Consider the following 56,452-nt stretch of genomic DNA (forward strand, 5'->3'; position numbering starts at 1 on the left):
TTGTGACCGGCCGGCTCCATGCCGGTCCGGTAAAAGGAAGATGACCCCGCCATGTCACGCCCGCCTTTCCGCAACCTTACGGATTGTTCGGGCTTGTGGCCGGATCTGGGCAACAGGGCGCAGGCCGTTGCGCCGTCCGGCTTACAAATCCGTAAGGTTCCCGAAAGGCAGCTGACAGGTCGCAAAGCCATAAGGGCATCGTCCGGTCGCCGATGACCGGAGGGACCGTCGCCCGAGCGCCCGGCCCGTTGACCCATTCATTGCATGGCGGCCGCCCCGGCTGCCGAGGAGAGCGACATGACCACACTTGCCACGACCGCGGGACCGGCATCGGCCCGGCCGGCAAAACCCGTCTACAACCGCGTCCCGCAGGTGACGCCCGACTTCTGGATCGTCAAGCTGCTGGCAGTCACCGTCGGCGAGACGGCGGCCGATTACCTCGCCGTCAATCTCGGCCTCGGCCTTCCGGCCACTTCGCTCATCATGAGCGGCTTCCTGATCGCCGCCCTGGTCCTGCAATTCGCCCAGCGCCGCTATGTCCCCTGGACCTACTGGCTGGCCGTCGTCCTCGTTTCCGTCGTCGGAACGCTGATCACGGACAACCTGGTGGACAATCTCGGCGTCAGCCTGCAGGCGGCGACGCTCGGCTTCGCCATCGCGCTGGCGGCCACCTTCGCGCTCTGGTTCGCCATCGAGCGGACCCTGTCCATTCACACCATCTACACCTTCCGGCGGGAAGCTTTCTACTGGCTGGCCATCCTGTTCACCTTCGCGCTCGGCACAGCGGCCGGCGATCTCGTCGCCGAAGGCCTGTCGCTTGGCTACCTCCAGGCGGGGCTCGCCTACAGCGCCGCGATCGCCGTCATCGCGCTCGGCTACTACGTTTTCAAGCTGAACGGCATCCTGGCCTTCTGGCTCGCCTATATCCTCACCCGGCCCATGGGCGCCTCCTTCGGCGACCTGATGTCCCAGGCGAAGGCGGACGGTGGACTGGGCTTCGGCACCACCACGACCAGCCTCGTCTTCCTGTTCGGCATTGCCGTCGTCATCGCCTACATGACCATCGTTCATGACGGCGACGAGACAAAGCAGGCCTGAACCCGGTTTCGTTGCAGGCAGGTCCGCCGTGCCGGCACCGGATCGCCCACCGGGATCCGCAGCCACGGCCATGGCGGGCCAGACGACCGGGGCAAGACCTGCAACGGGCGGGCCGGGGAAAAACCCGGCCCGCATCTCCCCGAACGCCCCATCCTCCCAATCCCTTTTCCTACGGAACAAGTCCATGTACGACAAAGTCCATTCCGGGCCGGCAACCGGCCATGCCACATCGACTGCCGCAACCGTCACCAAGATCGCGGAAGTCACGCTGGCCTTCTGGGTCATGAAGATCATCGCCACGACGCTCGGCGAGACGACGGGCGACTTCATCGCCCAGACGCTGAACCTCGGTTATGTGGCCGGTCTCGGCATCACTGGCGCCCTGCTGGTTGCCGTCATCTTCTTCCAGGTCCGTGCCAGCCACTTTCACCCGGCCCTGTTCTGGGCCGCCATCGTGGCGACGACGACGGCCGGCACCGAGATCTCCGACATGATGGACCGTACGCTCGGCCTGGGTTACGCCAGCGGCTCCGTCATCCTGACCGCCGGCCTTCTGGCAACGCTCGCCGTCTGGTACTGGCGCGACGGCAACCTGAGCGTCGACCCGATCCGCCGCCGCGACGCCGAGATCACCTTCTGGATCGCCGTCGTCTTCTCCAACAGCCTCGGCACGGCCTTCGGTGATTTCCTCGTCGACAACGCCGGCCTCGGCTACGTCGAGGCCGCCCTCGTCTGCACCGCGGTGATCGGCCTCGTGCTGACCCTCCACTACACCCGCGCGATGAACGACATCGCCCTGTTCTGGATCGCCTTCATCTTCACCCGGCCCTTCGGTGCCACCTTCGGCGATTTCCTGACCAAGCCCGTGTCCCATGGCGGTCTCGATCTCGGCACGTACAATGCGTCACTGGTCTGCCTGGTGCTGATGACCGGTATCGTGCTGGCTTCCGTGCGGAACCATCGCCGGCAGCAGGCAACCATCGGCGCGACACGGCCGCTGGAAAGCGAAAACTGACCGATATCATGCCCGGTCCGCGGATCGCCCTTGTGGCGGTCCGCGTTTCAAAATGTTAGGGGCAGGTTTCCCGCAACCCCGGCGCCACCGGCGTCGTCAAATGGCCAAACGAACCCCGGGGAGCCCGGACGCATGCGACTTCTCCTGATCGAGGATGACCGGAAGACCGCCGACTACGTGCGGCACGGCTTTTCCGAGGCCGGCCATGTCTGCGACGTGACCGCGGACGGAACGGACGGGCTCTTCCAGGCGACCCGCGAAACCTATGACGTCATCATCGCCGACCGCATGCTGCCCGGCCTCGATGGCCTGTCGCTCGTCAAGGCCCTGCGCGCGGCCGGGAACCGTACGCCCGTCCTCTTCCTGACCTCCGTCAGCGGCGTCGACGACCGCGTCGAGGGCCTTGAGGCCGGGGGCGACGACTACCTGGTCAAGCCCTTCGCCTTTTCCGAGCTGGCCGCCCGCGTTTCCGCCCTCGCGCGCCGCCCGGCGATGAAGACCGAGGAAACCGTTCTGCGGGTCCACGACCTGGAAATGGACCTGATCCGCCGCCGTGTCACGCGGGCCGGCAACGACATCGATCTGCAGCCCAAGGAATTTGCCCTGCTGGAAACGCTGATGCGCGCCGAGGGCCGGGTGCTGACCCGTACGATGCTGCTGGAAAAGGTCTGGGATTTCCATTTTGACCCGCAGACGAGCGTTGTCGAGACCCATGTCAGCCGCTTGCGCGCCAAGATCGACAAGCCGTTCGACGTGCCTTTGCTGCACACCATCCGGAGCACCGGGTACAGCCTCCATGCCCCGCGCTGACCTGTTGAAAAGCACCGGCTTCCGGACAGCGGTCCTCTTCCTCTCGCTGTTCCTGGTGGCCGCCGGACTGGCAGGCGCCACGGCCTTTTTCGTCATTCGCGACGAACTCGTCGGCCGCCACCAGCGCGCGGTCGCCGACGAGTTCGGTTTCTTTACCGGCCTCTACGCGCAAAGCGGCGAAAGCGACCTGGTCGAGACCCTGCAGATTCATTCCAGGGCCGTCCGCAATCTCGACAGCATCTACCTTCTGCGCGGGCCGGACGGCGCCACGATGGCCGGCAACATCGATTTTGCCGGCGCCCTGCCCGCAACCGGGGAAGCCAGCGCCAGGGCCCTCGGACTTCCCGGCGACTACGATTATTTCATCCATTCCGGACAGGTCGGCAGCATGACAATGCTCGTCGGGGCGAGCGCCGAGGATCTCAGCGAGGTCGAGGAGGTCTTCTTCGAGGGCGCGTTCTGGGCCGCTCTGCTGCTGACGGTGGTTTCGCTGGCAGGCGGCGCGGCGCTGTCGATCCGGATGAACCGCCGCATCGCGGAGATCGAGGACGCTTTGGAACAGGTGGCCGCCGGCAATTTCGAGACGCGCATTCCCGGCAGCGGATCGGGCGATGATCTCGACCTGATTGGCCAGCGGATCGACAATGCCGTCGCACGCCTCGGCGCGGCCGTCGAGACCAACCGCCAGATTTCCAGCGACATCGCCCACGACCTGAAAACGCCGATGAACCGCCTGCGCATCAGCATCGAAACGGCGCTGGACAGGCAGGCAGCCGGTCAACCGGTCGAACAGGACCTGGCAGACATCGACGAAGAGAGCAGGACGATCCTGGCCACCTTCGACGCCCTGCTCCGTATCGCCCAGATCGAGGCCGGCGCGAGGAAGAGCCGTTTCGCGCCCGTCGATCTTGCAACGGTGCTCGCCAGCGTAACCGATTTCTACGAGGCCCATGCCGAGGAGACCGGCGGGAGGATCGAGACCCGCATCGCGCCCGACCTGCCGGCCATGGAGGGAGACCGGGAACTGCTGACGCAACTGGTTGCCAACCTTCTGGAGAACGCATTCAGGCATGCGGGCACCCGGCCCGCGATCGACTGTTCCGTCTCGGCGGTGGACGGCGACGTGGTCCTGCGCATCGCGGACAACGGACCCGGCATCCCGGCCGACGAACGCGACAAGGTGTTGCGACGACTCTACCGGCTGGACAAGAGCCGCACGCCCCCCGGATCAGGCCTCGGCCTCGCCATGGTCAAGGCCGTCGCCGACCTCCACGATGCGCGCCTGGCCCTGTCCGACAATGATCCGGGCCTCGCCGTGACAGTCACCTTCCCGCCACACGCCATCGGCGGCGGGTGACTCACCGCGCCCCAGTCCGGCAGTTTTCCGGCTGCCTGAAAAGGATGGGCCTAGTTCGTCACCAGGCCGAAGCGGCCAATCTCGGATTCGGTCAGCCAGTGGATGCTGTCCGCCGGCGATGCTGCGATGGTGAACCAGTAGAACTCGGCCGACCCCAGCATGGAGCGGATGTAGTCGGCGTAGATCCGGTGCACGCTGTGGTAGCTCGGAAATTCGCGCGCTTCCCGGTCGCCCTCGCTCCACGAGTGCACGCCGATCTTCGCGCCCTTCTCCATCGTGCGGCGTTCGCCGGCCAGGAACAGGTCGACAGCGCCCGACTCGATCTTCGAGTTGCTCTTCAGGTGCGTGTTCAGTCCCTGCTCGCGAACCCACTTCGCGAACGGGAACAGTGCCTCGTCGTCAAGCGATCCGGGCATGTCGGTCAGGACGAGCGTCCCGACCTGCGGATTGTCCCGCAGCGCCCGCTTCAGCTTTTCCGGCGTGCGGGCATTCAGCTCGCCGGAGATATACATGCGATCGCCGCGCACCTCGTAGCGGGTCAGGTCGCGATAGTTCGAGACGGTATCGCGAATGCCCTCGCCCGTTGGCGTCATCACCACGAGGGAGGCTGCAATTCCGCTGATCAGCACGACGGCGGCAAGAAACCACTTTCGCATCATCGATCCTTCTTCGAAGCTCGCTTGTTTCCCGGCATATAGGTGCTGTTGCGGCAGATGAAATCCTCCGCGCACAAATTTTGGCGAGAATTCCGAAAGCGTTTGAGGGCTCTTTTTCCGCAGGCGCACCGCCGGCACGGACGCAAACGGAGAGGCGAATCAGCAAGCATAATCCGCGCCAAACGTATCAGCAGATGGCGATAAGACCTGAAAATTTTTATCTGGCAAGTAAAAAAATTGCACATATTGGCTCGAATGAACCGCTTGGCACATTTATAGCGCTTAACATGTGAATAAAACGCCCGAACATGGTCGGTTCGCGGAATACGTTGATTCAAATCGAAAATCAAAGATTGATAAATTGCGATGACTTATAAGTATGACCTTACGTAAAACCAAAACACATATTTCATATGGAATATTTCAAATTACGCAGATAATAAGCCCGCTTCCTCGCCGCAGGGCGGGCAAGAAACGGTGAATGACAAGAATGTGCGGCAACTTGGAACAGAACGTCGTCGAAACGGCACCCGCCAGCGGGTCCCGGCTCGCGGAACACTACGCCAGGGCTCTGCTGGAATGCCACAGCGGCTATGATCTCTTCCGTTTGCTGAAGCAGATGACGCTGGACATGGGGTTCCGGTATTTCCTTGTCGTCCGCTTCCCCCTGGCCGGCGAGACCAACCTGGGCGACCTGTCGCTGCTGTCCAACCTGCCGGCGGAACTGGTTCAGGCCTACGACCAGGCCGATCTGCTGCGATCCAGCCCCATCCTCGAGAAACTGCAGGATTCCACCAGGCCAGTCGAGTGGGAAGCTGACGACATCAACGCGACGCGAAAGCCTGAAGCAGTCGAAGCCGCCGAGCGGCTCTACGCCGACTTCGGCATCCGCGCCGGCATCTGTTTTTCGGTTCACGACACCGAAGACCGGAGGGGCGCCATATCCTTTTCTGGCGACCGGCCGGCGTGCAGCATGGACGAGCAGCTATTCCTGTCCTGGATTTGCAATCAGGTTTTCGAGCGTGCTACCTTTTTCGCCTACGAAGAAGGCACGACAAAGCCTCAGCTCTCCGCCCGCGAACTGGAGTGCCTGGGCTGGACCGCGGCAGGAAAGACCAGTTCCGAGATCGCTGTCATCCTCGACCTGTCGGAACACACGGTCAATCACTACCTCACCGGCTGCTGTCAGAAACTGTCGGCCGCAAACAGGGCCCATGCCGTTGCCAAGGGCATCAGGCTCGGCCTGATCTGATCGGAAAAGCCATGTCGATCAAGAAACCGAATCCGCATCTCGACCTGCTGAAGGTCGAGATCAAGCCACGCCGCGTCAATGCGCAGGATCTCAACGACATCGGACTTGTTGACGCGAACCTCCTCGATATCCTCGCCCAGTTCGAGGAATACGGCGTCTGGCGCTTCGACATCGACGATGGTCTCGTCTATTTCTCGAAGGATGCCGCCGTGCTTCACGGAATGGTCCCGCAGCATGGGCCGATCGACCTGACCCGGGCAGTGGCAGCCTACCATGCCGATGACCGGCACCACGTCATGGAATGCCTCGAGGATGCCATCGAGCGCAAGTCGGGGTTCCGGTTCGTGCTGCGCATCGACGAGAACGGCCGCTGCGATCCCCCCCGCATCGTCGAGACGACCGGCCGGTACCGGCTCAACCGGCATGGCAGGCCCGAACTCTACGGAACCGTGCGCCAGGTTCGCACCCGGGTCCGCTCGGTATCGCTCAACAACTGAAAGCCCGCGGGCACCGTCCATCAGGTCTGAGCGCTGGCATCGCCGGCGTTGCCGAAGGATGTCCAGCCGCCATCGACGTAGAGGATGGAGCCGTTGACGTAGGACGCGTCCGGCGAGCTGAGGAACAGGGCCGCCGAGGCGATATCGGCAGGCCGGCCCATGTCTCCCAGCGGGATGCGGCGGCGAATGGCCGGACTGTCGATGCGCCCGGCATCTTCCAGCGCCTTGACGCCCGGGGTGCGGATGTAGCCCGGCGCGATCGTGGCGCTGCGGATCCCCATCGGCCCGAGTTCCGCTGCCAGGCAGCGCGTCAGGATATCGATCCCCGCCTTCGAGGCGCCGTAGGCATGGCGTGGCGCGAACGGCAGGAAAGTGTTGATCGAGCCGAGGTTCAGGACGATACCGCCGGGCTCCATGCTTTTCAGCGCCTCGCGGGTGCACAGGAACGCCCCGGCAAGATTGATGTCCAGCACGCGCTCCAGGTCTTCCCGGGTCTGCTCCAGCGCCGGCTTGAAGGCATCGGCAACGGCCGCGTCGTTGATCAGGATGTCGATCCGCCCGAAGCGGCCGCGAATGCTGTCGAAGGCTGCCACCACTGCTGCCTCGTCGGTGACATCGGTTTCCATCGCGACATGGGGCCCGCCAAGCGAAGCCGCGACACTGCTGGCCCCTGACCCGTCGCTGTCGAGCAGCACCACGAGGTCGCCCGCCCCGGCGAAGGTGCGCGCAATGGCCTCGCCGATCCCCTTGGCGGCGCCGGTCACGACAACCACCCGCTGTTGCCGCCCGGCCGGAGCCGCGTCCAGTTCCTCCGCCGGTGTCCCGTCAACCGGCGGATGCGCGTCGCCCGGCTGGTTGAACGACATCCAGCCACCGTCGACGGCCAGAACCGACCCGGTGATGTAGGAGGCCCCCGGCGAAGCCAGGAAACGGGCCGCGCGGGCGATTTCGTCCGGCCGCCCCATCCGGCCGACCGGAATACGGCGCCGCACGGCGGCCAGGTCTGCCTTCCCGGTCCGTTCCAGGTCCGCCACCATCGGCGTGCGCACGTAGCCGGGCGCGACCGCGGCAACGCGGATCCCCCGCGACGCCCATTCGCAGGCAAGCGACTTGGTCAGCGAGATCAGCCCGGCTTTGGAGGCGGCATAGGCATTGCGGCGGGGATTGCCCAGCACCCCGGCAAGCGATGCGATGTTGACGATCGCCCCGCCGTTCGCCATGCGCTTCGCCGCTTCCCGCGCCATCACGAAGGGGCCGAGCAGGTTGACACCGATGGCCTTGCGGAAGTCCGTGAGCGGCGTGTCCACGGTCGCGGCCATGGTGGGTCCGAGCGCGGCATTGTTGACGAGCACGTCTACCTTTCCGAAGACCGCGTCGATCCGCCGGAACAGCGCCAGGATCGCCGCCTCGTCATCGACATCACAGTCGAACCCGGCATGGTCTGGACCATGGCCCGTCATCAACGCCTCGATACCGGTGCCGGCAAGATCCACGCCGATCACCCGGTCGCCGTCCGCGACGAAAAGATCGACGAGGGCCCGTCCGATCCCCCCTGCGGCCCCGGTGACCAGCACGACGCGGCGGTGTTCAGACATGGGCATGGCGGGGTCCTCTCATTTAGCCGGTGCAAGGCGCCGGAATTGCCTGTCGCGATAGAGCAGCCCGCTGTCCCCCAGCAGCGTCGTGGCAACCACGCGCCCGAACAGGAGCCGGTGCGATCCGTAAGTGATGCTGTTCTCGAGACGGCAGTCGAAACTCGCAAGAGCACCGGCCAGCACGGGGGCCCCGGTTTCGAGGCCCGCCCACGCGCCTTCGCCGAACCGCGTGTCGCTATCCGTTTCTGCGGAAGAGAAAGCCCGGGCGACCGGATGCTGATCCTCCGTCAGGTAATTGACGGCGAACGCGCCGCCGTCGAGGATCAGCGGCAAGGCGGACGCCTCCCCGTTGACGCAGACCAGCAGCACGGGCGGATGGGCCGACACCGGGCAGATCGAGGTCGCGGCCAGCCCGTCCCGGGCGCCATCGTGATGGCAGGTGACGACGGCCACGGAGTACGCGACCTGCCGCATCGCGGCCTTGAACTCGGCCTCGCAGATCCCGTGGCCGGCCGACGGGCCGGGCGGTCTTTCAGGGCTCGCATTCGCCGTTTCGCTGATCCAGGGCATCCCGTCCCCCGTCAGAGAAGCCCGGCGGCCTTGCGCAATGAATAGATCGGATCGGACGGCGCGGCGGCACCGATCGGCTGGCGCGGCCCGAAGCGCTCCGCCTCGCCGGCGTCCGGCGGCTTCTGTTCTTCCACCCAGTCATAGGCCACCGTCCGGTCGGCCACCCGCCACTCCCCGTCCCGCTTTTCCATCCGGTCGCAGTAGCGGCCGGCCAGCAGGTACTGGCGCACGGTGCCCTCGCGGTCGGGACCACGCTGAAGCGCGTTGAAATAGCTCTCCACGATGGCCACGTCGGGACCGGCGAATTCGATCAGGATATTGGCAACCTGGTGCACGTTGCGCGGACCGGCCTGGAACACCTTCAGCGCATGGGCGATGAAGCCTTCGGCCGGACCGTCATAGGCGCCATGGCAATCGTGGGCATCCGGCCAGTAGGAACTGCGCAGTGCCGCCTCGTCGGCCCGGTCGATGCCCCGGCAGTAGCGGTAGATGCAATCGCGGATCGCTTCCCGGTCCAGCAGTCTCGTCAGTGCGTCGTCGGTCATGGGTCCGTCTCCTGTTTGCCGGATCGTCAGGCCGCCGGATCGGCGGCGGCGATACGAAACGGCGTTTCGGGAATCCCGCAAACGCCGAGCCCCTCGATCACGTGCAGGCAGCCACCGCGCGGATGCTTCGAGATGGCGCGCCCGGAACCGGAATCCTTGATGGAGGTCACGTAGAGCCGGTCCATCTCCGGCCCGCCGAAGGCAAGGCTCGACGGCAGGTCGGTCGGCGCGTCGAACAGCAGGTCCAGCGCGCCGTCGGGCGTGAACCGGGCGATCTTCCCGACCTGGATCAGGCAGGTCCAGACGCATCCCTCGGCATCCACCGTCGCGCCATCGGGTCCGGACTCCCATGGCGTCGTGTCCACGAATACGCCGGGCTCGCCGAGATCGTCGTCGGACGGACCATAGGGAAAGGCCCGGATCTTGCGGTCCAGGCTGTCGGCGAAATACATCGTCCGCCCGTCGGGGCTGAAACAGAGCGCGTTGGAGATCCGGATGCCTTCGGCGAACACCCGCGTTATGCCGGCTCCGTCGACGCGCCACAGGCTGCCCAGGGGATCGGCATGAACCCCCATGGAACCACACAGGAACCGGCCTTGCCGGTCGGTCTTGCCGTCGTTGAAGCGGATCGCCGGATCGGCCGGCTCGGGCCGGAACAACGGCGTGAATTCGCCGCTTTCGAGGTCGGCCAGCCAGATGCCGTCGGCCAGGCCGCAGACGAGGCGATTGCCTTCCGCCAGCGCCACCGAGCCGACCATCGAGGGCGTCGGCCATTGCCGCATCGCGCCGCTCTCGGGATCCAGCGACCGGATCAGCCGCGACACCCCGTCGACCCAGTAGAGCCGGCCGGTCCGGGGATCCCACACCGGGCTTTCGCCCAGCATGTCGGGCGTTTCGCAGACGAGGCGAACATTCGGTGTCATCGCGGAGCTTTCACAGCAGGACGGAATGACGGGGGGACCAGGTCCCCCCGTCGCAAGCCTTGGGAGGCCTTACTTCTTCAGCAGCGGGCAGGCGCTCTCCGACGGCGCGCGCCAGACGCTTTCCGGATCCAGCGTGGCAAGGATCTTGTAGTAGTCGTACGGACCCTTGGACTCATCCGGCGACTTCACCTGCACCGCCAGCGACGGACGCATCACCTGCCCGTCGGCGCGGATCGAGACGTTGTCCAGTTCGAAGTCGTTGACCGGCAGTTCGTGCATCTTGGCCATGACGGCTTCGCCATCGTCGCTGCCCGCCGCCTTCACCGACTTCAGGTAGTGGGTCACCGCGCTGTAGGTCGTCATCTGCGCTTCGTTCGGGTAGCGGTCGTTGAACGCGGCCTGGTAGCGCTTGGTGAATTCACGCGTGCCGTCGTTCAGGTCCCAGTAGGTCGGCGTCGTGAAACGCACGCCCTGCAGGGCTTCCAGGCCGATCGAATGCGCATTGTTGATGAACATGCCGAGCGGCGCCAGGTTCTGGCCGCTCTGGGTGATGCCGAACTCCGCCGCCTGCTTGATCGCGTTGCCGAGGTCGTTGCCGGCATTGGCGAGCGCGATGACGTCGGCCCCGCTGGCCTGCGCCTGCAGCAGGTAGGACGAGAAGTCGTTGGTGTTGAGCGGGTGCAGCACCGAGCCGATCACCTTGCCGCCGCCGGCCTCGATGAACTTGGTGGAGTCCTCCTGCCAAACCTTGCCGAACGTGTAGTCGACGGTGATGAAGTAGAAGGTCTTGTTGCCGGCCTGCAGCAGGGAGTTGATGGTCGCCTTGGCCATCGCGTAGGTGTCCTGCATCCACTGCGTGGTCATGGCGTTGCACTTGTCGTTGGTGAAGAAGCTCGCCGCCGACCCGGCCAGCAGGTACGGCTTGTTGTGGTCCTTCATCATGTCGCTGATCGCGCCGGCGATCGACGATGCCGAACAGCCGACGATGGCGTCCACGCCGTCCTGCTCGACCCACTTCAGCGCCGCCGCGACACCGATGTCCGGCTTGTTCTGGTCATCGGCGACCACGATCTCGATCTTCTTTCCGTCGATCTCGCCGCCGGCATCCTCGACGGCCAGGCGGGCCGAGGCCACGGAGCCCGGGCCGCAGTTGTCGGCATAGGGGCCGGACTGGTCGTTCATGATGCCGATGCGGATGACGTCATCGGAAATGCCGGCGGCCATGGTGGCCATCGGCGTCAGGACGGTGGATGCGGCCAGAAGCACCGCTGCTCCGAAACGGTAGGTGGTAGTCATGTCGTCTCCTCCACTGGTGTGTCTTCACTGCACGAAAGGACGGCCGGGCCTCCCGCCCGGGCCGTTACGAGAATGCGTAGGTGATGCCTCCGTCGACGAACAGCATGTCGCCGGTGATGAAGCCGGCCTCGTCGCTGGCCAGGAACACAGCCGCGTTCGCCACGTCGTCCGGTGTTCCGAGCCGGCCGATCGGCATGCGCTGGCGCCGCCGCTCCCAGGCCTCTTCGCTGACCACGCGATTGGCGCCTTCCGTCGGCGTCGGCCCCGGCGCGATGGCCGTCACGCGGATTCCGCGCGGACCGAACTCGGCCGCCGCCGACCGTGTCGACGCGGCAACCGCCGCCTTCACCGCCGAGTACATGATGCCATTCTTCATCGCGAGCACCGCGGCCGGCGATGCGATGTTGACGATGGCACCGCCACCGGCGTCCGTCATGTCGTCGAGAACCGCCTGGTAGCCCCAGATGACGCCCTTGAAACCGACGTCGATCATGCGCGCGATCATGTCCTCGGTCTGCTCCTCGAGCGGGCCGTAGCGGTTCCACATCGCGTTGTTGACGAGCACGGTGACCGGACCGAGCGCCTTCCGGGTCTCGGCCACGGCCGCGAAGACGTCATCGCGCTTCGCCACGTTTCCGGCCAGCGCGATCGCCTCCCCGCCGGCAGCCCTGATGGCCGTCGCAGCCGCCTCGGCGTTCTCCATCCTGAGATCGAGCACGGCAACCCGCGCACCTTCGCGCCCGAAGGCCTCCGCGATTGCGCGGCCGATGCCCTGCCCGCCCCCGGCGATCAGCGCAACGCGGCCCTGCAGGCGACCGCTCATGCCAACACCGCCAGGGTCCGCGCAGCACAACGGGACTGCCGCGGGACCTGGATGTCCGGAGCACTGGAACGGGCGTCCGAATGCTTGCGCATGGTCACTGTCTGCCTCCCGCAGCGGGAAGTCCGTCCGGCTTCCCGTTTCTTTCTCTTCAGCCGTGTTTCCGGCTTGACGAACGAAGCTTGTCACGGGCACACGGGGGAGACCAGAAGCATTTCATCCTTGCGGTTCAATTTCACATTTCTGAAAATGGGATCGTGAACGGGAGGCCGCCAATGCAAACATCGCAGGTTAAGTCCGCGACCCGCGCCATTGAAATTCTTGACTTTTTCAAGAGAACCAAGCAGCGCAGCGGCATGTCGGAGATTGCCCAGGCGCTTGGCTACCCGCAATCGAGCACGACCGTCCTGCTCAAGACGCTCGTCAGCCTCGGCTATCTCAATTTCGACCGCGTCGAGCGGCTTTATTTCCCGACGCCCAAGGTGACATCGCTCGGCGACTGGATCCCGCGCGCCCTGTTCGGCAGCACCCGCATGCTGGAGGCCATGCACGATGTCCACGCGGCCACCGGCGAAACCGTCTCGATCAACACGCGCAACGACATCTACCTGCAATATGTGCAGATCATCCAGTCCATCCACGCGATGCGCTTTCACGTCGATGAGGGAACGCTCCGGTTCCTGACCCATTCCGTTGTCGGCTGGGTGCTGCTGTCCACGCTGCCCGACGAGAAGATCGACAACATCGTGCGGCGGACGAACATTGCCATCGAGAAGCCGGGTGAACGGATCGACATTGCCAGGATCATGGCGGAAGTCGCGAAGATCCGGAAGCAGGGCTATGGCTACACCGAGAACCTGCCCTTTCTCGGCGGCGCAACGCTCTGCGTGCTCATGCCGGCCACCATTCAGAACCAGCCGGCGACCCTCGGGCTTGGAGGCGTCGCCGATCGCGTCCGCGCCAACAAGGAGCGCTATCTCGGTGTCCTGCAGCGCGCGGCGGGTTCCGTTCAGCCGACCGACCCCTTCGAGATGCCGGTCAGCATCGAGTTCTGATACCGCCGCGGACCGGGATCAGCCAGGCCCTGTCGCCGTTGCGCCTTCCTGTACGGGCGGCGGGGTCCCGCCATCGCCGCGGCGCTTGCGGGCGACCCAGCGGAACAGGGCCGACAGTTCCCCGACGAAACCGCGCCGGAAGAAGATGATGACGGCGAGCAGGATGGCTCCCTGCAGGATAAGCGCCCATTCGCCGAACCCGGCCAGTTCGTCGTTCAGCCAGATGATGATGCCGGCGCCGAACAGCGGACCGGACAGGGTTCCAAGGCCGCCGAGCAGCGTCATGATGATGACCTCGCCCGACACCTGCCAGGACGCGTCGGTCAGCGTGGCGAACTGGTAGACCGTCGCCTTCATGCCGCCGGCCATGCCCGCCATCGTGGCCGACAGGACGAAGGCCACCAGCTTGACCCGCTCCGGCGAGAAGCCGAGCGATTCCACGCGCTGCTGGTTGTCGCGCACGGCCTTGAGAACTTCGCCGTAGGGTGAATTGACGATCCGGTAGTAGGCGGCGACGGCCAGGATCGTGAGGGCCAGGATGACGTAGTAGTAGTTGAAGCTGTCATCGACGTTGACCAGGCCGAACAGCGGCGTGCGCGGGATCGACTGCATGCCGTCCTCGCCGCCGGTGAATTCGCTCTGCAGCAGGAAGAAGAAGACGAGCTGCGAGAACGCCAGCGTGATCATGGCGAACTGGATGCCCTGCCGGCGGATGGCGAGATAACCGACGAGAAGCCCGAGCAGGCCCGCGACGAGCGCACCGAAGGCGATTGCCAGTTCCACGGAAATGCCGGTTGTCTTCAGGGCCAGACCGGTCATGTAGGCGGCCGTGCCAAAGAACATGGCGTGGCCGAAGCACAGGAGCCCCGTATAGCCCAGCAGCAGGTTGAACGAGCAGGCGAAGACGACGAAGCACAGGATCGTCATCAGCAGCACGGGATAGAAGTAGAACGGCGCGGCCAGCGCCGCGGCGAAGCCCAGGATCAGGGCCAGGTGGGCAGGTTTCATTAAGTGGACTCCTTGCCGGAGAAGATGCCGGAGGGCCGGAAGAAGAGCGCCGCCGCCATGAACAGGAAGATGACGACCGAGGCGGCTTCCGGGTAGAAGACCTTGGTCAGCCCTTCCACCACGCCGAGCGCGTATCCTGCCACGACCGCCCCCGCGATCGATCCCATGCCGCCGATGACGACCACCGCGAAGACGACGATGATGACGTTCGAGCCCATCGACGGCGACACCTGGTAGATCGGTGCGGCCAGCACGCCGGACAGCGCCGCCAGGCCGACCCCGAAGGCATAGGTCAGCGTCATCATCCGCGGCACGTTGATGCCGAACGCCTCGACGATCTGCGGCTTTTCATTGGCCGCGCGCAGGTAGGCGCCGAGTTTCGTGTGCTCGATCAGCAGCCAGGTGCCGACACAGGTGACCAGCGAGAACACCACCACCCAGAGCCGGTAATAGGGCAGGAACATGAAGCCGAGGTTCACCCCGCCGGGGATCGGGTTCTGGTAGGGAATGCCGGTCGAGCCGTATTGCTGGCGGATTAGACCCTCGATCACCAGCACCATCGCGTAGGTGGCCAGCAGCCCGTAGAGGTGGTCGAGGTTCTGCAACTGCCGCAGGATCAGCCGCTCCATGGCCATGCCGAAAATCGCGACGATCACCGGCGCGACGAACAGCGCGCCCCAGTAGGGAATGCCCAGCGTCGTCAGCAGGATCCAGGCGACGAAGGCCCCCAGCATGTACTGCGCGCCATGGGCGAAGTTCACCACGTTCATGAGGCCGAAGATGATGGCAAGCCCCATCGACAGCATGGCGTAGAAGGAACCGTTGATGAGGCCGAGGAGAACCTGGCCGAACAGCAACTGGGTGGAAATGTGCTCGAACATCGCGTTCATACCCCCAGGTAGGACTTGACCCGGTCCATGCCGGTCTCGAATTCATCCCGCGTCAGGATGTCGACCACCTTGCCGTGTTCCACCACGACATGCCGGTCGGCCACCTTCTTGGCGAAGCGCAGGTTCTGCTCGACAAGCAGGATGGTGAACCCCTGCGTCTTGAGCTCCCGGATGATGTTGCCGATCTCCTGCACCACGACCGGGGCAAGGCCCTCGCTCGGCTCGTCGAGGAGAAGCAGCCGCGAGCCGGTGCGCAGGATGCGCGCGATGGCCAGCATCTGCTGTTCCCCGCCCGACAGCAGCGTACCGCGGCTGGCCGCGCGCGCCTTCAGGTTGGGAAAGGTCGCGTAGAGATCGGCGTCCGACATGCCGCCCTCGCTCAGCACCGGCGGCAGGAACATGTTTTCCTTCACCGACAGCGAGGAGAAGATCGCCCGCTCCTCGGGGCAATAGGCGATGCCCTTGCGCGCGATCTCGTAGGTGCGCCTGCCGATGAGTTCCTCGCCGTTGAGGCGGATGGAACCGGTCCGCTTCTGCAGGAAGCCCATGATCGAGCGAAGCGTCGTCGTCTTGCCGGCACCGTTCCGACCGATCAGCGTCAGCAGTTCGCCCTCGCGCACGTCGAAGGTCATGCCGTGCAGGACCTTGGATTCCGCGTACCAGGCGTTCAGGTCCCTGACCGAAAGCATCGGCCGGACATCCTGCGCCGCTGCCGTCTGGCTCACACGCTCATTCATCGACGCCTCCCATGTAGGCCGTCACGACATCGGGATTGTTCGAAACGTCCTCGTAGCTGCCCTCGGCCAGGATCTCTCCATGTTGCAGCACGGTGATGGTGTCGCACAGGGTCGAGACGACCGAGAGATTGTGTTCGACCAGCAGCACGGTGCGGCCTTCCGCTGCCCGCTTGATCAGTTGCGTGATCGGCTCGATATCCTCGTGACCCATCCCGGCGGTCGGTTCGTCGAGCAGCATGACGCGCGGTTCCAGCGCCAGCGTCGTGGCGATTTCCAGGGCCCGTTTCTTGCCGTAGGAAAGCTCGGCCGCGGTGGTGTGGCGGTTGTCGGCCAGTCCCACCTGGTCCAGCAGTTCTTCCGCCCGCGCATTGAGCGGCGCAACGGCGCGGAGCGAGCGCCAGAAGTGATAGGCCGCGCCGAATTTCGACTGCAGCGCAACGCGCACGTTCTCCAGCGCCGTCAGGTTCGGAAACGTCGCCGAGATCTGGAACGAGCGGACGAGACCGCGCTTGGCGACCTCGGCCGTCCGCAGCTTCGAAATGTCCTCGCCGTCGAAGATGATTTGTCCCCCGGTCGGCTGCAGCGTCTTTGTCAGCAGGTTGAAACAGGTCGTCTTGCCGGCTCCGTTGGGGCCGATCAGGGCATGAATGGATCCCCGGCGCACCGCCAGGTTCACGTGTTTGACCGCAGCGAACCCGCCAAAGACCTTTGTCAGGTCTCGGCCGATGAGGACATGGTCCTCCCCGGTAGCCCCGGGTCCGCCGGCCAGCCCTCCTGCCATGCTGGTGGCCATTGTCTTCCTCCCTTGCCGCCGTCGCCCGGCGTGTTGCTCAACCTGGCAGCCGCAGCACGGCCTTCGCCAGGATGTTGCGCTGGATCTCGTTCGACCCGCCGAAAATGGCCGGAGCCCGCGCATCCAGGAACAGGTTCATTGCATCCACGTGATCGTTGCCGATCGCGATATCGTCGAAGAGCCGCGCATCCTCCCCGGCCAGTGCCAGGGTTTCCTCCGTGATGCGCTGGTAGAGCTCGGTGGTGAAGATCTTCAGCATCGACACGTCGGCGCCGAGTTCCCCGCCCTCGCGCACGATCCGCGCATAGCGCTCGAAGGCCGATCCGAGATCGTAGAGGTCGAGCCGCAGCCTGGCATGGCGCGACAGGAAGGCGGGATCGTCGAAGGCGCCCCGCGCCCGGGCCAGCTTCTCCAGCCGTTCGAAGGCGATTTCCGGGCGTGTCGGCGCACCAAGGAAGATGCGCTCGTGGCCGAGTACCGACTTGGCGACCGTCCAGCCCTGGTCGATCGCCCCGACGACATTGTCCACCGGCACGCGGACATCATCGAAGAAGACCTCGCAGAAATCGGTCTCGCCGCGCAGGTTGGCGATCGGCCGCACGCCGACGCCCGGCGTCGTCATGTCGACCAGCAGAACGGTGATGCCCTTCTGGCGTACCGCCTCGTCGCGGCTGGTCCGCACGAGCATGAAGATCCAGTTGGCGCAATGGGCCAGCGTCGTCCAGATCTTCTGACCATTGACGACGAACGTGTCGCCGTCGCGCACGGCCGCGGTGCACAGGCTGGCGAGGTCCGATCCCGCGTTCGGCTCGGAATAGCCCTGGCACCAGACATGCTCGCCGGAGAGTATCCTCGGCAGGAAATGCGCCTTCTGCGCCTGCGTACCATGTTCGATCAGCAGTGGCCCGACGAGGCCGATCCCGTGATCGGGAATGCGCGGACAGCCGAGCCGGCCCCACTCCTCCACGTAGATCATGTGCTTGGCGGGGCTGAGCCCCATCCCGCCGTGCTCCACCGGCCAGGTTGGCGCCAGCCAGCCGCGCTCGGCCAGGCCGTGGTAGAACACCGCGACCTCGTCGAACGTCGGTCTCTGCTTGCGCATGAAACGCAGGTCCGCCGGACAGCAGTCCTCCACCAGGCCGGCAAAGGCCTGGCGGAAGTCCTCGTCCGTGACCGCGTTCCAGTCCGTCGCCATCAGATGTCGTCCTTGAACACCGGCTTGCGCTTTTCCATGAAGGCGCGCATCGCCTCCTTGGAGTCCTCGTGCTTCGTCATCTCCACCGTCAGGTTCTGCTCGAAGCGGTAGCCGTCGCGCAGCGGCATGTTTTCCACCGTGTTGATCGCGCGCTTGGCGAGGCTGAGCGCCTTCGGGCTCTTCGAGGCGATTTCGCGGGCGATCTTCATCGCCTCTTCCATCAGGTCCTCCAGCGGCACGCAGGCCTCGATGATGCCGCGCCGGTAGGCTTCGGCAGCGGGCACGCGGTAGCCGGTCAGGATCATGCGCCGCGCCAGCGAATGCGGGAAGATGCGCATGGTGTGGCGCGCCCCGCCCATCAGGCCGATGTCGATTTCCGGCAGGCCGAAGACGGCATTCTCGGACGCAAGGATGATATCGGCGTTGACGATCGGCCCCATGCCCGCGCCGAGCGCCGGGCCGTTGACCGCCGCGATCACCGGCTTGCTGGATTCCAGGATGCAGTTCGCCACCTCGCGGGTGCGCCGCAGGTGCTTCCAGGTTTCGCCCTTCACCGCGCCGACGTTGCCGCGCGACTTGATATCGGCGCCCGCCGAGAAGATCTTGCCGCGCCCGGTGATGACGATCACGCGGACCTCCGGCGTGTCCATCAGTTCGTCGAAGACGTCGGTCAGTTCCTCGGCGAAGTCGCGCGAAAAGGCGTTCACCGGCGCATTGTCCATCGTCACGACCGCGATGTGGTCGGCGATTTCGGTCTTGATCAGGTTGTTTTGCAACGGATGGTTCCTCCCGCGGTCATGCCGCGCGTTCGAGCTTCACGAAAGCCAGGCGCAGCTCTTCGGGCTGGCCCAGCATGGCGTTCAGGCTGATGGCCCGCTTCAGGTAAAGGCCGATGTCGCATTCGTCGGTGAACCCCATCGCCCCGTGCAGGTGGACCGCCCTGCGGCAGATCGAGACGGCCGCGTCTCCGGCGCGCGCCTTCGCCGCCAGCACGGCGAGCGCGGTACGCCGCCCCTCGCCGGCCTCCGCTTCCTCCACCGCGTTGCTGACGGCGGCGACGGCGAATTCAGCGTCGGACCACATATCGACGAGCCGGTGCTGGATCGCCTGGAAACTGGCGATCGGCTTGCCGAACTGGATCCGCGTCTTCGTGTAGTCGATGGTGTCCTGGACAGCCTGCGACGCGATGCCGGCAAGTTCCGCCGCCAGCGCCAGCCGTGTCGCGGCGATTGCCCGGTCAAGGACCGCTTCGCATCCGTCCGGCGTCACGATCATGCCGCTTGCAGCGACCGCGCAGTTGTCCAGCCGGACGGTGCCGATCATCGCGCCATCGACGCTGCGCTGCAGATCGACGGTCACGCCATCGCTATCCGCCGGCACGCTGAACATCGCCGGGCCGTTGCCGGTATCTGCGAGAACGGCGAAGTCCGTGGCGCTCGCTGCCTGGTCGACGTGGCCATGCGCTCCCGACAGCAAGAAGCCGTCCGCCGTTTCCCGGGCCGTGACCTTGCCGCCGCGCCAGGCCGGGGCGATGATCCGGCTCCCGTCGACGAACCCGGCCGCCAGCCGGTCCCGCTCGTCTCCGGCCGGCGCGCCTGCGAGCACGCAGGACAGGAACACGGCCGACCCGGCCACCGGCTCGCAGAGCAGCGCCCGCCCGAGGGCTTCCGACAGGATCGCCTGTTCGCGGACGCCGAGCCCCGAGCCGCCGATCGTTTCAGGCAGCAGCAGGCCGGTCCAGCCGGCTTCCGCCATGGCCGTCCAGAGCGCCCTGTCGGTATCGCGCGCTTCGCCCCGGCGCGCCCGTAGCGACGCGGCCCCGGGATGACGCCCCGCCAGCGCCGCGACGCTGTCGCGCAGCATGGCCAGCGTTCCGTCCGGATCGTCGAACCGTAGCTCAGGCATGGCTCCTCCCCGCCCCTCCCGGGCCTTCACGAACCCTCAGGCCGGCAACAGGTGGTCACGGAACTGCTCGCGCAGCTTCGTCTTCTGCAGCTTGCCTGTCGCCGTGTGCGGCAGTTCCTCCACGAAGGCGATGTCGTCCGGCAGCCACCACTTGGCGACGCGATCCGCCAGGAAGGCCATCAGGTCGTCCCGGTCCGGCTGCCGCCCGGCCTTCGGCACGATGATCAGGAACGGTCGCTCCTGCCAGCGGTCGTGCGGCAGGCCGATGACCGCCGCTTCCTGAACCTCCGGATGTGCCATGGCGGCATTTTCCAGGTCGATGGAGGAGATCCACTCGCCGCCGGACTTGATGACGTCCTTGGACCGGTCTGTGATCTGGACATAGCCGTCCGGCGTGATCTTGGCGACGTCGCCGGTCGCGAACCAGCCGTCCTCGTCGACGACCGCGCCGCCTTCACCCCTGAAGTAGCCTGCCGTCACCCAGGGTCCGCGCACCTTCAGGTCGCCCGCCACGGAGCCGTCCTGCGGCAGGGGCGTGCCATCCTCGCCGACAATGCGCAGCTCGACGCCATAGATCGCCCGTCCCTGGAGCACCTGGACGTCGACCTGCTCGGTCTCGGTCAGGTCCTTGTGCCGGGGCAGCAGGTTTCCGATGGATGCCAGCGGGCTCGTCTCGCTCATCCCCCAGGCGTGGATGACGAAGACGCCGAAATCCCGGCGGAAGCGTTCGATGATCGCCCGCGGTGCGGCTGATCCGCCGATGACCACCCGTTCCAGGCAGAGGTCCGACGTGTCGATGCCCGGGGTCTCGTCGATGTGCTTGAACAGGCCGAGCCACACCGTCGGTACGCCCAGCGAGAAATTGCAGCGTTCCGCGATGGCCAGCTCGAACAGGTTCTTGCCGTCCAGTTGCGGCCCCGGCAGCACCAGTTTCGCACCGCACATGGCGGCGGCATAGGGAATGCCCCAGGCATTGACATGGAACAGCGGCACGGCCAGCAGCACGCTGTCGGCGCTGGAGAGCCGCAGCCCGTCGGCCGCGCAGGCCGCGAAGGAATGCAGCACCGTCGAACGGTGCGAGTAGAGCACGCCCTTTGGATTGCCCGTCGTGCCCGACGTGTAGCACAGAGACGACGCCGTGGTTTCTTCAAATTGCGGCCAGGCCAGGTCGTCCGCCTGCTCCGCAATCATGTCCTCGTAGGCAAGGCAGCCCTCCGGCGTCGACGGACGGTGCGCCGCATCGGTCATGGCGACGAAGGTCTCGACCTTGCCAAGCCGTGGCGCAAGGTCGGCGACCAGCCTGGCGAAAGTGATGTCGAAGAAAAGCACCCGGCTTTCGGCATGGTTCAGGATGTAATCGATCTGTTCGGGAAACAGGCGCGGATTGACCGTGTGCAGCACGGCGCCAATGCCGGAGACGGCGAAATACAGCTCCATGTGGCGATGGGTGTTCCAGGCCAGCGTGGCGACCCGGTCGCCCGGCCTGATCCCCATGGCAAGCAGTGCCTTGCCGAGCCTGGCCGCCCGCGAGCGGATCTCCCGGTAATTGGTGCGGACATCCACGCCCTCGCAGGTCCGGCTGACGATCTCGACGGTCGGATGATAGGCCGCGGCATGCTCGATCAGGGACGAAATCAGCAATTGTCGATTTTGCATGAGACCAAGCATGCGTCATGTCCTCCCTTGGATCCCGTATGGCCGGGATTTTCTCAAAGCTTCCGGCCAACCGACCGGTAAGTCAACAAACCGGCACGGGCGGCGGAACATTTCAGAAATGTGAAATCTCCGGCCGATGCCACGGTGGTTTTGCCCCCGCTAGGACCCGCGATTCCGGCTCGAAAGACAACCGGCCAGGCCCAGGAACCAAGGCTTTCAGCCCGGTGTCAGCACGGCCCTGCCGATCACGCCGCCCGCTTCCAGACGGTTCATGGCACCCTCGGCTTCGGACAGCGGGAAACGGACCGTGGGGATGGGCTTGATCGCGCCGGTCCGGGCGATGTCCAGCAGTTCGCCGAGTTCGGCCAGCGAGCCGACATAGCTGCCGGCAATGGTCACCGCCTTCAACGCCACGAGCGGAAGCGGCCAGGGCGAACTGCCGCCAAAAAGGCCGACGCTGACCAGCATGCCGCCTTTCGCCAGCACGTCGAAACCGAGCTTCGCCGTGGCTTCCGCGCCGACGAAATCGATCACCGCGGATGGCGCACCGCCACACGCCTTGGCAATGGCCGAAGCGGCATCTGGATCGCGCGGATCGACGACGGCGTGGGCGCCGGCTGCCCGCGCGGCCTCCCGCTTGGCCGGATCGATGTCGGCGACGACGGGCGCCGGCATGTCGAGCGCGCCGATCAGCTGGATCGCGGTCAGCCCGAGACCGCCGGCGCCGATGATCAGCACGGGTTGCCGGCGCGGCCGATCGCCGAGCTTCTTCAGCGCGGCATAGGTCGTCAGCCCGGAACAGGCCAGCGGTGCGGCGTGCATCGGATCCATGTCGCCGATGTCGAACAGGTAGCGCGGATGCGACACACGGATCTGCGTCGCGTAGCCGCCGTCGACGTGAATGCCTAGGAATTTCGGCGCCACGCAGAGATTTTCCTGGCCCGACTGGCAGGCCGCGCAGACACCGCAGCCGCACCACGGATAGATCAGGTAGTTCCGGGAGATATCGATGTCACCGGCATCCGGACCGGCAGCGATCACGCGGCCAACGTTCTCATGGCCGAGCGTCCTCGGCAGGCTGACGCCGCGCTGGGCGTATTCAAGCCGGGCCCCATGGCCGAGGTCGACACCGCCTTCGCGCACGTGCAGGTCGGTGTGGCAAACGCCGGCGGCCAGCACCTCCAGGATCACCTCGCTGCCCTGCGGCGTCATGTCGGCGCGGTCCTGGCCTTCGAGCGGCTGTCCGAAACGGGTGATGCATTGGCAATGCATGGTGTCTGCTCTCCCCTGTGTCAGGCGCCCTGCCGGCGCCTGCGCATCTGCTTGACGATGTTGAGCTGGTGGATCTGGCTTGTTCCTTCGTAAAGACGGAACAGCCGCACGTCGCGGTAATACCGCTCGATGGGGGCATGGTCGGCCACGTAGCCGGCACCGCCGAAGACCTGCACGCAGCGGTCGGCGACCCGTCCGCAGGCTTCGGAAGCGAAATACTTGCAGATCGACGCTTCCAGCGCGATGTCCCGCCCCTCGTCACGGGCCTGTGCCGTCTGCAGGATCAGCGCGCGGGCGGCCTCGATCTCGGTCCGGCAGTCGGCCAGCAGCGCGGCGACGAGCTGGAAATCGATGATCGCCTGGCCGGACTGGTGGCGCTGCTCGGCGTGGTCCATGGCCAGGTCGAGCATCCGGATGGCCGGCCCGGTGCACAGCGCGGCAAGATGGATGCGCTGCTTGTTGAGCACCTTCATGGCCGTGCGGAACCCCTGCCCCTCGACCCCGCCGATCAGGTTTCGTGCCGGCACGCGCACGCCTTCGAAGCGCACTTCCCCGACCGGGGAACCCGCCTGTCCCATCATCCGGTAGGGCGCCGACGTCGTCAGCCCCGGGCTGTCGCGCTCGACGATGAAGGCAGAGACCCCGCGTGCCCCCGTTGACCCGGGATCGGTGCGCGCCATGACGGTGAAAAGCCCCGCGATCGGTGCATTGGTGATGTAGCACTTCAGCCCGTCGAGGATGTAATCGCCGCCGTCACGCCGCGCCGCGGTCGTCAGGGCGCTGGCGTCCGACCCGGCGTCGGGTTCGGTCAGGGCGAAACTGCCGGTCACTTCGCCGCTCGCCAGCCGCGGCAGGTAGTCCCGTTTCTGCTCTTCGGTGCCGTCGGCGACCAGCGCTTCCGAGCCGATGCCGGTATTGGTGCCGACGCGGGCGCGAAAGGCGACCGAGCATTGCGACAGCTCCATTGCCGCCAGTACCAGTTCCTCGGTCGTCAGGCCAAGCCCGCCGTAGTCTTCGGGGATCGACCATCCGAAATAGCCCCGCGCCGCCATGTCCTCGACAATCGCACCCGGCACTTCGTTGGCCTCGGCCACGGCATCTTCGGCCGGATGCGCCACCGCGCGGACCCAGCCGTGCACGTCGCCCAGCAGGGCGTCCAGCCGCGCGCGGTCACGGATCAAGACCGGTCTCCGCCGCCGGATGTCTTGCCAAAACGCGGACGGCGCTTCTCGAGGAAGGCAGCCAGCCCTTCGCCCGCCTCTTCACCGTAGCGCGCGGCGTTGATGCCCCGGCTTTCGATGTCGATCTGCGCGGCCAGCCCCTGCCGTGGCGCCTCCTCGATCTGCGCCTTGATCACGCTGATCGCATTGGGCGCACCCGTGGCGCAGATTCCGGCCAGGTCCAGTGCGGCATCAAGCGCCCCTCCGGCCTCCGCGATGCGGTTGATCGCGCCCGCCGCGAGCAGGCGCTCTGCCGGAAGCGGGCGGCCCAGCATGGCCATTTCGGAGACGATCTGACGCGGCAGGGCTTCCCGCAGGAAATGCAGCGTGCCGCCATCCGGCGTCAGTCCGACCTTGACATAGGCGACCGTGAACGCGGCGCCGGCCGCCGCCACGACCATGTCGCAGGACAGCGCCAGCGCTACGCCGAGACCGGCCGCACCGCCCTCGACCGCGGCAATCACGGGCTTGGGACAGGAGCGCACGGCAAGGATCATCGCGCCAAGCGCGTCGGTATTGCGCGAGACCTGGGCCAGGCTCTGGCGCCGGCTTTCCTGCAGGGCGGCGACATTGCCGCCCGACGAGAAGAACCCGCCCGCGCCCTGCAGCACGACCGCGCGAATGTCGGGATCGCTGCCCGCATCCATGAGCGCGGCGCTCAGCGCCTCGTATTGCGCCCGTCCGATCGAGTTGCGCGTCGTCGGGCCATCGAGCGTCAGCACGCGGATGGCACCGTCCCGCGTTTCGATCCGCAGCTCTGTCTTGCTCATCGCGATCTCGTTCATGGCGGAGCCCTTTCAGACAATGTTCCGTTTGCGCAAGGCGGCGATCTCGTCCGGTCCGTAGCCGAGGCCGGAGAGAATGGCATCGGTGTCCGCCCCGAGGCGCTTGGCGGCCCAGCGGATCCTTCCCGGTCTGCGGGTGAGCCGCGGCACGACGTTCTGCATGCCCACCGCGCCGAAATCCTCGTCGGGGACCCGGGCAACCATCTCGCGCGCCTGCACCTGCGGATCGTCGAAGATCTGTTCCACCGAGTAGATCGGGCCGATCGCACCGCCTTCGCGGGCAAACGCCTCGAGGATCTCGTCCAGCGTATGGCTCTCCATGTAGCCGGCAAAGATGCGGTCGAGTTCGTCGCGGTGTTCCAGGCGCTGCCGGTTGGTGGCGAAGCGCGGATCGTCGATCAGGTCCGCCCGGCCGATGGCCCTGAGGTTGGCCGCCGACATGCTGTTGGTCGATCCCGTGACTGTGACGAAGCGGTTGTCGCTGGTCCGGAAGACGTTGGCCGGCGCAGTATACTGGTTGTTGTTTCCGTCGCGCTCACGCACCAGGCCAAGCTGGTCGTACTCGATGGCGATATTGTCGAGGATGCGGAAGGTTGCCTCGGTCAGCGCGAGGTCGATCTCCTCGCCCTGGCTGCGGCCGCGGTCGATCCCGTAGAGCGCGGCCATGATGGAGAAGGCACCGAACAGCGCGCCGATGCTGTCGCCGATCGGGTAACCCGGATGAACCGGCGCGCGGTCCTTCATGCCCGTGATGTAGGTCAGCCCGCCCATTGCCTCGAAGATGCGCGCGAAACCGCCAAGGCGCGACTTCGGCCCGGTCTGCCCGAAGGCCGACACCCGCAGGATGACCAGCTTCGGGTTGATCGCCCAGAGCGTATCGCGGTCCAGCCCCCACTTGGCCAGCGTGCCGGGCCGGAAGTTCTCGATCAGCACGTCGTGCGTGGCGATCAGCTTCTTGATGATCTCCAGGCCTTCTGGCTGGCGCAGGTCGAGCGTCCCGTAGCGCTTGCCGCGGTTCGTCACCTTCCACCACAGCGGCTTGTCGTCGCGGAACGGCGGAAAGCCGCGCAACCCGTCGCCCTGGCCCGGAATCTCGAACTTGGTCACCTCCGCGCCGAAGTCCGCCAGCAGCGAGGCTGCGAACGGACCGGCGATGATCGTGGCGATGTCCAGGACCTTCAACCCGGCCAGCGGGCCAAAGGACGTGTCGGTTTCAGTCATGCGTCTGTCCTTGCTCTGGCAGGGCGCACCCGGCGGCTGTCCGCCATCGGGGCGCGCGCCTCATGCATCGCGGGTCTGCCGGGGGCGGCGGGCAGCGAGCCCTTTCCACGCCGCCGAACCGACGGCCCACAGCAGGACGCCGAAGATGATGGTCACGATCGTCGCCGAGATCGGGCGGTCGATGAACGTGTTGAAATCACCGCCGGAGACGACCAGCGCGCGCCGGAAATAGACCTCGATCATCGGTCCGAGAACGAAGCCGAGCAGCAGCGGCGCGACCTCGAAGTTCAGCGCCCGCATGCCGACACCGAGGAATCCGAAGCCGAGCAGGACGAAGACGTCGAGGACCTGGTAGTTGACGCTGTAGATCCCGATGCAGGTGAACGCGACGATCACCGGGAACAGCAGGTTGTACGGGATCTTCAGGAGCTTCACCCACATGCCGATCATCGGCAGGTTCAAAATCAGCAACATGAAATTGCCGATGATGAAGCTGACCACCAGGCCCCAGAAAAGATCGGGCTTGGACTGGATCACGTCAGGCCCCGGCAGGATGCCGTGGATCATCATGACGCCGAGCATGATCGCCATGACGGGATCGCCCGGAATGCCGAGGCTTAGCGTCGGGATGAAGGCCGCCTGCACGGACGCGTTGTTGGCCGCCTCCGGTGCGGCGACGCCCTCGATGGCGCCCTTGCCAAATTCCTCCGGATGCTTGCTCACCCGGCGCTCCACCGCGTAGGACACGAAGGTAGCGACGAGACCGCCGGTACCCGGGAGCGCGCCGAAGAAGCCGCCGATCACCGAACCGCGCGCCATCGGCATCGTCGAGCGCCGCCAGTCCTCCGCCGTCGGCATCATGTCCTTCATCCGGATATTGCCTTCCTGCACCTTGGGCAGTTCGGTCCGCCCAGCATTGGCGATGATCTCCGGCAGGCCGAAAAGGCCGATGGCGACGGCCACCAGCGGCAGCCCGTCGTAGAACTCGGTCATGCCGAAGGTGAAGCGCGCGACGCCGCTGTTGAGGTCGAGACCGATCAGGCCGATGGCGAGGCCGAGCGCGACCGAGGCCAGCGAGCGGATCGAGCGGCCGGTACCGATCACCGCTGCCGCCACGAGACCGAGCGTCATCAGCGCCACGTATTCCTGCGGCCCGAACTTGAGCGCCACGCGCGCCAGGGGCACCGAGAATCCGGCCAGGAGTACGACGCCGAAGGACGTGCCGACAAAGGACGCGATGGCCTTCATGAACAGCGCCGGCCCGGCCCGGCCCTTCTGCGCCATCGGGTAGCCTTCGATCCCGGTCACCGCGCTGGTCGCCGTGCCGGGCAGGTTCATCAGGATGGCTGCGGTGGAACCGCCGAAGTCCGCGCCGTAGTAAATCCCGGCCAGCATGATCAGGCCGTAGGTCGGATCGATGTGGTAGGTGATCGGCATCAGCATGGCCATCGTCGCCATGATCCCGATGCCGGGAAGGACGCCGACGATCGTGCCGAGGAAGACACCGAGGAAGCAGTAGAAAAGGCCGGCGGGAGAGGCCGCGACCGATAGGCCGAGCGCGATATCGGAAACGAGAGTGCTCATGTCAGTACGCCTTTATCTGCAGCCCGAGACCGACGCGGAAGATCAGGACCGACACGATCGCGGTTCCCGCCGCGAGCATCAGCGCGGATTTCATCGACGTGTTGCGGTTGCCGAGCGCCGACAGGAAGACCACCAGGAAAACGGAAACCAGCATGCCGGCCGATTCCACCGTGAAGGCGAAGGCGACAAAGGCAGCGGCGACGAACAGCGTGCCGCGCAACTGGTCCATCCCCATCGGCTGCGGCATGTCGTTCGGCCGCGCGGTGAGGATCATGATCAATGCCAGCACCACCATGGCACTGCCAAGGATGACCGGGAAATAGCCGGGCCCCATGCTGCGCAGGGTGCCCATGTCGTAGGTGGAGGCTTCGAGGATGATGAACACGCCAATCGCCGCCGTCACCAGTCCGGCAATCAGGTCTTCCATTCGTTCTGTCACGTATCGCATTGCCCCTCCCTTCGGTTCAGATGCGCCTTGTTCAATCCTTGTTCGTGGCAGGCTGCCGGGCACCGGCCTGCAGGGCCTGGCCCGTGATCATGGCGGCTCCGCCGCCGACCAGGAACCGGCACAGGGCGTCGAGCCCGTCATGCGCCGCGCCGCGCCATCGCAGCGCATTCATCCGCAGGCCGCCCGGCGCCCATTCCAGCGCGATCGTCCGCGCCAGCATCTCGCCGGCTGCGACCGCCGCCATGCGCTGGGCACCCTGTCCTTCGCCAAAGACGTAGAGCAGGGAAAAATCCTCCGTTCGCGCTGCAAGCGCGGCGCAGGCCGAAGCCGTGTCGCGCACACGGCTCAACGTCTCGCCGGCACCGTCATTGCGACCGAGCGCCGAAAGGTCGATCACGGCACGAAGCAGCCCCTGCTCGCCCAGGGTCGAAGCGCCTGAAATCCGGACGATGTCATCCTGCGCGCCGGCCGAAAAAACGTCGCCGTCCCCGATGACCGCGATGCGCCCATCCCCGGCCACACCCCTTGCCGGAGAAGCACCCGCCGGCGCCGGGCCGGACAGGCCGGCGCCGTCCACCTGAACGGTCTCACCGGACAGCACCTGTCCGTCATGGCTGGCGGCGAAGGCGATTACCGAGGCGATGTCGTCAGGCATGGCAAGGCGGCCGATCGGGATCGAGGCCGCGACCTTGTCGAGATCCACGCGCCCTTCCCGGTGCAAAGCGTCCACCAGCGGCGTCCGGGTGTAGCCCGGCGCCACCGCGCTGACGCTGATCCCGTGTGGTGCGAGCAGGTCCGCATAGGCCCGGGTCAGCGCCACGATCCCGGCCTTCGTCGCGCTGTAGGGGCCCCGCAGGGCCAGCGGCCGGAAGGAGGCCCCCGACGCCAGGTTGACGATGCGCGACCCGCGCGGAAGCACGTCCCCGGCCGACGCGCAGATCGCATCCACCGCGACCAGGTTGAGATCGACCAGGCGCTGGAAAGCCTCATCCGGCAACGAAACGATCGGACGCCCGGACGTATCGGTGACGCCGGCATTGTTGACGATGACATCGAGGCCGCCCAGCACATCGGCTGCCCGGGCCGCCAGGCCGGATGCAGCGGCGCGATCCGTGAGATCGACCGCCAGCGCGGCATGGCCTGGCCCCAGTTCGGCAACGCGCGCCGAGGCGGCCGCGCCATCGATATCGGCAAGCGCAACGCGGTAGCCGCATGCGGCGAGGCGCCGGCAGGTTTCCCAGCCGATGCCGTTGGCACCGCCCGTCACCAGCGCCCGCTGTCCGCTTTCCGTGTTTGCCTGGCTGACCATCTCGCGCCTTGCTTCAGGTGATCGCGATGCCGATGCCGCCATCGACCGACAGCACCTGGCCGGTGACGAAATCGCTCTCGGCTTCGAGCAGGTAGACGATCGCCCGCGCGATATCGTCGACCGTTCCCAGCCGGCCGAGCGGCGTGTTGGCGATCCGCTTGGCGTCGCGGTCCGCATTGCGGTGCTTGGCCGTGCCCTCGGTGGGAATGGCGGAGGGCGCAACGGCATTGACGCGGATGTTGCGCGATCCGAGCTCGACGGCGGCTGCGCGGGTCATGCCCATGATGCCGGCCTTGATGCCGCTATAGACCAGCGAGTTCGGTGCGGACCGGAAGCCGGCCGCCGAGGCGACGTTCACGATCGTTCCGCCGCGTGTGTCATCCATGGCCGCCGCGGCATGCTTGATGCCCCAGATCACGCCGGAGAAGCCGACAGCAAGCATGCGGTCGACGGTTTCGGGCGCAATGTCCGGAATCGACTGGTAGCGTACCCAGGCGGCGTTGTTGACCATGCCGTCAAGCCGGCCGGTTTCCTTGACCACGGCGGCGACGGCCGCTTCCACGCCTTCCGGTGTCGAGACGTTCTGGACGACGGGAATCGCGGTGCCGCCGGCAGCCGTGATCTCTTCCACGGCCTCGGCAACGAATTCTTCCTTGAGGTCGTTGACGCCCACGATCCAGCCGCGCGCGGCCATGTGCTTGGCGGTGGCGCGGCCGATGCCATGGCCGGCACCGGTGATCAGCAGGGATTTCCGGTCAGCTTGCATGGCTGGTGTCTCCGTACCATTCGTTGACAGACGAGGTGATGAGCGCGTGGCCCAGGGCTTCGAGGCGATCCGCCGCTTCGCCATAGGCGGCCTGCGCCCGCATCTGGCGGAGATGGCGATGCAGCGGAACTTCCCAGGTGAAGCCCATGCCGCCGAAGATCTGGATGGCGTTCTCCGCTACCGCCGGTCCCAGCCGCGCCGCGTTCATCCATGCCGCGTCCCGCACGAGGTTTTCGTCCTCGCCGTGATCCGACAGGGCGCGCGCAACGCCGTTCTTGATCGTTTCGGCCGCCAGCGCATCGCGCGACATCTTGTGGCGCAGGACCTGGTAGGACGAAAGCGGCCGCCCGAACTGGACACGCTCCTGCGAATAGTCCATCGCCAGCGACAGGCAGTGCCAGGCCGAGCCGTGAATGAAGGCCGCCCGCAGGAGGTCTGCCTCGGCGCGCAGCGTGCGCACTGCATCCGCGTCCAGTTCGATGCCTTCGAGCGGCCCGTCACAGCGGAACGACGCCGCCGGCGCATCCACGTCCCAGTGGTCGGAACCGGTTTCGAGCCGGACGACATTGCTTTTCGCCGCCAGCACTGCGCCCCCGTCGGCACTAAAGATCAGCACCTTGGTGGCCTCTTCGCCCATCGGTGCATTGGCGACCAGTCCGTCCTCGGCCACGCCGCTCCAGGCGATGGTGGCAAGTGTCTCGCCGCCGCAGATCCGCCCGGCTTCCTCGGCATCGACGCTTGCGAGCGCCTTTGCCAGCACCAGGCTCTCGACGAGCGGAAAGGCCAGCAGCCCCGCCCCGGCGGCGCCGGCCACCGGCACGGCGAAGCGTAGCGGCAGGGCAAGGCCGCCAACCTCTTCCGGCGCGATCACGCCCAGCAACCCGGCCTCGGCCAGCAGGCCGGCACGCCCGGCACCGTCCGGCGCCGCTGCGCAGGCCTCCATGACGGCCCTGGCGGTGTCTTCGAATTCCCTGGGATCAAGTTCGTCGCTCATGGGTCAGGCCGCCTTCGACAGGTTCAGGATGCGTTTTCCGATGATGTCCAGCTGGATCTCGGTCGTGCCGGCGTAGATCGTCTCTGCCCGGCTGTGCAGGTAGAGATGCTCCATCCGCGTCTTCACGTCGCGCAGCGCCTGCCCGGCATTGGCCGGGAACCGCGACACGATCTCGTAGGCGATCTGGGCGAACCGCTGGTGCGATTCCGACCAGTAGAGCTTGGGGAAGCTGCCGCGCGGCCCGATTTCCTGGCCGGCCAGGAGGCTTGCGACGAGGGTTTCGACGTGGCCCTTGAGCATCTCGATCTCGACCCGCACCTGCGCCAGGTCGCGGGCATAGCCCTGCAGGAGGCGAAGGCTGCGCTCGTCGCTGCGGCAGGCCATGATCAGGTGGTCGAGTTCGCTTTCGAAACGCCAGGCGCGATACATCCGGTTGGTTGCGCGCTCGATCGACAGGACGCGCGTGGCGGCCGGCCAGCCCTCGTCGGGAGCGCCGAGCATGTCGGCCTCGTCGACGATGACATCGCTGAAGAAGACCTCGCAGAAGGAGCGGTCGCCGTCGATCGACCGGATTTCCCGGACGTCGATACCGGGCCGGTCCATCGGCACGGCAAACAGGACCAGACCACGGTGCCGGTCTTCAGGCACGCCGGTGCGGGCCAGCAGCAGGCAGCGCTGCGACTTGGAGGCACCGCTGGTCCAGATCTTCTGGCCGTTGACCCGCCAGCCGTCCGCCGAACGCTCGACACGCGTCCGCAGCCCGGCCAGGTCGGACCCGGCGCCCGGTTCCGAGAATCCCTGGCACCAGATGGTCTCCATGTTGAGGATCGAGGGAAGGAACTCCGATTTCTGGCGCTCGTCGCCCACGGCCAGGACGATCGGCCCGACCAGTTCCTTGCCGATCGAGTTGACCGCGTTCGGCGCCGGGGCAAGGCCGATCTCGCGATTGGCTTCCAGGTGTTCGCGCAGTGTCAGGCCGTGCCCGCCATAGGCCTTCGGCCAGGTGATGCCGGCCAGGCCCGCCCGGTAGAGCGCGGCTTCGAACTGCTTCAGTTCATCCAGCGTCGCCGGGGTGTCGTGGCACCGGTCGGTGCGCAACCGGTCGGTCAGGTTTTCCTGCAGCCAGGCCCGCGCCCGGGCTCCGTAGGCGCCGGGTTCCATTCCTGTCGCAGCGATGTCTTTCGTGGCGGCCATGGTCATGATTCAGCCTCGCGATCTTGGGCGTGCTTGGGAACGATCAGTGCATCGAGTGCAACGACGCCCTGCCCTTTCGGGCGCACCAGGAGGGGATTGATATCGATCTCGGCCACGTCTGCGGCGTGGCGCGCGGCAAATTGCGACAGCGCGGAAATTGCGTCGCCAAGCGCGTCGAGATCGGCGACGGGGCGACCCCGCGCGCCGTCGAGCAGCGGAAACGCCTTCAGTTCCCGCACCATGGCACGGGCTTCGGCAGGCGTCACCGGCGCCATGCGCAGCGACGTGTCCTTGAAGATCTCGGCGAAGATGCCGCCCAGGCCCACCATGATGGCCGGCCCGAAGAAGGCATCGGTCGTGACGCCGAGGATGAGTTCCACCCCGCCCGACGTCATCGGAGACACCAGGACCCCGTCGATGGCGGCGTCCGGCGCATGCTGCCCGGCAGCGGCGACGACCCGCTCGAAGGCCGCCCGCGCGGCCGCTCCGCCCTGAACGTTGAGTTCCACGCCGCCGATATCGCTCTTGTGCTGGATGTCGGGCGACAGGATCTTCATCGCCACCGGAACACCGAGACGGTCGGCGGCAGCGGCAGCCTCGTCCGCCGTCGCGGCCAGGATGTCCTCGACGAAGGGCACGCCCGCGGCGCCCAGTGCCGCCTTGGCCGTCGCCTCGTTTCGGAACACGCCGGGATCGATGGGCTCCGGCACAACGGGTTCGGGCGCCTTGCCGGCGCTGTCCGCACCCTGCAACCGGGCAATCGCCGCGATGCCCGCCATGGCGGAATCGATGCTCGGGAAGCAGGCGATCCCCATGGCTCGCAATTGCGCGATCGCGTCGGCCGGTCCCGGGATGCAGGCGACGAGCAGCTTTTCAGGGTAGCGCTCGATGATCCGTGCAAAGGCAGCGGTGAAAACGTTCCGAAGCCGCGGAATTTCCATCCCGAGAGCAAGCATCAGGCAGATAACATTGTTGGCGTCATCGAGAACGGTCGCATCGAGCAGCTTTTCCATGATGTCGGGATTGGCCGACATCTGCGCCGTCGCATCGATCGGGTTCATGGCGGAAGCCAGCGGAATGGCCGCCTTGATGCTCGCCTGTGCCGTCGCACCCAGCGGGTTGACGGCAATGCCGTTGGCGGACGCCGCATCGGCCATCATCACGCCGAACCCGCCCGAAGCGGCAATCAGCGCCACGGAGGGCGAGCCGCTGATGCGCCGCCCGCCGATGGCCTCGATGGCCGCGCCGATCTCGACGAGCTGTTCGAGCGAGTGGACCCGGATCGCCCCGTGGCGGGCGAAGACCGCGTCGAAGACCCGGTCGCTGCCGGCAAGGCCGCCGGTGTGCGACAGCGCCGCTTTCTGGCCCACTTCCGAGGTGCCTATCTTCAGGATCACGACCGGCTTTCCCGCCTGGCGTGCGCGCTCAAGGGCCCGCGTCAGGCGCGGCCCGTCGCGGCAGGTCTCGAGGCAGCAGAGGATCACCCGCGTGTCGCTGTCGTCGGCAAGCCACTCGATCGCATCGGCGGCCTGGACGTCGGCTTCATTGCCCGTGGCGATGAACCGGGCCACGCCCGCACCGCTGTCGCCCAGCTGGCGCAACGCGGAACTGCCCACGTTGCCGCTTTGCGACACGATGGAGACGCCGCCTTCTGCCGGCATCTCGTTCTCCAGCGCCACCGTGAACGTACCGATGGCCCGTTCGCGAACACTGATCGAGCCAAGGCAGTTCGGACCGACGATGCGCATGCCGGTGTCCTGCGCCAGCGCGGTCACTTTCTTCTGCAGCTCGGCACCGTCCGCACCGCTCTCGGCAAAGCCCGCGCTCAGCACGACCGCGGCCCGCACACCGCGCGCCGCCGCCGATTCCAGCGCTGCCAGCGCGCCGGCGCCCGGCACGGCGACCAGAACCAGGTCGGGCGTGACCGGCAGCGCTTCGACGGACGCGAAGGCGGGCAGGCCCTGGATGGACGGAGCCGACGGGTTGACCGGGTAGATCGCCCCGCCATAGCCGTGCTTCTTCAACAGGTTGACAGGACGCCCACCGGTCTTGGTCGGGTCGGACGATGCGCCAACGACCGCGATGGAGCGAGGCTGGAAAAGAGCATCCAGCCCCGGCCGTTCCGATACCGCTGCGGCCATGTCAGCGCCCCTTGAAGACGGGCGCGCGCTTTTCGAGGAAGGCCATGCGCGCTTCCAGCGCATCCTCGGTCTTGGAAAGCGCCATCGTGAAGTTCTGCTCCATGCGATAGGCATCGCGCTGGGGCATGTCCTCGACCATGTTCGAGGTCTGCTTGGCGTATTTCATCGCCAGCGGCGCCTTGGACGCGATTTCCCTGGCCACGGCCATCGCGGTCGGCACCAGGTCCTTGGCAGAGGTGACTTCCTCGATGATGGAACGCTCCTTCAGTTCGGCGGCCGTCAGGCGCACGCCGGTAAAGAACATGCGCCGCGCGGTCGAACGGCCGAACATCGCGTGAACCATCGCCGCGCCGCCGGCCAGGCCGACGTTGATCTCCGGCATGCCGAACAGCGCCTCTTCCGAAGCGTAATAGATATCGCAGGCCGACATCAGCCCGAGCCCGGCCCCCAGCGCCACGCCGTTGACGGCCGCAATGACCGGCTTGTCGCATTCGCGGATCGAGTTGCCCGTCTCGCGGATGGCCCGGTTGTGCGCCAGGAAATCGCCCGGATTGTCCGGCTTCGGGCGGTCCTTCAGGTCGGCACCGGCGCAAAAGGTCTTGCCGGAACCGGTCAGGACCGCGCAGCGGATATCGTCGCGCTGGGAAATCTCGTCGAACACCGCGATGAGTTCGTAGCGCGTGGCACGATCGAGCGCGTTGACCGGCGGACGGTCAAGCGTCACCAGCGCGACCATTCCGTCGAGTTCCACGCGCACATTCTTGTAATCGAACATTCCGTCCTCCTCCTGCGGCCTCCACTGACCGGGCGGTCAGTCACAGTCTCTTCATACCGATCTGAATGGAAATTGGCAACACTCATTATCAGGCGCATCGCCCCTTGACTGACCGCCCGGTCACCCCTTAACCTGATATCAGTTTGCGGGCTTGCCTGTCCGTATCTGACCCAGGGAGGAAGTGAGTACATGAACCTTTTCAGCCGCAGAAACATCCTTGCCGCTCTCGGCTTCGCCGCCGGTGTCGCCATGGCGCCGCTCTCGTCGGCGCACGCCGATGACACCATTCACCTGATCGTGCCCTATGGCGGCGGCGGCCTCGTCGATGGCCTCGTGCGCGAGATGGCCGACACGATGACCCAGGAACTCGGCCAGCCGGTCGTGGTCGAGAACAAGCCCGGCTCCAACGGCATCATCGGCGCCGCCTACGTGGCTGCCGCCAAGCCGGACGGCCTCACCTATCTCGTCGGCGCCACCGGCCCGCTTTCGCTGAACGTGCTGCTGCGCAAGAACCTGCCCTTCAAGATGGAATCCTTCGAGCCCGTCGGCACGATGTTCAGTGGTCCGCTGACCATCACCGTCCCGACCTCCATGGGAGTCAACAGCCTCGACGAGCTCAAGACCTGGGCCAAGGAATCGGGCAAGCCGCTGCGTTACGCGATGCTTGGACCCGGCAGCGTGACCCATCTCTTCGGCATGGTTCTGCAGGACGTGCTCGGCACCGAGCTCGTGCCGGTCGCCTACAAGGCCAACCCGGAAATGATCGTCGACCAGATCGGCGGACAGGTCGAGCTGAACTTCTCCACCCCGATTTCCCTGGTCAAGCACGTTGCTTCCGGCGACCTGAAGATCCTCGCGATCTCGACCGAGGAGCGCATGGGCAAGTTCCCGGACCTGCCGTCCGTCACCGAGCTTGGCTACCCGCAGCTCGTTTCGTCCTTCTGGTTCGGCCTGGTGGCTCCGGCCGGCACCCCGGCGGCGGAAAAGGACCGCGTCAGCGCCGCGCTTCAGAAGGCGATGAGCGTGCAGTCGCTGCAGGACAAGATGATCAACGTCGGCATGACCCCGCACGTTGGTGGCGCCGACGCCATGCAGGCGCAGCTCGACTGGGACGTCGACTTCTGGGGCGGCGTCATCAAGAAGAACAACATTTCGCTGGATTGATCGGTTTCCGGTCCGCGACAGAAGGAAAAGCCCCGCGGCGACGCGGGGCTTTTTTCATGCCTGCAATCCTGTGAGAAACCGCCTGGTCAGCGCTTCTTCAACCCGCCCAGCAGGATATCCGCGTACTGGTCGACGATCTGCTCCGCCGTCAGCCCCTTGGCCGGGTCGTACCAGCGGTGCATCCAGTTGATCCCCGACAGGATCAGCCGCCCCGCCATTGCCGGATCGACGGCATTGAATTCGCCGGACGCGACCCCCTCGCTGATCAGGTCCCGAAGACGCTGCTCGAACTGCCGCCGCCGCGCGACGCGCGTTTCCAGCCGGTGACGGTCCGGGTCCGACCAGAAGGCGTTGCTGGCCGCGATCCAGGCCGAACGGTGTTGCGAGAAGAAGGCCGCGGCCGCGACCATGTAGGCGCGCACCTTCTCGGCAGCCGTCCCGCGCTCCGGAATCCGCGCCTCGACGAAACTGTAGAGGCTTTCGGTCGCGGAAAACGAGATTCGCGCGTAGATGTCGTCCTTGCTGGCGAAATGGTGGTAGAGCAAGGCCTTCGAGACACCGGCGGCATTCGAGATGTCGCGCATCGACGTGGCTTCGTAGCCCTTTTCGGCAAACAGCCGCGCCCCGATCTCCAGCAGCGCCCGTGCGCGTTCGCTGGTTTCCTCTTCGGGCGCACCCGGCTTTGCCTGTTCGTTCACGTCTGCCGCCTTTCCGCATGGCCATGCCCGCGACAGCGGACTGACCCGTTGGTCACCCGGAGCTTAGCGCGTGCACACGCGCGGACTCAAGACCGAAGATGACCGCGCCAACGCTACAGCGGCGTCCTGGCAAGCTTGCCAGCGGCCTGGAGCATGTCCCGGGTCAGCGTCAACCCGAACAGCGTCGCCCGTGCCTGCGCCTCGATGAACGGCGACGCCGGTCCACCGGCCTGCTCGCCGTCGCCGTTCGGGGCATTGCCGCAGAGCCGCCCGGTCTCGGTGATCATCACGTTGACGAGGTTCTCGGCGATCTGCCGGCAGGTTTCCACCGCCTCGATGTTGGCCTTCGCCAGCCGGTCCATGGTTTCCCGGTTGTGCTTGATCACATCCGCGGTGTCGAAATCGGCCGATGCCATCCAGCGGAACGTCTCCAGGATCTTGTCCTGGTCGAACATCTGCGCCTGCCAGGCCGGGTTCATCATGGTCCAGAAGTCGCCCACGACATGGACCGGATGAAACGGCGTTTCCCAAGGCTTGCCCCACATCTCGACTGCTCGCTCCGCTCCTGTTCCAGGTTTCCGATGGTATCGCACCATCACGACGCTTCCAATGGCGTCACCACGTTGAACATCGGATTGAAATCGTCAAGCGCGGCAAACAGCGCCTCGACCTTTTCCCGGTCGCCGTCGATGGCCACCTCCTCGCCGTCAAGCGTGCTGACCCCGACGGCGATGTTCGCGATGGCCTCGTGCGTGAGCGTCATCGTCGCCACCGCGCCAGGATCCGACTTGTTCACCAGGTGGGTGAGGCAGCCGCGCGACAGGGTCAGCGCGAGCTCCTCGCTCCGGTCGCTGATCTTCAGGTTGATCACGTAGGCCTCGCCGGCCACGCGTTCCGGAATCAGCCGCACGCCGAGGAAATCCAGCATGGTCGAGACCGTCATCGCCTGCATCAGGTCCGGCCCGAGCGTCCGCGAGATCGTCATTTCCATCACGCCGTGGCGCAGCTCCTGCGCGCCGTAGAGGTATGCGTTGCGCCAGGTCGCCGATTCCGCCTGGTAGCCGAGCTGCTCGAATGTGTCGGCCAGCAGATAGCGCGCCTCGCGGTTCGACGGCTCGGCAAACACCAGCTTGCTCAGGACCTCGGCGGTCCAGCGGAACTCGCCCTTCTCGAAGTCGTCTGCCGCCCGCGCCAGGATGGCGTCGGCGCCGCCCATATAGTCCACTGTCTTCTTCGCCGACTCCACGGCCGGCAGCGCATGCAGGTTTGCCGGGTTGCCGTCGTACCAGCTCAGGTAGCGCTGGTAGACCGCCTTGGAATTGTGGTTCACCGTGCCGTAATAGCCCCGGCACGACCATTGCGAACTCAATTCCTCCGGAAGCGCCAGCGCCTCCGCCACCTCCGACGGTTTCTGCCCGTTGTTGATGCCGCGCAGGGTCTGGTCATGGATGAACTTGTAGAGGTCGCGGTGGATCGACAGCAGCTCCAGCACCCGCTCGCGGCCCCAGGTGGGCCAGTGGTGCTGGGCGATCAGCACGTCGACCTTGCTGCCGTAGAGCTCGATCGCGTCGCCGATGTATTTCGACCACAGCAGCGGATCCCGCACGATGGCGCCGCGCAACGGGCAGAAATTGTGAAGGTTGTGGGTCACGTTTTCCGCCATGTTCAGCACGTTGAACTGCGGAAAATACATGTGCATCTCGGCCGGCGCCTCGGAATCCGGCGCCATGTAGAACTCGATCTCGACGCCGTCGATGACGTGGGTCTCCACCTTGTCGCGGATGAGTTGCGTCGGCGCGATCAGCGACCGCGCACCTCGGGTGACGGATTTGCCCAGGCCCGTGTCCACGCAACTGCAGGGTCCAGGTTTGAGCAGGGTTCCGAACTGGAACTGTGCCCGGCGGTAGGTGGCCGTGCCGCTGAGCACGTTTTCGCCCTCGATCGCCTCCATGAAGCCGTCGGGCGCGATGACCCGAACCTTGCCGGCCGCCACGGCCACCGGCGAGACCACGCCCTTCACCCCGCCGTAGTGATCCGGATGGCTGTGACTGTAGATGACGGCCACCACCGGGCGCTCGGGCCGGTTTTCGAAGTAAAGTCCGATACAGGCCCTGGCGGTTTCGATCGAGGTGACCGGATCGATGATGATCAACCCGCTGTCGCCCTCGATGATGGTCATGTTGGAAATGTCGAGACCGCGCACCTGGTAGACCCGCTCGGACACCTTGAACAGGCCGGCGATCATGTTCAGCTTCGTCTGCCGCCACAGGCTCGGGTTGACCGTGTCCGGCGCGTTCTCGAACTCGTCGACGAAGGCGAAAGCCGCGGTATCCCAGACGATGCGCCCATCGGCATTGGCGACCTGCCTCGGCGCTTCCGCGATCAGTCCGCGGCTGGCGTCCTCGAAATCCTGCATGTCGGAAAAGGGCAGCGCATCCGCCATGGCCGCGTTGACGGCAAGCGTCGCCGCATGGGCCGGCTTGGGGTCCGTGCGGCCCTGTTCGGCCTCCGCTGAATTGCTCATATGTCCCTCCCGCGCATGGATCTTTTCGCCGGGTGCAAGCCGCCCCGGCCCTTGGGTTGCGATGGTATTGGCCCACCCGCACCGACACAAACGGTCCTGCGCGCCCGGCCGCCGATTCACAAACGTGAATATCGCGTGCCCGGAAGGATCAGACCGATCGCGGCGCGAGCCATTCCACCAGGTGCGGCCAGGTCCGTGTGACCGCCCGCTGGCCTGTAACCAGGCTGACATGCCCGCCCTTGATGACCATTTGCTCCTTGTCGGCACTGCCGGCCAGGCGCACGAGGTCGTGCGACGATGCAAAGGGCACGACATGATCGTGCTCGGCCAGGAGATGCAGCAGCGGCACCCTGATGGCACCGAGGTCTACAGCCTTGCCGGCGACCTCGAACTCGCCGCGTATGATCTTGTTGCCGATGATGAAATCCCGGATCAGGGTTCGGAACGCCGCCCCGGCGAAGGGCAAGGCGTCCGCTCCCCAGCGCGTGATCCTGAGGTGCGCCTTGACGTTTTCCCGGTCGTCCATGGTGTTCAGCAGCATGAGCTGGCCGGACGTCTTCTGCAGCGGCCGCATGAACTGAAACGCGGCCTCGATCATCCAGGCGGGCACATTGCCGTAGGTGTCCACGAGCAGGTCCGGATCGAAACCGTCCGATGTCACCAGCTTGCGCTGGAGTTCCATGCCCTCGCCGTTGACCGGGGTCGCGATCTGCAGAAGGTTCTTGAGCGGCCCGTCGGCGAACCGCGCCGCGTAGAGGCTGGTGAAGATGCCGCCGAGGCAATAGCCGAGCAGCGTGATGTCCTTTTCGCCGCAATGCGCCTGGATCCGGGCGATGCAGTCGGGGATCCAGTCGGCCACGTAGTCGTCGACGTCTAGCGAGGCATGCTCGCTGCGCGGCGTGCCCCAATCGACCAGGTAGACGTCGAACCCGGCCTGCAGGAAATGCTCGATCAGGCTCTGGCCCGGCGTCAGGTCGAAGATGTAGGGCTTGCTGACCGGCGACATGACGAGCAGCAGCGGAACCCGGAAAACCGTGTCGGCCTGCGGCAGGTAGTGATAAAGGCGCAGCGTGTCGCGGGCGTAGATCAGCTGCTTCGGCGTCGTCGCCGTTTCGGCGATCATCTCGGCTTCCAGCGCGGCCAGATCGGCCCTGGAAGACGCAATCATGTCTTCCAGCATGGTCATTCCGGCGCGCGCTTGCCGCGGGGCGGCTTGCGGGTCCGGGCCGGCTTTGTCGCGCCGGCGTCGAGCGCCGTGGTCAGGGCTGCCTCGATCCGCGCCACGGCATCTTCCAGCCGTCCGATCCGCTCGCTCAACGCGACCACGTCCTCGCGCGTCGGCATGTTCATCATCGCCATGGGACCGGTCATCCCTTGCGACATCATGTGCTGGGCGAGGACCGCGGCATTGATTTCCTTGCCCATCGCCTGCGAAACGTCGTCCTTCTTCATGAAGTTGGCCATGGCCTCGCTCCAGCCACGCTCGTTCTGGACGAACCAATCGCGCCATGCGCGGGCCGGATCGAAATCCGGCTTGGGGTCTGACTCACTCACCATGCGCTCCTGTTGCTGGAGAAAGGCCGTCCGGCCTCAAGCATTCCATTCGATGTCGTGGCGAACCGTCAACGGTTCCAGCTTTGCCTTGACCGCGCCGACCGCGCCATCCTTTGCCTCCGCTGGTCCGCTCAGCCGGACCGAGATCAGCGTGCCGAACGCGGGATGGGCGCCGACCTTCACCTCGGCCTCGCAACCATGGCCCTCCAGGACCGGCGCGATCATGCGCAGCACCGCCCGTTTCGCCGCCTCGTAGCGCAGGTCCGGCTTGAAGACCTTGCCGACAGCGGTCAGCGGAATCCGGTCCAGGATGTAGATGTGCACCGGCAGCGCCGCGCGTTCGGGCGTGCGCGCCGCCGTCCACTCCTTGAGTTCGGCTGGGTTTGCCTTGGCGCCCGCCTTGAGCTGGACGAAGGCCACCGGCAGTTCGCCCGCGTAGGCGTCCGGTTCGCCGACCAGCGCCACCTCCTGTACCGCCGGGTGATCGTAGATGACCTCTTCCACGCCGCGCGGGTCGATGTTGTGACCGCCGCGGATGATGAGGTCCTTGGCCCGTCCCGTGATCCAGAGATAACCGTTGGCGTCGAGCCGGCCGAGGTCTCCGCTGTTGACCCAGCCCGGCGCGACGAACGGGGCATCGGACGAGCCGGTCACGTAGCCGGAAAAGACGCCGGGTCCGCTCATCGCCACCACGCCGATTTCCCCGGGCGGACAATCCTTGACGGCCTTGCCGTTGGCATCGAGTTCCACCACCCGGACGCGGCTGTAGGGCAGCGCGCGGCCCACCGATCCGAGGTAGACCGGGCGGTCGGCATAGGAAATCGTGTGACAGCTTGACGCTTCCGTCATGCCGTAGGTTTCAAGGATCTGCAGGTTGAAGCGGTTCTTGTAGGCCTCGGCGACAGCGACCGGGATCGCCGACCCGCCGCCCGTCACCGTCCGGATGCTGGAGACGTCCGCGCCGTCGATCGGCGTGTTCAGCACCGCGCCGATGACGGTCGGAACCGCGGCCAGCACCTCGGGCCTGAAGCGGTCGACGAGCTTCCAGACCTTCGGCATGGCATTCTTGTTGCGCCATCCGCCAGACGACAGGACCACCAGCGTCCCGCCGGAGGACAATTGCTGCAGGCAGTGCGTCAGCGCCCCGCCGACATGGAATAGCGGCAGCGCCATGAACAGGCGCGCGCCGGGGCGTGTCCGGAACATCAGCGCCATGCCCCAGGCCTGGTAGACGAGATTGCCATGGGTCAGTGGGACCAGTTGCGGCAGGCCGGTCGTTCCGCCGGTATGGAAATAGGCGGCGACATCGGTGGACCTGATCTGGCGGCCGCTGATCAGCCGGTCACCCGGCTGCGCGCGTACCGCCGAATTGAAAGACACCGTGCCTTCCGGTGCCGCGCCCCACGGCTCGAAAACCAGGATGGCCTTCAGGTCCGGCAACTGGTCGCGGATCTTCATCACCTTGTCCCAGGTGTCGAACCCTTCGCTCGGCCCCATGGCGATCAGCACCTTGGTTCCCGCCGCGCGCAGGATGTGCGCGATCTGGTCCGGCTCGAGGAAGGGATTGACCGGATTGGCGATCCCGGCCGCCTGGGCCCCCTGCAGCGCATAGAAGGACTGCGGGATCAGCGGCAGCAGAAGGCTGACGACATCCGTGGGGCCGACACCCAGCGCATGCAGCGCGTTCGCCACCTGCGTCACCCGCTCGATGAACTGGCCGTGGGTCATCCGCACCGGCTCTTCGTCCGGGTTGGCATTCGGCAGGAACAGGATCGCCGGTTCGTCCGGGTTGACCGCCGCGCCGACCTTCAGCGCTTCGTAGGTGCTCGACGCCGCGATCCGATCCTCATAGGGCACCGCCTCAAACGCCTCGAGTTCGGCATCGGTCGCAAAGCTCGGCCACGTGTCGCCGATGACGCGATCAAGAACATGGACACCTGCCATCTGATCCTCCCACGCAATCCCCCCGGCAGGCGCGAGGCCAAAAAGCCCCGTGCAACCCAACTCCCCGCTCTTTTTTCTATTTCCCATGCGTCATGGGTCACGGCCACAAAAAACGGCCATTCGGGCCGAATTTCACATTGATGAACATTCGCCGGTCATTGCGCCGGGAGATTGTTGACCCTTTCATCTTGTTGCAGACTGCCGCCGGCCGGAAGCCGGCTCCGGCGCGATACGCGCGGCCGGACACAGCCTTCGGGCCCTGTAGGCCCGACAAAGAGAAGAAGCATGTCGCAGCAAGAGATATCCGCCACATCCGTGCAGCAAACTCCGGAAGCGTTTGCGGAAATCAATGGAATGCCCTTCTGCTGGGACAGCTTTGGCGACTCCGGCGACCCCGCCCTGTTCCTCGTTGCCGGCATGGGCGCGCAAATGGTCAGCTGGGACGATGAATTCTGCATCCGGCTCGCGGCACGCGGGTTCAGGGTCATCCGCGTCGACAACCGCGATTCCGGGCGCTCCGTTCACCTGGCAATGATGGGTATCCCGGATCTCCGCTGGGCAATGATGCGCGCCATGTGGCGTCTGCCCATCCATGCGCCCTACCTGCTTGACGACATGGCCCAGGACATCGTCGGCCTGATGGACGTGCTCGGCATCGCCAAGGCCCACCTCGTCGGCTTTTCGATGGGCGGCGGCATCGCGCAGACCCTGGCCATCGAGCATCCCGCGCGGGTCCTGTCGCTGACGTCGATCGGCTCGACCACCGGTGCGCCCGACCTGCCGCAACCCGACGGCTACGTCGTTTCCCGCGTGATGCGCCCGGCCCCGGCCGAGCTCGACAAATACGTCGACTACTACACCGACACCTGGAAGCTGCTGCGGGCCGGCCGCTTTCCCGGCGAAGAGGCAAGGGACCGCGAGCGGGCGGTCCGCATTCACGGGCGCGGCCTGTATCCGCAGGGAGCCGCCCGGCACACCATGGCCATCCTGGCTTCGGGAAGCCGGCGGTCTGCGCTTCGTTATGTTGCCGTGCCCACCCAGGTGATCCACGGCGATCTCGACCCGCTCGTCCTGCCGGAAGCCGGGCTGGATACCGCCCGCAGCATTCCCGATGCGCGCATGCTCATGCTGGAGGAAATGGGCCATTCCATTCCCCTGCCCCTCTGGCCGCAGATCATCGACGCGATCGCGGCGAACGCCGCCAGGGCCTGACGTGGTCCGCCCGGTCAGGCCTGAACGGGAATGACGACCGGAAGCGTGGCTTCTCCGGCTCTCAGGTCCGGGCGGGGAACATAGGTTCGCAGCGCGATCTGGAACGCGCCCGCCGGTGTCGGCAGCCAGTTGGCCCGCAACTGCGGGTCGTCGGGTGGCTGCCGTTGCAGCGCGATATCCAGCGAGCCGTCGGCGTTGTAGACGAGCCCCGGCGTGCGATTCCCGATCGAATAGCGCCCGATCGGGTTCTCCACCAGGAACCGCTTTCCGTCCGCCGTCGCCTCGTACATGGTGAAGGACCAGAAGGAATCGGTCGGGATACCGCTGGCAGGAACCTTGAGCAGGTAGCGCGACTGACCGTCAAGCGGGGCCCGGCTCTCGTCCTGGTACTTGACGAAATACATCGCCTCGACCGGTTCCAGTGCGCCCAGCCCGCCGAGCGCGACCGAGGCGCGCAAGGGGTAGTTGTCGCCGAAATTGCCGATATCGGCGGCCGCGGCCATCCAGCCCTTGAAATCCTGACGGCCCTGCTGCCCGGCTTTGCCGAGATCGGCGTAGATGGATCCTATGGTCCGGGTCCAGGCTTCGCGGATATCCGAACCGATCTCATTCCAGGCGCCCGGGCCACCGGGCCTCAGGCCCACGCTGCGCCACTGCTCCAGCATCTGCCGTTCGCCAGCCGGAACCGGGTTGCGCGCCAGAAGCTCGTTGACCACGTCGAGGAAGTTTTCCGGCGAGACGGGACTTGCCGGCACGATCCGCGCCCCGGACACCTCGCCGGCACCGGACAGGATCTCGATCTTGTCCTGCATGGCATGGGACCGGGCAAGATCATCCGGCCCGTCGACAAGGCAGCGGCAGAAAAGCCAGGCATCGTGCCCGGGCGCCTGGAGAACGCGCGCACCGTCCGCCTGGTCCGCATCGCCGGGTCCGACGACGCACAGGTCGACCGGCCCGGTCCCCTCCAGCCTCTGTCCCACCACCGCGAAATGGTTGGTGAAGGCATCCATGAAGGCCAGCGACCAGTAGCGCCCTTCCGGCATCGCGCCGACACGGATGCGCACCGGCCCGGAGGACAGGTCGAGCCAGGCATTGGAATAGAGCGTGTCGTTGTTCGGGGCGGTGATCCAGACCGATGCATGATCGCTCAGGTGCCGGTTGTGGCGAAGGCTGTTGGGCGGATACCGGTCGGCGTTGGCCGGGTTCTGGACAGCCGCGAAACGCGTCGCGGCAAAGGCATAAAGCGGGTAGGCGTAGACGAACGCCGACCTGATCTGCTCTTCCGCCATGCGCCGGTCCTCCCCCCGTAAAAGTTCAAATGGCGGCATCGCGATTCCGCGGCCGGTCAGCGTTTCGCCAGTCCGTTGTAGATCGTGTCGAAATAGGTCGAGACGATATCGGCGGCGCGCAGCTCGCCGTCCGGATTGTACCAGCGGTGCATCCAGTTGATGCCGGAAAGGATCAGGCGCCCGGTCATGGCCGGGTCGGTATCGTTGAACTCGCCGCTGGCAATGCCTTCCCGGATCAGGTCGCGCAACCGGCCTTCCAGTTCCTTGCGGTTCCTGATCCGAAGTTCCATCCGGTGACGGTCCGGATCGCTCCAGAAGGCCGTGCTGGCCGCGACCCAGGCCCAGCGGTGATCCTCGAAGAAGGTCGCCATGGCCACCATGAAGGCCCTGATCTTCTCGCCCGCCGGTCCGTCCGCGGGAATGCGCTGGTAGACGAAATCGTAGAGATGCTGCGCCGAGTTGTAGGCGATCAGCGCGTAGAGATTATCCTTGCTGTCGAAGTGGTGGTAGAGCAGAGCCTTGGAAATGCCGCAGGCATCGGAAATGTCGCGCATCGAGGTCCGCTCGAACCCCTTTTGCGCGAAGATGCGGGCACCGGTGCGCAGGATCTCGCGGACCCGGTCGCTCTGCCCCTCCTCGCCCGGATATTCCTCGTCCATCGGACGGGCAGCATCCGCCATGTCAGTCCCCTCTTCGGCCAGCGCCTGCAGTCAACGGTCTATAACGCCCGGCTGACCGCTGGGTCAAGGAACCGCGCGGACCTTGCTTGCCCACGATTCCGAGACGAAATCGAGGTACACGCGCAGCTTCTGCGGAATCTGGATCCCCTCCAGGAAGGTCGCGTAAATGCCCTCCTCGAAGGTCGTGTTCGTCGTCCTGTAGTCTCCCAGCACGCGGCGCAACCGGCCTGAGGCAAGATCGGCTGCCACCGTGTAATCGTCGAGCAGCGCCAGTCCCTGTCCCGCCTTGGCGGCTTCCAGCAGCACCTGGCCGTTGTTGGACGCGAAATTCGACGGAACCTGGATTTCCTCCACCGCGCGATCCTTCCTGAACCGCCAGGTGACCGGGTCGCCGTTGAGCCAGTAGACGAGGCAATTGTGGGCGCGCAGGTTCGCAGGCTGTTCGATCGGCAGCATGCGATCCAGGTAGTCCGGCGAAGCGACGATGATCCGCTGGCTGAGAAAAAGCCGCTTGCGCATCAAGCCGGCTTCCTGCGGCGGCGCGATCCGGAAATCGAGATCATAACCATCCTCGCGCAAACGGACTGCCTTTTCCGACAGGTGCAGTTCCACCGTCACGTCCGGATATTGGCGCGCGAAGTCCACCTGCAGCGGCGCCAGCACCGCCACGCCGAACATCGTGCGCGAGTGAACCCGCAGGACACCGGTCGGCGCCTGTTGCATGGCGCTCATGCCGGCATCGGCCGCGTCGACGGAGGCGAGGATCATTTCCGCCTGCCGCACGTAAAGCTGCCCCGCCTCCGAAAGCACGAGGTTGCGCGTCGAGCGCAGCACCAGCGTCACGCCGAGCTGGTCCTCCAGTTCGGCGATCTGCCGGGAAACGCTGGCCGGCGAAAGGCCGAATTTCCGGCCGGTCTGCGAGAAGCTCCCCGTTTCCGCCGTCGCCACCAGAAGCGCCATCGCCCTGAGCTTGTCCATCGGTCACCTTTGCATTTTTTGAAAAGCTGATGCCAGGAATGACCTTATTGTTATCATATTCCAACGGACTTACCATCCGGTCAGTCAGTCTATCTAGGGAGGATATGATGGAATTCGGTGTCTTTCTGCTCGCACAGCAGCGCAGCTACCAACAATCGTCGCACGACATCATCCAGAACTCGATCGAGCAGACGGTAGCCGCCGAGCAGGCCGGCTTCGACACGGCCTGGTACGCCGAACACCATTTCAACAATTACTCGCTGTCGCCGTCGCCGCTGATGCTCTGTGCCCATGCGGCCGCCAAGACCTCGCGCATCCACCTCGGCCCCGCCGTCTGCGTGCTGCCGCTCTACCAGGCGCCGCGCTTCCTCGCCGAGGTCGGTCTCGTCGACTCGCTGTCGAACGGACGCCTCGAACTGGGCATCGGCTCCGGCTACCAGCAGTTCGAGTTCGAACGCTTCGGCACCGACCTTTCCGAGGCCGGCAAGATGTTCCAGGAATACATGGACGTTATCCCGATGGCGCTGACGCAGAAGTCGTTCGAGTATGACGGCAAGTACCTCAAGATCCCGCAGAGCTCGCTCAATGTGCGCTGCGTTCAGGATCCGATGCCGCCGATCTGGGTGACGACCGGCAACCCGCTCGTCCGGGCCCGCGCCATGCGCGAAGGCTACAACCTGTTCATCACCGCGCTGCTGGGCGGCCTTGACGCCATCCGGGTGCTGCGGTCGAAGATGGAAGAGGCAGCGGATGCCGCCGGCACCAATGTCGACGACACCAAGTTCGGCTTCCTGCGTTGCGGCTTCGCCAGCGAGAACAAGGCCGATATCGACGCCTATCTCGACAGCGCCCGCTTTGCCCGTCGGCTGTCGGAAAGCCTGCGTGACCGCCGCCAGGAGACCGACGACGGCTACCTGATGCAGGAAGTGCCGCTGCAGCAGGAAATGACCCTCGACGAGATGCGCGCCAATCTTCCGGTCGGCAGCGTCAACCAGGTCATCGACCGGATGCTGGAGGAAATCGAGATCCTCAAGCCGCGCCACATCGCGCTGCAGACGCAGCTCGGCGATTGCGACCAGACGACGATGCTGCGGCAGATCGAGGTCTGGGGCGACAAGATCATTCCCGCCATCCGCAAGGCGCTGGGCAGCGATGCCGGGACCGCCGCGCCGAAATACGCGACGGCCTGAGCCATGCGGATCGTCATCGCAGAATCCGGTCCGCCGCGCCTCGAGGATCCGACCGACTTCACCCGCTTTTCCATCCTGATGGATGGCAAGTTCAAGCCGCACCCCGGGACCGCCCTGCGCGGTATCGGCCGGCTCTCCTGCGACGGCCACGCCTGGGTTCGCCCGGATTGCCTTCGCGCCCTTCTGCCGGTCGACCTGCCGGCCGACTGGGAAGCCGGCTTCGCCAGCATGGTGGCCTTCGCCCAGTCCCGGGGCTGGATCGGTGAAGGGGGCGCCATCCGCGCCCACATCGAGTTCCGCGACGCGTCCGAACCGGTGTCCAACGCGGCCTTCAGGAATGCCATGCGCAAGTTCGCCTCCGGCGTCTGCGTCGTGGCCGCCGGGGAAGGCGCCGATCGCCGGGGCATGACCGTCTCGGCCTTTTCCTCGGTTTCGGCCGAGCCGCCGATGATCCTCGTCTGCATCAATTCCACGTCGGCCAGCCACGATGCCATCGTCAACGCGGAGCGCTTTTCGGTGAACATTCTCGGCGAGGACCAGGCAGAGATCGCCCGCACCTTCGCCGGCATGAACGGACTGCAGGGCGCCGACCGCTTTGCCGATGCCGGCTGGCAGCAGGCATCCGGCGTTCCGACGCTGCCCGACAGCCTCCAGTGCCTTGTCTGCCGCCCGGTGATCCGCGAGCGTGCCGGCTCGCACACGGTTCTGATCGGCCAGGTGACTTCGGCCAGCGAAGCCTGCGAGAGCCGGATGCCGCTGATCAATTACTGCGGCACGCTTCAGGGCCTGCGCGCGGGCTTGGAAAAGGCAGCCTGAAACCGGCTGGCCGAAGATCAGGATTGAAACGCAAACCGGCCTGGCGCCTTGGGGCGCCGGGCATTTGCGGCGTGTCCGGGCAAGGACGCGTCAGCCCCGCCACAGGGCCGGAAAGCCTGCATTTCTGAGGCCTGCGACGGACCGTTTTTGAGCGGTGACTTCACAGATGTAAAACTGCACTTCAGTCGGCTGAGAAAGCTTGATGGAGACCGCGCGGGCGCATTTACTTGCCCGACTAGACAGCATTTCGGCTGAACCGGGAGGAAGAATCATGAGCACTGACCAGGCAACACGCGTTGACGTTCTTATCGTCGGCGCCGGTTTTGGCGGCATGTATGCGCTCTACAAGTTCCGTGGCATGGGACTGAAGACCGTTGGCATCGAGGCCGGCGGCAATGTCGGCGGCGTTTGGTACTGGAACCGCTATCCGGGCGCGCGTTGCGACCTGATGAGCATCGACTACAGCTACGGCTTCTCCGACGAGATCCAGCAGGAATGGACCTGGTCGGAACAGTTCGCCGCCCAGCCGGAAATCCTCGCCTACGCGAATTTCGTCGCCGACCGGCTCGACCTGCGCAAGGACTTCAAGTTCAACACCCGCGTCACCAGCGCCATCTGGGACGAGGACGAGAAGGTATGGCGCGCGACGACCGACGCCGGCGAAGTGCTGGAAGCACCCTATTGCGTCATGGCGACCGGGCCGCTCTCCATCCCCAAGGATCCGGACATCCCGGGCATCGACAGGTTCAAGGCCGAACTGCTGCGTGCGCAGAAATGGCCGCATGACCCGGTCAGCTATGCCGGCAAGCGCGTCGGCGTGATCGGCACCGGCTCCACCGGCATCCAGATCATCCAGGAAATCGGCCCGAAGGCCGGCGAACTCTTCGTCTTCCAGCGCACGCCGAGCTTCACGCTGCCGATGCGCAACCATGACCTCGAGCCGGACTACGTGGCCGAGATGAAGCGCCACTACAAGGCGATCCGCGAGGCCTGCCGCAACAACCCCACCGGTGGCGCCCGCCCGATCTCGACCCGCCCCTATTTCAGCCTGCCGCCGACCCAGCGCCGCCAGCTCATGGAACAGGCCTGGATCAACGGCGGCCATACCTTCCTCGGCATTTTCTCCGACCTGATGATCAACCCGGACGCCAACGAGGAAGTGGCCGACTTCGTGCGCGAGAAGATCGGCGAGATCGTCACGGATCCCGCGACCGCCGAAGCGCTCAAGCCGCGCGGTTACCCGATCTTCGCCCGCCGTCCCTGCCTCGACACCTCCTACTACGAGACCTACAACCGCGAGAACGTGCACCTGATCGACTGCAAGAGCGACCCGATCATCGAGATCACGGAGAAGGGCATTCGCACCGAATCGGGCGAGACCGAACTCGACATGCTGATCTTCGCCACCGGCTACGACGCGCTGACCGGGGCCCTGCTCGCCTTCGACGTGAAGGGCCGCGACGGCATCTCGCTGAAGGACAAGTGGAAGGATGGCCCGACCTCGCTCTACGGCATGATGCTGCACGGCTTCCCGAACCTTTTCGCCGTGAGCGGACCGAACGGCCCTGCCGCGCTGGCCAACCTGATCACCATCGCCGAGCACGACGTGGACTGGATCGCCAACGTCATTACCCACATGGACCGCAACGGGCTGAAATCCATCGAGCCGACCCAGAAGGCCGAGGACGACTGGATGAAGCTCGTCGCAACGCTGGCCGAGCACTCCCTCATCCGCAAGGCCAACACCTGGTGGGTGGGCGCGAACGTGAAGGGCAAGCCGCAGGGCCTGACCATGTTCATCGGCGGCTTCAACAAGTATCGCGACCTGTGCCTCAAGCCGAGCCAGGACGGATACGCCGACTTCATCTTCGACAAGCAGAAGCAGTCGGCCGCCGCCTGAAGCCGATAGGCCCCGACCGGCCGGTCTACCCGGCCCGGCGGTTCCGGCCGGCCCCATCGGGCCGGTCCCAGCCGGAGGCGGAAGGACGGTCCGCCTGCGTACTGCTGGATGCTGGCTGGCTGTCGGGATGAACGATCCGGTATCCGGTCCAATTGTTCGGCCGCGCCCGCAGGTATTGCGGCGGATAGTCGATATCCGCGCCAAGCGCCGCCGCGGCATGCCATCCCCAGCGCGGGTCATCGATGATCGCCCGCGCGATGGCGACGAGATCCGCCTCCCCGTTCGCGACGATGCTCTCGGCCTGCTGCGGATCGACGATGAAGCCGACGGCCATTGCGGCGAGTCCTGTTTCCTGCTTGATGCGCGTGGCGAACGGCACCTGGTGCCCCGGCGAGGCCGGCGGGATGACCGCGTCGGGGACGAGATTGCCCGCTGACATCACGACGTAATCCACCCCTTCGGCCTCCAGCGCCTTCGCGAAGACGATCGCGTCGTCCGGCGTCGCGCCGTCCGGGTGCCAGTCCGTGCTGTTGACGCGCACGCCGAGCGCGATGCGCCCGTCCACGGCAGTTCGGACCGCGCGAACGACCTCCAGCGGAAAGCGCATCCGGTTCTCCAGGCTGCCGCCATAGGAATCACTTCGCTGGTTGGTCAGCGGCGACAGGAACCCGTGCAACAGGTAGCCATGCGCCGCATGCACTTCGACGAGGTCGAAGCCGGCCCGCACGGCCCTGCGGGCTGCGTCGGCGTAGGCCTCCACCAGGTCCGCGATTCCCCCGGGCGTCAGTTCTTCCGGTACGGCCCACTGGTCGTTGTAGGCGATCGCCGAGGCCGAGCAGGTCCGCCATGCCCCCTCCTCCGGCGGCAGCGACTCGCCTTTCCAGCGGTCGCGGATGGACCGGGCCGAACCGCGCCGCCCGGCATGGCCAAGCTGGATCCCGATCCGGGCACCGGACAGTTTCCGGGCTTCCCGGACGATTCCGCCCAGAGCCGTTTCCTGCTCGTCGGTGTAGAGGCCAAGACAGCCGTGGGTGATGCGCCCACGCGCCTCCACCGCAGTCGCCTCGAGGATGACCAGCCCGGCACCCGACATCATCAGGCTGCCGGCATGGATCAGGTGCCAGGACTGCGGGCATCCGTTCTCGGCGCTGTACTGGCACATCGGTGACACGACGATGCGGTTGCCAAGGTCGAGCGGACCGAGGCGGAATGTCGAAAACAGCGCACTCATGAAAAGCCTCCCGTCTGTCTCACGCGTGTACCGCCATTCTGACGGAAGGCCGGATCGTTTGCGAAGAGGGAAACGGGCCGTTCGCCAACTTCACACATGTGAAACGGGGACGCCCAAAGGCTATCGGCCCCGCGGGCGGTTCCGGCAGGGGTCGCAACTTCGCCCATGGCATTGAACGGGAAATGCTTTTACACCATCTGAAACCCGAAATCCTCCACCCCCGGGAACCGGATCCATGCAAGTGCTTGAAAGACTCGTGCGCTCCCAACGTTTCGAGATGGCGATCATTGCGCTGATCGTCATCAACGCCATCACACTGGGCCTGGAAACCACGGTCGTGGCCGGCAGCGGCATGGAAACGGTGCTCTACGCGATCGACCGGGTCCTGCTGGTCGTTTTCACGGTTGAACTCGCGGCACGGGCGCTGGTTTTCCGGTCGCGCTTCTTTCACGACCCCTGGCGCATTTTCGATCTGCTCGTGGTCGGTATTGCCTGGATTCCCTCGACCGGCGGCCTGTCGGTCCTGCGCGCCCTGCGCATCCTGCGCGTGTTGCGCCTCATCAGCGTTGTGCCGTCCCTGCGCCGGGTCATCGGCGGATTGCTGGCCGCCCTGCCCGGCATGGGGTCGATCCTCGCGCTGATCATGCTGATTTTCTACGTCTTCTCGGTAATGGCCACCAAGCTCTTCGGAAGCCAGTTCCCGGAATGGTTCGGCTCCATCGGCGCCTCCGCCTATTCCCTGTTCCAGATCATGACGCTGGAAAGCTGGTCCATGGGCATCGTCCGCCCGGTCATGGAAGTCTATCCGCTGGCCTGGCTCTTCTTCATCCCCTTCATCGTGGTGACCACCTTCACCGTGCTCAACCTGTTCATCGGTATCATCGTTTCGGCCATGCAGGCCGAACACGAGGAAACCGCTGCGCGCGACCGGGAGGAACTGCACAACGACCAGACGGCGATCATGGGAGAACTGCAGGCCCTGCGCCGCGAAATCGAGGCCCTGCGCAGGCAGGCCTGATCCGGTTCGAGCGGGAATGTTCCAGGCTTCGCGGGCGCGGCAACCGGCGGATCAGGCGGCGACCGGCCGCTTCCCGCCCATTGCGGACGACTGCGCCGAATGGACCTGGAACCGCGTCATGAGCTGGCGCAGGTTGGCGGCGCGTTCGACGAGCGCCTTGTTGGCCGCAAACGTTTCCTCGGCCAGCTTCGCGTTCTGCTTGGTGGTGCTGTCGATCTGGCCGATCGCACCGCTGACCGAGGCAAGCGAGCGGCTCTGCTCGTCGGAAATCGCCATCAGGCGCGCCATCACCGTTTCGGCCAGTTCGATCTGCTGAAGGATTGTCCCGAACGCGGTTCCCGTCATGCCGACCAGTTCCCCGCCCTCCTGCACGGCAGAGCCAGACTGGCCGACGAGGTCCGAGATGCTCTTGCCTGCGCTGGAAGACGTCTGGGCCAGCGTCCGGATCTCGCTCGCAACGACGCCGAAGCCGAGCCCCTGGTCTCCGGCGCGCGCGGCCTCGACACCGGCATTCAGCGCCAGCAGGTTGGTCTGCATCGCGATGTCGTTGATGATGGCGATGGTACGCTCGATCTCTTCGGAGAATGCGCCGATCCGCTGCATCGATTCGATCGCCTTGGAAACCGTGCCCGAGGCATCCCGGGCCTGGGCCGCGGAAGACTGGATCGTGTCCTTGGCCGCCTGGGTCTCCTTCATTGTCGCCTGCGTTCCGTCCGTCAGCGAACGCACGGCCGTCGTCGACTTCTCGAGGCTGTCCGCCTGCTGGCGCACCCGTTCGGCCAGGCTTTCGGCCAGCCGGGACATGTTCATCGCATAGGTCCCGATCTGCTCGGCGTCGCCGATGACCGCGGCAATCGAATCGCTGAGCGTCGAGACGGATTCGTTGAAGTCGCGCCGGATCGGTTCGTAGTCGGCGGAAAAGCGCTTCTGCAGGCGCACGGAGAGGTCGCCCCTCGCCATCCGCTGGAGAGCATCGCCGAGCACCTGGACGACCTCCTCCTGCTGCTGCTTGGCCTCTTCCATCTCCAGGCGCTTCATTTCGATTTCGGTGTGGTCGACCAATGTTTCGAGGACGCCGGCCACCTCCCCGTCGGGACCCATGATCTTGCAGGCATCGATCAGCAGGAAGCGCCGGCCGCCTTTCGGCAGGTCGCACCAGTTGTGCGCACGCAGGTGGCTGCTGTCGGCATTGTTGCCGTCCGCGTAGAGCTTTGCGATATCCGCCGACTTGCCCGAAAGCGCGAGATCGGCGAGACAGGGCCGTTCGTGCGGATAGAAACCGCGCCAGTGTTCCTTCGTGCCGATCATGCCCCGCGCGGACATGCCGGTGAGTTCCTCGCAGGCCTTGTTCCAGTAGGCGACGGCCCCGTTGGCGTCGAGCACGAAGCAGGGAACCGCCATGGCGGTCACCGCGCTCTCCAGGCCAAGCCGATGAAGACCCGGTTTCGCCGCTTCCTCGGCCGCACGGCCGCCAAACAAACTCCCGAAAACCCGCACGTTTCGTTCCCTCGATGTCACACCGGTCCCCCGTGGCGCCGGATTGCTGTTCAGCTTTTCCGGGGAAACACATTCGTTTCCCTTCATGGTAAGGTTGACAGTCCGCTGGACTGGTGAATTTTGATTTAAGTTTTCATGGTCGAATTCAGGAGTGCCGCGCGCGCTCACCGGCCGCACGAGCATTTACCGCCCCTTTCGCGGCCCGCATCGGGGGCCCGGATCGTCAGGTCCCGCGCCGTCGGGCGAGTTCCCTGTAAAGCGCTTCCCGGGTCACCCCCAGTTCTGCGGCGAGATCCTGCCAGCCTCCCTTTGCCGGCAAAATATTTCCCTCCGACAGCCAGGCGTCGAGCCGGTCTGTGACGCGTGGAAGCGATCGGATCTCGGCCCGTACCCGGGCCGCCTGGACGCTGCGCGCCAGGGTCGCTGCCCAGGCCTCGGCAAGCCGGTTGTCATTTTTCAGGGCACCAAGGAAATCATGGCGGCCAAGCGCCGCGACCGCAGCGTTCCCGGCCGCCACCGCATCGCAATGGTAACGGGCCGAGTAGACGGACGCTTCCGCCAGTACCGTTCCCGGCCCGGCATTCTGAAGCACGAGCATCTGGCCCTGCTCGGTGTGCCGGCGCAAGTGGACTTGCCCCGATGAGACAAGGAAGACAAGGCTGACGGTCTGCCCGGCATGAAACAGCGTATCGCCGGCGACAAGATCGATGCGGCGAGCCCCGTCAAAGAGATCGGTGATGGCGGCTTGCATGATCATAATCATATGACCTGCACCGGGAAGCTGCAATACAAAGACCCGGAAACCGACGATCGGAAACAAGACATGAGGGTCCCAATGCTCAGGCTTCTGTTGCTCATCGCCATCTTATCCGGTCCGGGGCTTGCCCAAGCCGGCGACATGACGGACCACGCCGGCCACGCCATGTCCGGGCACATGATGATGGATGGCGGGCATGACCATGCGGCGATGATGCAACAGGCCGCACTCCCGGTGCGTGAGGGTGGCCAGGCCGCGTTTGCTGCGATCCAGGAGATCGTCGCACGGCTGATGGCCGATCCGTCGACGGACTGGAGCCAAGTCGACATCGAGGCCCTGCGCCAGCACCTGATCGACATGGACAATGTCACCCTGCGCGCCGAGGTCGAAACACAGGTCCTCGACGATGGCGCCCGCTTCGTTGCCACGTCCGCGGATCCGGGCGTTACGGCCTCGATCCGCGCCATGGTGCCCGCCCACGTGGCGACCATGAACGGTGTCGAAGGCTGGCAGATGACGGCCGAGGACATCCCCGGTGGCGCGGCGATGACCGTGACCGGTCCGGATGTCGACCGCATTCGTGCGCTCGGCTTCATCGGCATCATGACGGTGGGCATG

53 protein-coding genes (1 of these 53 cut by a window edge) are annotated in these 56,452 nt (G+C 65.8%); 14 read left to right on the forward strand and 39 right to left on the reverse strand.

From position 1 onward, the window contains the following. Positions 1-297 precede the first annotated feature (297 nt). From CSC94_RS20190 to CSC94_RS20205, 4 genes are all read left to right on the forward strand, one after another. The gene (locus CSC94_RS20190; protein ID WP_099308187.1) at positions 298-1,098 is read left to right on the forward strand and encodes a COG4705 family protein; all 801 of its coding nucleotides are present in this window, start codon (positions 298-300) and stop codon (positions 1,096-1,098) included. Positions 1,099-1,282: 184 nt separating this feature from the next. After that, positions 1,283-2,113, forward strand: coding sequence for a COG4705 family protein (locus CSC94_RS20195; RefSeq protein ID WP_099308188.1), 831 nt, complete (start codon positions 1,283-1,285; stop codon positions 2,111-2,113). 132 nt (positions 2,114-2,245) lie between these two features. Further along, positions 2,246-2,923, forward strand: a complete 678-nt coding sequence (locus CSC94_RS20200; protein ID WP_099308189.1) for a winged helix-turn-helix domain-containing protein — start codon at positions 2,246-2,248, stop codon at positions 2,921-2,923. Continuing rightward, positions 2,910-4,280, forward strand: a complete 1,371-nt coding sequence (locus CSC94_RS20205) for a HAMP domain-containing sensor histidine kinase (protein WP_165784528.1) — start codon at positions 2,910-2,912, stop codon at positions 4,278-4,280. Before CSC94_RS20200 ends, CSC94_RS20205 begins: the two co-directional genes overlap by 14 nt. Before the next feature lie 50 nt (positions 4,281-4,330). Here the strand turns inward: CSC94_RS20205 and CSC94_RS20210 are convergent, their stop codons facing one another. After that, positions 4,331-4,939 carry a COG3904 family protein gene (locus CSC94_RS20210; RefSeq protein WP_099308191.1) on the reverse strand — a complete coding sequence of 203 codons (609 nt, stop codon included), beginning with the start codon at positions 4,937-4,939 and terminating at the stop codon, positions 4,331-4,333. Between the two features lie 499 nt (positions 4,940-5,438). On the opposite strand from CSC94_RS20210, the gene CSC94_RS20215 reads away from it, so the two are divergent. Next, on the forward strand, positions 5,439-6,188 hold the full coding sequence (locus tag CSC94_RS20215; RefSeq protein ID WP_165784529.1) for a helix-turn-helix transcriptional regulator: 750 nt from the start codon (positions 5,439-5,441) through the stop codon (positions 6,186-6,188). 11 nt (positions 6,189-6,199) lie between these two features. Further along, on the forward strand, positions 6,200-6,685 hold the full coding sequence (locus CSC94_RS20220; RefSeq protein WP_099308193.1) for a hypothetical protein: 486 nt from the start codon (positions 6,200-6,202) through the stop codon (positions 6,683-6,685). 20 nt (positions 6,686-6,705) lie between these two features. Here CSC94_RS20220 and CSC94_RS20225 read toward each other — a convergent pair whose 3' ends face one another. From CSC94_RS20225 to CSC94_RS20250, 6 genes are all read right to left on the reverse strand, one after another. Beyond that, positions 6,706-8,286, reverse strand: a complete 1,581-nt coding sequence (locus CSC94_RS20225; RefSeq protein ID WP_245408430.1) for an SDR family oxidoreductase — start codon at positions 8,284-8,286, stop codon at positions 6,706-6,708. A 12-nt stretch (positions 8,287-8,298) separates the two neighbouring features. Further along, positions 8,299-8,850, reverse strand: coding sequence for a flavin reductase family protein (locus CSC94_RS20230; RefSeq protein WP_099308194.1), 552 nt, complete (start codon positions 8,848-8,850; stop codon positions 8,299-8,301). An 11-nt stretch (positions 8,851-8,861) separates the two neighbouring features. Continuing rightward, positions 8,862-9,395, reverse strand: a complete 534-nt coding sequence (locus tag CSC94_RS20235) for a nuclear transport factor 2 family protein (RefSeq protein ID WP_099308195.1) — start codon at positions 9,393-9,395, stop codon at positions 8,862-8,864. 26 nt (positions 9,396-9,421) lie between these two features. Next, the gene (locus CSC94_RS20240) at positions 9,422-10,318 is read right to left on the reverse strand and encodes an SMP-30/gluconolactonase/LRE family protein (protein WP_205853372.1); all 897 of its coding nucleotides are present in this window, start codon (positions 10,316-10,318) and stop codon (positions 9,422-9,424) included. A 69-nt stretch (positions 10,319-10,387) separates the two neighbouring features. Next, positions 10,388-11,614 carry an ABC transporter substrate-binding protein gene (locus CSC94_RS20245; RefSeq protein ID WP_245408431.1) on the reverse strand — a complete coding sequence of 409 codons (1,227 nt, stop codon included), beginning with the start codon at positions 11,612-11,614 and terminating at the stop codon, positions 10,388-10,390. A gap of 64 nt (positions 11,615-11,678) precedes the next feature. After that, entirely contained in the window at positions 11,679-12,437 is a 759-nt protein-coding gene (locus CSC94_RS20250; RefSeq protein WP_099308196.1) for an SDR family NAD(P)-dependent oxidoreductase, read from the reverse strand. 272 nt (positions 12,438-12,709) lie between these two features. Here CSC94_RS20250 and CSC94_RS20255 point away from each other — a divergent pair, with 272 nt between their 5' ends. Further along, positions 12,710-13,489, forward strand: a complete 780-nt coding sequence (locus tag CSC94_RS20255; protein ID WP_099308197.1) for an IclR family transcriptional regulator — start codon at positions 12,710-12,712, stop codon at positions 13,487-13,489. Positions 13,490-13,507: 18 nt separating this feature from the next. Here CSC94_RS20255 and CSC94_RS20260 read toward each other — a convergent pair whose 3' ends face one another. The 20 genes from CSC94_RS20260 to CSC94_RS20355 form a co-directional block, all read right to left on the reverse strand. Continuing rightward, a complete protein-coding gene (locus tag CSC94_RS20260) occupies positions 13,508-14,497 on the reverse strand; it encodes a branched-chain amino acid ABC transporter permease (RefSeq protein ID WP_099308198.1) in 990 nt (329 codons plus the stop codon). Beyond that, positions 14,497-15,378 carry a branched-chain amino acid ABC transporter permease gene (locus tag CSC94_RS20265; protein WP_099308238.1) on the reverse strand — a complete coding sequence of 294 codons (882 nt, stop codon included), beginning with the start codon at positions 15,376-15,378 and terminating at the stop codon, positions 14,497-14,499. Before CSC94_RS20265 ends, CSC94_RS20260 begins: the two co-directional genes overlap by 1 nt. A gap of 5 nt (positions 15,379-15,383) precedes the next feature. Next, the gene (locus CSC94_RS20270) at positions 15,384-16,124 is read right to left on the reverse strand and encodes an ABC transporter ATP-binding protein (RefSeq protein WP_205853373.1); all 741 of its coding nucleotides are present in this window, start codon (positions 16,122-16,124) and stop codon (positions 15,384-15,386) included. Further along, positions 16,117-16,917 (reverse strand): ABC transporter ATP-binding protein, encoded by an 801-nt coding sequence (locus tag CSC94_RS20275; RefSeq protein ID WP_205853374.1) that lies wholly within the window; start codon positions 16,915-16,917, stop codon positions 16,117-16,119. The genes CSC94_RS20270 and CSC94_RS20275 overlap by 8 nt, the downstream gene beginning before the upstream one ends. A gap of 37 nt (positions 16,918-16,954) precedes the next feature. Next, positions 16,955-18,112, reverse strand: a complete 1,158-nt coding sequence (locus CSC94_RS20280) for an acyl-CoA dehydrogenase family protein (protein ID WP_099308199.1) — start codon at positions 18,110-18,112, stop codon at positions 16,955-16,957. After that, entirely contained in the window at positions 18,112-18,888 is a 777-nt protein-coding gene (locus CSC94_RS20285; RefSeq protein WP_099308200.1) for an enoyl-CoA hydratase/isomerase family protein, read from the reverse strand. Before CSC94_RS20285 ends, CSC94_RS20280 begins: the two co-directional genes overlap by 1 nt. Before the next feature lie 19 nt (positions 18,889-18,907). Next, positions 18,908-20,017, reverse strand: a complete 1,110-nt coding sequence (locus CSC94_RS20290) for an acyl-CoA dehydrogenase family protein (RefSeq protein WP_099308201.1) — start codon at positions 20,015-20,017, stop codon at positions 18,908-18,910. A gap of 36 nt (positions 20,018-20,053) precedes the next feature. Beyond that, a complete protein-coding gene (locus CSC94_RS20295; RefSeq protein WP_099308202.1) occupies positions 20,054-21,685 on the reverse strand; it encodes a long-chain-fatty-acid--CoA ligase in 1,632 nt (543 codons plus the stop codon). Between the two features lie 204 nt (positions 21,686-21,889). Next, positions 21,890-22,945, reverse strand: coding sequence for an alcohol dehydrogenase (locus CSC94_RS20300; RefSeq protein ID WP_099308203.1), 1,056 nt, complete (start codon positions 22,943-22,945; stop codon positions 21,890-21,892). Positions 22,946-22,965: 20 nt separating this feature from the next. Continuing rightward, a complete protein-coding gene (locus CSC94_RS20305) occupies positions 22,966-24,126 on the reverse strand; it encodes an acyl-CoA dehydrogenase family protein (RefSeq protein WP_099308204.1) in 1,161 nt (386 codons plus the stop codon). After that, positions 24,123-24,935 carry an oxepin-CoA hydrolase, alternative type gene (locus CSC94_RS20310; RefSeq protein ID WP_245408433.1) on the reverse strand — a complete coding sequence of 271 codons (813 nt, stop codon included), beginning with the start codon at positions 24,933-24,935 and terminating at the stop codon, positions 24,123-24,125. Before CSC94_RS20310 ends, CSC94_RS20305 begins: the two co-directional genes overlap by 4 nt. Positions 24,936-24,962: 27 nt before the next feature. Then, positions 24,963-26,171 (reverse strand): CaiB/BaiF CoA transferase family protein, encoded by a 1,209-nt coding sequence (locus CSC94_RS20315; RefSeq protein ID WP_099308206.1) that lies wholly within the window; start codon positions 26,169-26,171, stop codon positions 24,963-24,965. 60 nt (positions 26,172-26,231) lie between these two features. Next, positions 26,232-27,755, reverse strand: a complete 1,524-nt coding sequence (locus CSC94_RS20320; protein ID WP_099308207.1) for a tripartite tricarboxylate transporter permease — start codon at positions 27,753-27,755, stop codon at positions 26,232-26,234. A 1-nt stretch (position 27,756) separates the two neighbouring features. Then, positions 27,757-28,182, reverse strand: coding sequence for a tripartite tricarboxylate transporter TctB family protein (locus CSC94_RS20325; protein WP_245408434.1), 426 nt, complete (start codon positions 28,180-28,182; stop codon positions 27,757-27,759). Between the two features lie 52 nt (positions 28,183-28,234). Then, a complete protein-coding gene (locus CSC94_RS20330; RefSeq protein ID WP_165784530.1) occupies positions 28,235-29,512 on the reverse strand; it encodes an SDR family oxidoreductase in 1,278 nt (425 codons plus the stop codon). Between the two features lie 13 nt (positions 29,513-29,525). Then, positions 29,526-30,278, reverse strand: coding sequence for an SDR family NAD(P)-dependent oxidoreductase (locus CSC94_RS20335; protein ID WP_099308210.1), 753 nt, complete (start codon positions 30,276-30,278; stop codon positions 29,526-29,528). Beyond that, positions 30,268-31,272, reverse strand: coding sequence for an acyl-CoA dehydrogenase family protein (locus CSC94_RS20340; protein WP_099308211.1), 1,005 nt, complete (start codon positions 31,270-31,272; stop codon positions 30,268-30,270). The genes CSC94_RS20335 and CSC94_RS20340 overlap by 11 nt, the downstream gene beginning before the upstream one ends. Positions 31,273-31,275: 3 nt before the next feature. After that, positions 31,276-32,472, reverse strand: a complete 1,197-nt coding sequence (locus tag CSC94_RS20345; RefSeq protein ID WP_205853375.1) for an acyl-CoA dehydrogenase family protein — start codon at positions 32,470-32,472, stop codon at positions 31,276-31,278. Continuing rightward, positions 32,469-34,607, reverse strand: a complete 2,139-nt coding sequence (locus CSC94_RS20350; RefSeq protein ID WP_099308212.1) for an acetate--CoA ligase family protein — start codon at positions 34,605-34,607, stop codon at positions 32,469-32,471. Before CSC94_RS20350 ends, CSC94_RS20345 begins: the two co-directional genes overlap by 4 nt. 1 nt (position 34,608) lies before the next feature. Further along, the gene (locus tag CSC94_RS20355; protein ID WP_099308213.1) at positions 34,609-35,382 is read right to left on the reverse strand and encodes an enoyl-CoA hydratase/isomerase family protein; all 774 of its coding nucleotides are present in this window, start codon (positions 35,380-35,382) and stop codon (positions 34,609-34,611) included. Positions 35,383-35,571: 189 nt separating this feature from the next. Between CSC94_RS20355 and CSC94_RS20360 the strand changes: the two genes are divergently transcribed. Beyond that, a complete protein-coding gene (locus tag CSC94_RS20360) occupies positions 35,572-36,546 on the forward strand; it encodes a Bug family tripartite tricarboxylate transporter substrate binding protein (protein WP_245408435.1) in 975 nt (324 codons plus the stop codon). Positions 36,547-36,632: 86 nt separating this feature from the next. Here the strand turns inward: CSC94_RS20360 and CSC94_RS20365 are convergent, their stop codons facing one another. From CSC94_RS20365 to CSC94_RS20385, 6 genes are all read right to left on the reverse strand, one after another. Next, entirely contained in the window at positions 36,633-37,244 is a 612-nt protein-coding gene (locus CSC94_RS20365; protein ID WP_099308214.1) for a TetR/AcrR family transcriptional regulator, read from the reverse strand. 113 nt (positions 37,245-37,357) lie between these two features. Beyond that, positions 37,358-37,789 (reverse strand): hypothetical protein, encoded by a 432-nt coding sequence (locus CSC94_RS20370; RefSeq protein WP_099308215.1) that lies wholly within the window; start codon positions 37,787-37,789, stop codon positions 37,358-37,360. 50 nt (positions 37,790-37,839) lie between these two features. Then, positions 37,840-39,768, reverse strand: a complete 1,929-nt coding sequence (locus CSC94_RS20375) for an alkyl/aryl-sulfatase (RefSeq protein WP_165784531.1) — start codon at positions 39,766-39,768, stop codon at positions 37,840-37,842. A 148-nt stretch (positions 39,769-39,916) separates the two neighbouring features. Then, on the reverse strand, positions 39,917-40,948 hold the full coding sequence (locus tag CSC94_RS20380) for an alpha/beta fold hydrolase (protein WP_165784532.1): 1,032 nt from the start codon (positions 40,946-40,948) through the stop codon (positions 39,917-39,919). Between the two features lie 2 nt (positions 40,949-40,950). Continuing rightward, positions 40,951-41,322 (reverse strand): hypothetical protein, encoded by a 372-nt coding sequence (locus CSC94_RS24700; protein ID WP_165784533.1) that lies wholly within the window; start codon positions 41,320-41,322, stop codon positions 40,951-40,953. A 36-nt stretch (positions 41,323-41,358) separates the two neighbouring features. Further along, positions 41,359-43,266, reverse strand: a complete 1,908-nt coding sequence (locus tag CSC94_RS20385) for an acyl-CoA synthetase (protein WP_099308218.1) — start codon at positions 43,264-43,266, stop codon at positions 41,359-41,361. A 354-nt stretch (positions 43,267-43,620) separates the two neighbouring features. On the opposite strand from CSC94_RS20385, the gene CSC94_RS20390 reads away from it, so the two are divergent. Next, positions 43,621-44,478 (forward strand): alpha/beta fold hydrolase, encoded by an 858-nt coding sequence (locus tag CSC94_RS20390; RefSeq protein ID WP_245408436.1) that lies wholly within the window; start codon positions 43,621-43,623, stop codon positions 44,476-44,478. 14 nt (positions 44,479-44,492) lie between these two features. On the opposite strand, the gene CSC94_RS20395 is transcribed toward CSC94_RS20390, so the two are convergent. The 3 genes from CSC94_RS20395 to CSC94_RS20405 form a co-directional block, all read right to left on the reverse strand. Beyond that, positions 44,493-45,767: a DUF1254 domain-containing protein gene (locus CSC94_RS20395; RefSeq protein ID WP_165784534.1), complete on the reverse strand. Its 1,275-nt coding sequence runs from the start codon at positions 45,765-45,767 to the stop codon at positions 44,493-44,495. A gap of 56 nt (positions 45,768-45,823) precedes the next feature. Beyond that, complete coding sequence (locus tag CSC94_RS20400) at positions 45,824-46,447, reverse strand: TetR/AcrR family transcriptional regulator (protein WP_245408437.1); 624 nt, start codon at positions 46,445-46,447, stop codon at positions 45,824-45,826. Between the two features lie 63 nt (positions 46,448-46,510). Continuing rightward, entirely contained in the window at positions 46,511-47,425 is a 915-nt protein-coding gene (locus tag CSC94_RS20405; protein WP_099308221.1) for a LysR family transcriptional regulator, read from the reverse strand. Positions 47,426-47,532: 107 nt separating this feature from the next. Here CSC94_RS20405 and CSC94_RS20410 point away from each other — a divergent pair, with 107 nt between their 5' ends. The 3 genes from CSC94_RS20410 (at position 47,533) to CSC94_RS20420 (ending at position 51,331) form a co-directional block, all read left to right on the forward strand. Continuing rightward, the gene (locus tag CSC94_RS20410) at positions 47,533-48,615 is read left to right on the forward strand and encodes an LLM class flavin-dependent oxidoreductase (RefSeq protein ID WP_099308244.1); all 1,083 of its coding nucleotides are present in this window, start codon (positions 47,533-47,535) and stop codon (positions 48,613-48,615) included. Between the two features lie 3 nt (positions 48,616-48,618). Continuing rightward, positions 48,619-49,431 (forward strand): flavin reductase family protein, encoded by an 813-nt coding sequence (locus CSC94_RS20415; RefSeq protein ID WP_099308222.1) that lies wholly within the window; start codon positions 48,619-48,621, stop codon positions 49,429-49,431. 271 nt (positions 49,432-49,702) lie between these two features. Then, the gene (locus CSC94_RS20420; protein ID WP_099308223.1) at positions 49,703-51,331 is read left to right on the forward strand and encodes a flavin-containing monooxygenase; all 1,629 of its coding nucleotides are present in this window, start codon (positions 49,703-49,705) and stop codon (positions 51,329-51,331) included. Positions 51,332-51,356: 25 nt separating this feature from the next. Here CSC94_RS20420 and CSC94_RS20425 read toward each other — a convergent pair whose 3' ends face one another. After that, entirely contained in the window at positions 51,357-52,562 is a 1,206-nt protein-coding gene (locus CSC94_RS20425; RefSeq protein WP_099308224.1) for an NADH:flavin oxidoreductase/NADH oxidase, read from the reverse strand. Between the two features lie 235 nt (positions 52,563-52,797). On the opposite strand from CSC94_RS20425, the gene CSC94_RS20430 reads away from it, so the two are divergent. Further along, the gene (locus tag CSC94_RS20430; RefSeq protein ID WP_099308225.1) at positions 52,798-53,580 is read left to right on the forward strand and encodes an ion transporter; all 783 of its coding nucleotides are present in this window, start codon (positions 52,798-52,800) and stop codon (positions 53,578-53,580) included. A 51-nt stretch (positions 53,581-53,631) separates the two neighbouring features. Here CSC94_RS20430 and CSC94_RS20435 read toward each other — a convergent pair whose 3' ends face one another. Together CSC94_RS20435 and CSC94_RS20440 are read right to left on the reverse strand one after the other, a co-directional pair. Then, a complete protein-coding gene (locus CSC94_RS20435) occupies positions 53,632-54,990 on the reverse strand; it encodes a methyl-accepting chemotaxis protein (protein WP_165784535.1) in 1,359 nt (452 codons plus the stop codon). Positions 54,991-55,300: 310 nt separating this feature from the next. After that, a complete protein-coding gene (locus CSC94_RS20440; protein WP_133122943.1) occupies positions 55,301-55,897 on the reverse strand; it encodes a Crp/Fnr family transcriptional regulator in 597 nt (198 codons plus the stop codon). A gap of 15 nt (positions 55,898-55,912) precedes the next feature. Between CSC94_RS20440 and CSC94_RS20445 the strand changes: the two genes are divergently transcribed. Further along, positions 55,913-56,452 carry the 5' portion of a hypothetical protein gene (locus CSC94_RS20445; RefSeq protein WP_205853376.1) on the forward strand. It continues 57 nt past the right edge of the window, so 540 of the gene's 597 nt are visible here — the first part of the coding sequence; the start codon lies at positions 55,913-55,915; its stop codon lies off the right edge, out of view.

This window comes from Zhengella mangrovi, from assembly GCF_002727065.1.
In the GTDB taxonomy this organism is placed as follows: domain Bacteria; phylum Pseudomonadota; class Alphaproteobacteria; order Rhizobiales; family Rhizobiaceae; genus Zhengella; species Zhengella mangrovi.

Excerpts from the sequence above, each read along its gene's own strand:
- CSC94_RS20190 (WP_099308187.1), top strand. The coding sequence starts at position 298 with ATGACCACACTTGCCACGACCGCGGGACCGGCATCGGCCCGGCCGGCA.
- CSC94_RS20195 (WP_099308188.1), top strand. The coding sequence starts at position 1,283 with ATGTACGACAAAGTCCATTCCGGGCCGGCAACCGGCCATGCCACATCG.
- CSC94_RS20200 (WP_099308189.1), top strand. The coding sequence starts at position 2,246 with ATGCGACTTCTCCTGATCGAGGATGACCGGAAGACCGCCGACTACGTG.
- CSC94_RS20205 (WP_165784528.1), top strand. The coding sequence starts at position 2,910 with ATGCCCCGCGCTGACCTGTTGAAAAGCACCGGCTTCCGGACAGCGGTC.
- CSC94_RS20210 (WP_099308191.1), bottom strand. The coding sequence starts at position 4,939 with ATGATGCGAAAGTGGTTTCTTGCCGCCGTCGTGCTGATCAGCGGAATT.
- CSC94_RS20220 (WP_099308193.1), top strand. The coding sequence starts at position 6,200 with ATGTCGATCAAGAAACCGAATCCGCATCTCGACCTGCTGAAGGTCGAG.
- CSC94_RS20225 (WP_245408430.1), bottom strand. The coding sequence starts at position 8,286 with ATGCCCATGTCTGAACACCGCCGCGTCGTGCTGGTCACCGGGGCCGCA.
- CSC94_RS20230 (WP_099308194.1), bottom strand. The coding sequence starts at position 8,850 with ATGCCCTGGATCAGCGAAACGGCGAATGCGAGCCCTGAAAGACCGCCC.
- CSC94_RS20235 (WP_099308195.1), bottom strand. The coding sequence starts at position 9,395 with ATGACCGACGACGCACTGACGAGACTGCTGGACCGGGAAGCGATCCGC.
- CSC94_RS20240 (WP_205853372.1), bottom strand. The coding sequence starts at position 10,318 with ATGACACCGAATGTTCGCCTCGTCTGCGAAACGCCCGACATGCTGGGC.
- CSC94_RS20245 (WP_245408431.1), bottom strand. The coding sequence starts at position 11,614 with ATGACTACCACCTACCGTTTCGGAGCAGCGGTGCTTCTGGCCGCATCC.
- CSC94_RS20250 (WP_099308196.1), bottom strand. The coding sequence starts at position 12,437 with ATGAGCGGTCGCCTGCAGGGCCGCGTTGCGCTGATCGCCGGGGGCGGG.
- CSC94_RS20255 (WP_099308197.1), top strand. The coding sequence starts at position 12,710 with ATGCAAACATCGCAGGTTAAGTCCGCGACCCGCGCCATTGAAATTCTT.
- CSC94_RS20260 (WP_099308198.1), bottom strand. The coding sequence starts at position 14,497 with ATGAAACCTGCCCACCTGGCCCTGATCCTGGGCTTCGCCGCGGCGCTG.
- CSC94_RS20265 (WP_099308238.1), bottom strand. The coding sequence starts at position 15,378 with ATGTTCGAGCACATTTCCACCCAGTTGCTGTTCGGCCAGGTTCTCCTC.
- CSC94_RS20270 (WP_205853373.1), bottom strand. The coding sequence starts at position 16,124 with ATGAATGAGCGTGTGAGCCAGACGGCAGCGGCGCAGGATGTCCGGCCG.
- CSC94_RS20275 (WP_205853374.1), bottom strand. The coding sequence starts at position 16,917 with ATGGCCACCAGCATGGCAGGAGGGCTGGCCGGCGGACCCGGGGCTACC.
- CSC94_RS20280 (WP_099308199.1), bottom strand. The coding sequence starts at position 18,112 with ATGGCGACGGACTGGAACGCGGTCACGGACGAGGACTTCCGCCAGGCC.
- CSC94_RS20290 (WP_099308201.1), bottom strand. The coding sequence starts at position 20,017 with ATGCCTGAGCTACGGTTCGACGATCCGGACGGAACGCTGGCCATGCTG.
- CSC94_RS20295 (WP_099308202.1), bottom strand. The coding sequence starts at position 21,685 with ATGCTTGGTCTCATGCAAAATCGACAATTGCTGATTTCGTCCCTGATC.
- CSC94_RS20300 (WP_099308203.1), bottom strand. The coding sequence starts at position 22,945 with ATGCATTGCCAATGCATCACCCGTTTCGGACAGCCGCTCGAAGGCCAG.
- CSC94_RS20310 (WP_245408433.1), bottom strand. The coding sequence starts at position 24,935 with ATGAGCAAGACAGAGCTGCGGATCGAAACGCGGGACGGTGCCATCCGC.
- CSC94_RS20315 (WP_099308206.1), bottom strand. The coding sequence starts at position 26,171 with ATGACTGAAACCGACACGTCCTTTGGCCCGCTGGCCGGGTTGAAGGTC.
- CSC94_RS20320 (WP_099308207.1), bottom strand. The coding sequence starts at position 27,755 with ATGAGCACTCTCGTTTCCGATATCGCGCTCGGCCTATCGGTCGCGGCC.
- CSC94_RS20325 (WP_245408434.1), bottom strand. The coding sequence starts at position 28,182 with ATGGAAGACCTGATTGCCGGACTGGTGACGGCGGCGATTGGCGTGTTC.
- CSC94_RS20330 (WP_165784530.1), bottom strand. The coding sequence starts at position 29,512 with ATGGTCAGCCAGGCAAACACGGAAAGCGGACAGCGGGCGCTGGTGACG.
- CSC94_RS20335 (WP_099308210.1), bottom strand. The coding sequence starts at position 30,278 with ATGCAAGCTGACCGGAAATCCCTGCTGATCACCGGTGCCGGCCATGGC.
- CSC94_RS20340 (WP_099308211.1), bottom strand. The coding sequence starts at position 31,272 with ATGAGCGACGAACTTGATCCCAGGGAATTCGAAGACACCGCCAGGGCC.
- CSC94_RS20345 (WP_205853375.1), bottom strand. The coding sequence starts at position 32,472 with ATGACCATGGCCGCCACGAAAGACATCGCTGCGACAGGAATGGAACCC.
- CSC94_RS20350 (WP_099308212.1), bottom strand. The coding sequence starts at position 34,607 with ATGGCCGCAGCGGTATCGGAACGGCCGGGGCTGGATGCTCTTTTCCAG.
- CSC94_RS20355 (WP_099308213.1), bottom strand. The coding sequence starts at position 35,382 with ATGTTCGATTACAAGAATGTGCGCGTGGAACTCGACGGAATGGTCGCG.
- CSC94_RS20360 (WP_245408435.1), top strand. The coding sequence starts at position 35,572 with ATGAACCTTTTCAGCCGCAGAAACATCCTTGCCGCTCTCGGCTTCGCC.
- CSC94_RS20370 (WP_099308215.1), bottom strand. The coding sequence starts at position 37,789 with ATGTGGGGCAAGCCTTGGGAAACGCCGTTTCATCCGGTCCATGTCGTG.
- CSC94_RS20375 (WP_165784531.1), bottom strand. The coding sequence starts at position 39,768 with ATGAGCAATTCAGCGGAGGCCGAACAGGGCCGCACGGACCCCAAGCCG.
- CSC94_RS20380 (WP_165784532.1), bottom strand. The coding sequence starts at position 40,948 with ATGCTGGAAGACATGATTGCGTCTTCCAGGGCCGATCTGGCCGCGCTG.
- CSC94_RS20385 (WP_099308218.1), bottom strand. The coding sequence starts at position 43,266 with ATGGCAGGTGTCCATGTTCTTGATCGCGTCATCGGCGACACGTGGCCG.
- CSC94_RS20390 (WP_245408436.1), top strand. The coding sequence starts at position 43,621 with ATGCCCTTCTGCTGGGACAGCTTTGGCGACTCCGGCGACCCCGCCCTG.
- CSC94_RS20395 (WP_165784534.1), bottom strand. The coding sequence starts at position 45,767 with ATGGCGGAAGAGCAGATCAGGTCGGCGTTCGTCTACGCCTACCCGCTT.
- CSC94_RS20400 (WP_245408437.1), bottom strand. The coding sequence starts at position 46,447 with ATGGCGGATGCTGCCCGTCCGATGGACGAGGAATATCCGGGCGAGGAG.
- CSC94_RS20405 (WP_099308221.1), bottom strand. The coding sequence starts at position 47,425 with ATGGACAAGCTCAGGGCGATGGCGCTTCTGGTGGCGACGGCGGAAACG.
- CSC94_RS20410 (WP_099308244.1), top strand. The coding sequence starts at position 47,533 with ATGGAATTCGGTGTCTTTCTGCTCGCACAGCAGCGCAGCTACCAACAA.
- CSC94_RS20415 (WP_099308222.1), top strand. The coding sequence starts at position 48,619 with ATGCGGATCGTCATCGCAGAATCCGGTCCGCCGCGCCTCGAGGATCCG.
- CSC94_RS20420 (WP_099308223.1), top strand. The coding sequence starts at position 49,703 with ATGAGCACTGACCAGGCAACACGCGTTGACGTTCTTATCGTCGGCGCC.
- CSC94_RS20425 (WP_099308224.1), bottom strand. The coding sequence starts at position 52,562 with ATGAGTGCGCTGTTTTCGACATTCCGCCTCGGTCCGCTCGACCTTGGC.
- CSC94_RS20430 (WP_099308225.1), top strand. The coding sequence starts at position 52,798 with ATGCAAGTGCTTGAAAGACTCGTGCGCTCCCAACGTTTCGAGATGGCG.